Here is a 43386-nt window from a genome sequence, read left to right as displayed (position 1 = left end):
CCCCTGCAGACGCGACCACCACCTGGTGGCGAAAGGAACGCGATCCGCGTCAGGTTTTCGTGGACTACAACCAGAACGCGCGCGATCACACCATTGCCGCTGCGTACTCGGTACGCGGCGTCCCCGACCGACAGGAACGAAGTGACTCGAACACCGAACCGCCGCCCGCAAGAAGTGGTCATGGGTCGCTGGTGGTGTTGTTGCCGTGGTCGCCTTCGCGTCTGGCACGCCGCTGCCGACGAAGATTCAGTTGTGTGTTGATTCGCCGCACAAGTTCCCCCAAGTGTTGCGCGCAGGGCGGGACCCACCGCCGACGCCTTTTCGAGAAGGCGATGTCTTACTCCTGCTCGGAAACCTGTTTGCGGAGCCGGGCCACCCCGGCGATGATGCGGCCGTTATCGATCACCCGGTGGGCCGCCTCGACCTTGTACTCGGTCGTGAACCTGCGCTTGCTGGACATGAGGCCATCATGTCCAGCGGGACCAACGATCCCGCTATCTCGATGTCCACCATCTGGGGGAACCTCACTTCTTGCGGCTTTGGGTTCAAGAACACGTCGGAAGGTCAAGCGCGGCTGCCGCGACCATGCCTCGTGCCTACGGTTATTCGAGCCTGTACTGCGGGTATGATCCATCGCCGCAGGTACTCGCGGAGTTCGACACTGGTGCGTGGTGGGGTGCCCGGATCGATGAGTAGTGACTGGACTACCCGCAGCATCGTTTCGACGAGTTCGTCGAGATCATTATCGGACCAGCCGTGTGCGTCCCAATCGACGTCGAATTGTTCGACGATCACCCGTCCAAGCGAGATGGCCTGGGGGGAGGTGACTTCGGCAATGTGGCGCCCGTGTTCTGTCGGTGCGAACAGCATGCCGAATCGTCGATGCTCCCGGAGTCGTTCGTAGGTGATCGCGATTCCCTCGACGATGGCCCGCGCCGGGTCGGTCAAACCGCGAAGCGACTCGGCGACACCGTTGAGGAACTCGTCGGTGACATGTTCTGCCGCTGCCCGAACCAGCGTGTCGGCGTCAGGAAAGTACCGGTAGACCGTCTGCCGGCTGATACCCAGCTGCTGTGCGACCTGCCGGATGTTGATTTGACCGATACCGGCGTCGATGAGTTCGCCGGCGGCCACGACGATGCGTTTGACCGCCTCCTCGTCGTCGGTCGGCCTCGCACCGGCCCATCCATGGGTGCGCATGCCGCCCCACCCTTCCCAAAGCTCCTGAGTTCAATACTTTACTGGGAAACCACTCAAGACGACGAGACATAGAACACATTTCATGTACCGTCGTAAGAGGAGGAAGGACAGCCCATGCCCACCGACTCGCCTGTCTGGCAAGAAACCCGTTGCACCCCGTTCGGGAGCGAGCTCACCCGTCGAGGACTTCAACTGGCGCTGACTAACACCACCGATATGGCTCCGAGCACGCTGCGGGTGCCGTTGGACTATTACCGCGACGACAAACTCAGTGAAATCGAAGAGACCCGTCTCTTACGTGAAACGCCCCTATCCCTGTTGGCCACAGCGCAAATACCCGAGCCGAACGACTACGTGGTGCGCACCGTGCTCGGCGACTCGCTGCTATTTACCCGCGATCGGGAAGGGACCGCACACGTTTTCCTCAATTACTGCCGGCACCGCGGAGCTATGCCTGCCTGCGGTTCGGGCAATTCTCGTCGGTTCACCTGCCCGTACCACGCCTGGGTGTACGACAACACCGGACGGCTGCGCGGCATACCCGGAAAATCGGGTTTCGACGACCTCGATCGCGGCGCCTACGGGCTGGTCGAACTCCCCAGCGACGAACGGTACGGATTTATTTGGGGCACGCTGAACGCGGACGCACCCCTCGACCTGGACACCCACCTGGGCCAGTTCGGTCCCGAGCTGGCCCGCTGGAACTATCAGAACTTCCAGTACCACGACGAGCGGTTTCTGGAATCGACCGTCAGCTGGAAAGGAGCCCTGGAAGCATTCGCCGAGGGTTACCACTTTCCCTTCGTCCACGGCAACAGCGTGATCGGGCAGAACACCATCGCCAACACCCACGTATATGACGAGTACGGACCCCATCACCGGATCGGATTCCCTTTCAACTGGATCACCGACCTCGCCGATAAAGACCCGGACGCTTCCTGGGACGACCCCGGTCAGTACATGGGACTCATCTACTGGGTGTACCCCAACTTGATTCTCGCCAACAGTCCAGTCGGAGTCGAGGTCATTGACATTTTGCCCGCCGGATCGGCCACCCGATGCACGGTCAGGCACAGCTGGATGGCCCGATACCCCGCAACTACGACTGAGCAAATCGAAATGTACGACGGCATCTTCGCGCAAGTACACGCCGCGGTGCGCGACGAGGACTTCGCCATGCTGCCCCAATGCGGCCAAGGCGTTCGCCGGGGCCAGCATGAGCACATGGTCATCGGGCGCAACGAAATCGGTGTTCAACACATGATCCGAGTCATGGCGGAACGACTCGGCGTCAGCATTACATAGGTCCCACCAAATCGTCAGGTCCGCCACGTCCGAGGGCAATGGTCTCGAGTCGGCGCTTCACCGGCCTCCGGGCGGCGTCCCCCCGGGTCCTCCGGAGGGCGGCGTCCCGCCGGGTCCTCCGGAAGGCGGCATCCCGCCGTCGCCCGGACCTTCACCCATGCCGCCGCTTGCCGCCTCCTGGGTGACACTGCCGGCGTAGTCGTTGGTCGGATCGCGGTAGATGGTGTGGACGTGACCCCAGCCAGAGGTGGTCACGCCGTCGATGTCCGCACCCGCCGAGCCTTGCTGGGCCTGGAAGGCGATGTAGACGTTCGGTCCGGAGATCGAGAAGGAGATACCGTCGCCGGTGCTCATGTCATAGGTGGTCTCACCCGACCAGGCGATGACGGTGTCACCGAGGGTCGCCTCGATCTTCGTCAGCACCGCAGCGTTCGTCTCGTCGTCGGCCATCCCGGCCCAGTTGGCGATCAGGTCCAGGAGTAGCTGCTTCTGCTCGTCGGTCAGATCGGCGCCAGTCAGTCCCGAGCCGGTGGCGAAGTCGCAGGTATCGCCGGGGGAGCACATGCTGACATCCCCGGACGTGAGTGTGGCCTGCTGCTCTTCGGTGAGGCTGTCGTAGAGCGCGAACGCCGAAGTGTAGATCTCGTCGAAGGGCTGTACCTCTTCACCGTCTTCGTTCGTGTACACCGCCGGCTGCACGCCCAGGTGGGTCGGAGCGAACGTGATTGCATTCTCGGCACCGTTCAGATCGGCGTTGATGCCCAGGTGGTGGCCGCCGAACTGGACCGACCATGCTTCCGTGTCCGATGGATCGCCGAAGAAGGCGATGTAGTACTGGCCCAAGGAATCCTCGGTGCTGGTGCTGTTCTCCAGCAGGTATTTATCGCCGTTCATGATGCCCTCGACGGTCGCGTACGCATCCTCATTGAGCAGGCCCTCGAGCACCTCGAGGGCTGCGGCCTGCTGCTCCTCGGTGAGATCGACGAGGTTCAGCCCGGCGCGGTCGACGAAGGTGACGGGGAAATTCGACCATGACGTCGACTTGGTCTCGTCCTCGTAGTCATAGACCAGGGACTCGATCTGCTCGTCCGAGAGCGTGGCCATGAATGCTTCAGCGGCGTCAGTGGTGGCTGTGATTGTCTCGGCCGTCGTCGTCGCATCGGTGGCCGTCGCGGTGCTGTCGCCGCTCGAGGCATCGACGGTTGCAGTAATCGATGATTGGGTCGTCGTCTCGCTCGTGGACGTGTCGGTGGCACTTTCCGCGCAGCCGGACAGGGCAAGGCCACCCACCACCAGCAGCGCGGCGGCTCGGAGCGTGCCCTGACGCAGTAGCCGTCGGGTCGGGCCCGGGGCAATGTCGGAGATGTTCTGTTTCATGATGAACTCCCTGGAGATGGGTAATGGATGGCCGATAGGTTGAGAGACACGTTCGAATCTCAGGGATTCGGGTAACCCTCAACTACTCCTGTGCTGTGTGGCTCAAGCATCCCGTGGGAGGAAGTTCCGGCGCGTCGCCCTGACGCAGACACCGCATACCGCATTCGCAGTAGCGTGCGATACCGCGGCGGGTCGACGCGGCATAATCCCGATGATCGGCAGACTGGAGCACATGAGCGAAGCACGCACGCCTGCTAGCCCCGGAGGAGGCGCCGATCCGGAGGGACGCACGCGCTCGGCAGCATCGGGAAGCCGGTCGTGGTGGATGGGCCGACTCGGCGACGTGGTCGCCGCAGTGGTCGTCCTGCTTGGTGGTGGACTGCTGGGCGGCGCACTCTTTCCGGGGCCGGAACTCTTCGGACCAACTGCGGGGCCGCCGATGTTCGAGCCTGGACCACCCGGTACCGGTGGGCACCCCGACTCGCCGCCCGGGTGGTCCTTTGCGACGCTGGCGCTACTCATCGTGCCCGCTGCGCTCATGCTCGTTCGCCGACAGTGGCCGATACCGGTGTTCGCCGTTGGATTCGCGAGCTTCGTCCTCGCCGTGCTGTTCGGCCTTCCCTCGCTGGGCCCGGGCATCGCGACGACCATCGCCGCCTATGCGTTCGTATTCCGTGTCTGGCGCCCATTGGCGCTGACCATGATCGCCAGCGCCACGGGGCTGGTGATCGTCCTCGCCTTCACAGCAACGGGATGGGAGTCGCTGGACCCTCGGGTGTTCCAGATCGGAGCCGCCCTGGCCATCGCGGCGGCGCTTGGAGACAGCGCCCGCTCCCGACACGTATATCTTCTCCAAGCCGAGGATCGCGCCCTGCGTGCCGAACAGACCCGTGAAGCCGAGGCCCGCCGGCGCGTCTCAGAGGAGCGTCTGCGGATCGCCCGCGACCTGCACGACACGGTGGCCCATCAGATCTCCGTGATCAACCTGCACGCGGGAGCGGCATCGGGGTACCTCGCCGACCAGCCCGAACGCGCCCAGGCCGCCCTGCGTACGATTCGTGAGGCCGCCCGGGGCGCACTGAGCGAGATCGGCGATCTGCTTCGATACCTGCGAGACACTCAGAGTGCGGACGCACCGCCACCGCAGCAGGGCCTCGACGCTCTCGACGCATTGCTTGACCGCATGCGCGAGATGGGTCTGGAGATCGAGGTCGACATCCGAGGTGACCTGACGCGTGTCAACGGGATGACCGGAACGGTTGCGTACAGGGTGATCCAGGAGGGCCTGACGAACGCGCACAAACACGGCAGCGGGCGCGCGGCGCTACTTCGCACAACAGTCGGAACGAAGCAGCTACGCATCGAAATCGACAACCCGATACCAGAGAAGGCGTCATGCGCCCAGGACATGGCTGTCGGGTGGGGCACCGGTCTCGGCATCATCGGCCTTCGTGAGCGCGTGGCCGCAGCAAAGGGGACGGTCGCGACGAGTCGGCAGGATGGCCGCCACCGACTGGAAGTAGAATTGCCCATGCAAAGGGAGGGGAAACCGGCGTGATCTCTGTGCTCGTGGCCGACGACCAGACGCTCATTCGGCAAGCCGTCGTCGGCATTCTCAATTCTCACCCCGAAATCTCTGTTGCCGATGAGGCCGAGAACGGGGCCGAGGCCGTCTCGCTCACCAGAGAACTGCAACCGGACATCGTCCTCATGGACATCCGCATGCCGGGACTCGACGGAATCGAGGCCACGGCGCGAATTTGTGCCGAACCCGGCCTGACCGAAACGAAAGTACTGATCCTGACAACGTTCGAAGAAGATGAATACGTCGTGTCGGCACTCAGAGCGGGTGCGAGCGGCTTCATCGGCAAAGGATCGGAACCTGACGACATCGCCCGCGCCGTCCTATCAGTGCACGCAGGAGAAGCGCTCCTCTCTCCCGCCGCGACCCGTGGGCTCATCCGCCGCTACGTACTTCCCGAAGCCCGAACCATGAAAATAGATCCTCAGGCGGCCGGGGCACTCGAGAAACTGACCGACCGCGAAGCAGAGGTGTTGCTGCTCGTGGCACGCGGACTGTCCAACAGTGAGATCGCCGAGCAGCTATTCATCTCACCGCACACCGCGAAGACCCACGTGAATCGGATCATGACCAAGGTCGGATCCCATGATCGCGCGCAACTCGTGATCCTGGCCTACGAGAGTGGGCTGCTCGCGCCCGGAGAATAGTCCAAGGACTCGCAAGCATGTCGGTGTTGTACCGGACGGCGTCGAGGAAGTTTCCAACGTCGTGGATTTGGATCTTGATCCCAGGTAGGTCCACCACAACGCGAGTCCGCAACAACGGTCCACGTCTTGATGCCGTTTCAGTACGACCCGCTGAGTCCTCGCCACGCCCGCCGCCTGACGTTCAGTGATCCGAAGGGAGTACCAAATCAACGACCGACGCGAAGGAGGACATGCGTGTCGGCTGCGAGCAGCAAAAGTCCTGCCTAACCCAGGCGCAGTGCGTCTTTCGTGATCTCGTCGACGGCTGCCAGCCCACTGAGACCCATCGTCAGATCGAATTCGGCGATGAGGTTCGCGGTGACGTCACGAACACCGTCGCGGCCTGCGAGCGCCAGCCCGTACAGGTGTGGACGGCCGAGCGTCACCGCATCGGCTCCCAGCGCCAATGCCTTGAACACGTCTGCACCGGTTCGGATTCCGCTGTCCAGGATCAGCGGTACCGCACCGTCGACCACCGGCACGATGTCGGTGAGGGCATCGAGAGAGGCCACCGCACCATCGACCTGACGGCCACCGTGGTTGGACACCACAAGTCCGTCCACTCCGATGTCCACCGCACGCCGTGCGTCGTCGGGGTGCAGCACGCCTTTCAACAGCACGGGCAACGACGTCCGCTCGCGCACCGTCTCGAGGTCCGCCCAGCCCAATGACGGACGTGAGTAGATGTCGAGGAAGGTTTCGACTGCGGCGCGCGGCTGCGGGGAACGGATGTTGTCGAGGAACCGACCGGGAAACCTGCGGGTCATCGACAGCAGTGACCGCACCGCACCGAGAGTCACCTCGACATCCGCCTTCGGCAATGCGGAGGCGAGGCGTTCGCGAACGATCCGCATGAACACCGGGTCCGACGTGTACTGGGCGATGCCCTTCCCCTGGGCGAACGGCAGCGAGCCGAGGTTCAGATCCTCGGGACGCCACCCCAGCATCGTGGTGTCCAAAGTGACGACCACGGCGTCCGCAGCCATGTTCTCGGCGCGTTCGAGGAGGCTGTCGACCAGATCGTCCTCGGTGCTCCAGTACAGCTGAAACCAGCGCGGCGCATCGCCCATCGCGGCCGCGCTCTCCTCCATCGGCGCGCTGCCCTGATTCGAGAAGATGTACGGCACCCCCAGGTCGGCTGCGGCAGCGGCGATCGCAACGTCCGCCCCCGGGGCGGCCAACTCGGCTGCACCGACCGGGGCCAACAGGACGGGAGCAGGCAACTGCTTGCCGAACAGGTTGATCCCGATGTCGCGCTTCGACACGTCCCGCAGCACCCTCGGCACGATCTGCCATCGGTCGAAAGCGTCCCGGTTCGCCTGCGCGGTCTTGCCCAGACCCGCAGCGCCGTGGACATACGCCCACCCCTCGGCGCTCATCTTCTGCTTCGCTGCGCGCTCGAGAGTCCCGAAATCGGTGGGCACCAGCGGCCGACGCCCCAACACCCCGTCGCGATAGATCGCGCTCTGCCGCTCACGACCGATCCCGGCTGGAGACTCCTCGGCCATCACCGTTTCACCCTCCCGCACGCACTATTGCGCAGCGTCCCAAAGCTCCTGCATACCGGTCAGAATCTCCTCTGCCTTACCGAGACCACCGAGATGGCTTTCGCCGGGCATCGGGATGAATTTGGCGTCGGGAAGCAACGACACCATGTGCTCGCCGTGGTGATACGGAATGATGTGGTCGCAGTCGCCGTGCCACCAGCGGACCGGGGTTTGCACGTCGCCGACCTGGAATCCCCAGTGCTGGGCGAAGAGCACGATGTCCGCGAACGGCGCACCCATCTGCTTACGGCCGCCGTTGAGCAGGTCGTCGAGGAACATCGCCTTGAACTCGGGACGCGCCAGCAGGCGGCGATCCCCTGCAGGGGAAGCCAATCCGTACAGATCGATGATCGGCGACGCGAAGGGACGCGCCAGGCGAATCACCGCGCTGGCTGCGGCACCGATCGGCGCACCACCCGCCGCGAGCGCCGGTGCCGCCATCACACCGACATCGACGAGCCCGCCCTTGATGGCTTCCGGCCCCTGCGAGGGAGCCACACCACCGAGGACGCCCAACGCCATCACCCGGTCCGGCATGGCGGACGCGCAGGCCAGCGCGTACGGCCCACCGCCCGAGAGGCCGATGATGGCCATCTTGTCGACGCCGAGCGTGTCCGCCACCGTCTCGAGGTCCGAGGCGAAATCGCGCACCGACCCATAACGGTGCGGTGTCGACGAGCCCACACCGGGGCGATCGATGCCGATCAGTCGGATGTTCTCTCGTTCCGCGAACGCGCGGGCTTCCATCGGAATCTGACGACGCGCCCCCGGCGTGCCGTGCAGCCAGAACATTGCCCTGCCGTGCGCCGATCCGAACTCCGCGAACCCGAGACGCCGATCCTCCCCGACCGCGACTGTGCCCTCCAGCTGAGGGCGTGCGATATCAACCATGCGCACAGCATTGCACGTGAGGATCATCACCATGCCGCGAGGTTGTCCGTACGGCCACACCGACCCGAATCACAGCGCATCATGTAGGCATGTCCGCACGAGTGCAGACGCACGACATCTATTCGCAGGCGACGTTGTCGACGGTCATGCCATCCGTTCTCGCCGCGCTCGGAGTGCCGGACGAGCCGAACGTCCTCGAACTCCCGTCCGCCACACGAATCGCGATTCTCCTCGTCGATGGTCTGGGCTGGAATCTGCTCCGCGAACACGAGGCCGACGCACCGTTCCTCTCCGGGCGCACCGGCAGACCCATCCGCGCCGGATTCCCCACGACGACCGCGACGAGCATCGCGTCCCTGGCCACGGGCCTACCGTCGGGCGAGCACGGCATCACGGGCTACCAGTCGTACGTCGGCGAGGTACACGGGGTGCTGAACTGGTTGTCTTGGCATCGAGTCGGTGATCGACGCGACCAACTCGAGCGTCTCGTCCCGGAGCGGATACAACCCCGCGAGACGGTTTTCGAGCGTGCCGCGACGGCAGGGGTCACCACCACGTGCGTCGTACCTGCGAAGTTCGACGGCACAGGACTCACCCGCGCCGTCCTGCGCGGCGGGGAGTTCACCGGTGCGATCACGCACGGCGACCTCGTCGCCCACACGGCGGCCGCGGCAACGTCCGCCGATCGCACGCTCACCTATTGCTACATCAGCGAACTCGACACCATCGGGCACGTGTACGGACCGGGAACCCCGCCGTGGCGGCACCAATTGCGCCTGGTCGACCTACTGGTACGCGAACTCGCAGACGCCCTCGGCCCATCGGTGCGCCTGTACGTCACCGCCGACCACGGCATGGTCACCGTGCCGGAGGAGGACAAGGTCGACGCAGACACCGCTGCGGACCTGACTAAAGGCGTACGAGCCCTGGCCGGCGAGCCGAGGTGCCGGCACGTGCACACCCGGCCGGGCGATACCGACGCCGTCGCCGAACGATGGCGATCGGTGTTCGGCGACCAGATGTGGATCGGCACGCGGGCCGAAGCCGTCGCAGCCGGGTTGTTCGGTTCACGCATCGCACCCGAAGCCTCGGGCCGGATCGGAGACGTGGTTGCCGTCTCGTGCGGCAGCACCGCTGCGGTACGCAGAAAGGCCGAGTCACGGCTGTCTGCACTCCCCGGACACCACGGCGGCCTCACCGACGACGAACTGCACATCCCCCTGCTGCACACCTGATCAGGCGCCAGGACCGGTGAACGTGTTGTCCGATCCGGTGTTGGTCTTCGGCGCTCCGGCACCGAATCCCCAGTCGACGAAATTGTTCGAACCGGTGACGTCGAGGACGCCGATCGTCCTGCTTGCCAGATGATTGTCATTGCCGCCGAGATCCGCGGCGACAATGTCGTCGACCTCGATCTTGTTTCCGCTCCCGGACACGTTCAGACGCTCGGCCCGACTGCCCGTCATCGTCACGACGTTTCCGCGAATCTCGGCAGTTCCGACTCTTTCCAGTGCAGTGGTGTTGCTGCGCCCCGAAACCGTGAGCGCACCGGTCTCAGTGCCCGTCACGGTGATGTCCTGACCGGTGACGATGATCGCCTCCGACCGGTCCACATTCACGGTGGCGCCGTTGGCATCCACGGTCACCGTCCCGCATGGGCCACCGAGCACGACATTGGCGCCGTCCCGGTCGATCAGAACGTCGCGTCCTGCGCATTCGCCGCTCTCGTCGAGGGTGACCACTTCGCTCGACGTCTGTGCATCGGCCGCGTCGTGTGTGTCCGCTGCGGCGCACCCGGAAAGCGCTCCGGCGAGCAGCACGAACACCGCCGAAGCGGCACCAGAAAGCTGATTCACGGAGAGCAAGCTAGCAGTGACCCCGCCGTTTTCGGTGGAGGGCGCACCGAGTGAAGCAACTCGACCGTAAACCCGTAACGGTCGACGCAAATTTTGGTACGGTGCACACGTTTGGTAGGCAATTGTGATGTTCGACAACCTCGGACATCGTGAACCGCAGGTGCACCAGCAGTGGATGCGCACGGGAACTGGGCGCCCACAGCACACCAGCTACGAGGGTAGGTACTCGTGAAACGCAGCAGATCTCTCGCCGTCGCGTCTCTCGCCAGCGTGGCCGTTCTGGCCTTGGCAGCCCCCGCATCGGCCAACCCGAATGCGATCAACCCGATCCCCGGTCTCAACGGCACCACCGGCCTCCCAACGCTGACCGGCCCCACCCAGGTAGTCGCGCAGCAGACCGGAATACTCAGCCCCAACAGCACCCAGAACACCAATGTTCTGGGCACCGACCTGGGCATCATGTGGGACAACGGCAAGGGCGAGATTCTGACGGCATTCGGAGACTCCGCCGGGCTGGGCATCCCCAACCTGCTCTCGGGCAGCTTGTGGCAGTGGCGCAGCAGTGTCCTGTTCCGCAGCCATGACCGGAACCTCACCGACGGCATGACCTTCAGCAGCACACCGCGCGGCATCCTCGGCCAGTCGAAAGAATTGATCCCCAGCCCCAAGATCCCGTTCATCGAGATCAGCCGCATCCCCACCGCCGGCATCGCAGTCGGTGACACGCAGGTCATGAGCATGATGTCGGTCAAGAACTGGGGCCCTGCGGGATCCTGGGAGACCAACCACTCGAGCCTTGTCTTCTCCAACGACAACGGCGAGAACTGGCACGAAGCACCCGAGACCACGCGCCTCAACGAAGGCGGCAACCACAAGTTTCAGATGAGCGCCTTTGTGAAATCCGGCGGCTACGTCTACCAGTTCGGCACCCCTCCGGGGCGCGGAGGAGCCGCTCACCTCGCTCGGGTGCCCGAAGCCGAGATCATGGACCTCGGAGCCTACGAATACTTCGACGGCAACGGCTGGGTCAAGGGCAAGCCCGAGGCGGCGAAGCCCATCGTCCACGGCGTCGCCGAGCTTTCGGTCAAGTACAACGACTACCTGGGTCAATACATCATGCTGACCACAGACCAATTCAACTCCGTCGTGATGCGTACGGCGTCGTCACTGACAGGACCGTGGAGTCCGCCGCGGGTGCTGATCGACACCCGTCAGCTCCCGTCCGCGTACGGGGCGTACATCCATCCGTGGTCGACGGGCCGGGATCTGTACTTCCTCACCACGGTGCATTCCAACTACAACGTACTGCTCATGCGGACCACCCTCTGAGCCTGCCCGCGTTAGCCTTCCGAGCATGGACGCGGACGCTTGGGACGAACGGTATTCAGAGAACGACCTGGTATGGGGCGCGCCACCCAATGCTGTAGTAGTCGAGCAGTTGACGGCATTGCCGCACGGGCGCGCTCTCGACCTGGCATGCGGTGAGGGCCGCAACTCGCTGTGGCTGGCCACGCGTGGATGGCACGTGACCGGTGTCGACTACTCGGGCGTGGCGATCGACAAGGCGCGGGCGCTCGCGTCGTCATCCCCGCGTTCGGTTCGTGAACGGCTCGACTATCGGACAGGTGATATCACCGACGCGGAATGGGGCGAATCCTATGACCTGGCCCTCCTGATTTACGTCCATCTACCACGCTCTCAACGAAATCATGTTGTGAGGCGTGCCATAGATTCATTGAAACCCGACGGAATCCTCATGATTCTGGGGCACGATTCGAGCAACATCGAACACGGCGTCGGCGGGCCACAGGATCCCGAAATACTGTACACACCAGATGATTTGAGACACGACTTTGCCGACTGTGTCCGCGTCGACATTTCCGAACGCCGCCTTCGCGAAACAGAGGCCGGAACGGCCGTCGACGCTCTGTTCGTCGGACGCCGCCCGACTCTTGGCACCGAAGTAAATCCCGCGTAATATCGGCAATGTTACCGACGAGTAATAACTTGGGCGGTACTTTGCAGACAGACCGCACCATCTCACTGGGAGTGACAGAAGACATGGGCCATTACAAGAGCAACGTCCGAGATCTGGAGTTCAACCTCTTCGAGCTTCTCGGCATCGACAAGGTTCTCGAGACCGGCGCGTATGGCGACCTGGACGCCGACACCGTCCACGAGATGTTGAGCGAAGCGAGTCGTCTCGCCGAGGGGCCGGTGGCCGATTCGTTCGCCGACTCCGACCGGAACCCGCCGACGTTCGACCCCGAGACGCACACTGTCACGCTCCCGGAGGCCTTCAAGAAGTCCTACAAGACCCTCGAAGACGCCGGCTGGGCCAAGGTCGCCCAGCGTGAGGAACTCGGTGGCCTCGGTGTTCCCAACGCCGTCGGCTGGGCCGTCAACGAGTTCTTCCTCGGCGCCAACCCCGCCATCTCGATGTACGCCGCGTGCGCTCCGTTCAGCCAGGTTCTCTGGGAGAACGGCACGGACGAGCAGAAGAAGTGGGCCGAGACCATCTCGGAGCGCAACTGGGGCGCCACCATGGTGCTGACCGAGCCCGACGCCGGTTCCGATGTCGGCGCAGGCCGCACCAAGGCCATCAAGCAGGACGACGGCTCCTGGCACATCGAGGGCGTCAAGCGCTTCATCACCTCGGGCGACTCCGACGACCTGTTCGAGAACATCATGCACCTGGTGCTGGCTCGCCCCGAGGGCGCAGGACCGGGCACCAAGGGTCTGTCGCTGTTCTACGTGCCGAAGACCCACTTCGATTTCGAAACCAACACCCTCGGCGACCGCAACGGCGTCTTCGTCACCGGTGTCGAGCACAAGATGGGGCTGAAGGTTTCGGCCACCTGTGAGGTCACCTTCGGTGGCCACGGCGTCCCCGCCAAGGGCTGGCTCGTCGGTGAGGTGCACAACGGCATCGCGCAGATGTTCGACGTCATCGAGAACGCCCGCATGATGGTCGGTACCAAGGCCATCGCAACGCTCTCCACGGGCTACCTCAACGCGCTGGATTACGCCAAGGAGCGCGTCCAGGGTGCGGACCTCACCCAGATGACCGACAAGACCGCCCCGCGCGTCACTATCACGCACCACCCGGACGTGCGCCGCAGCCTGATGACGCAGAAGGCCTACGCAGAGGGCCTGCGCGCCGTGTACCTCTACACCGCCGCACACCAGAACGAGGACATCGCACAGCACGTCTCCGGCGCGGACAAGGACCTCGCGTTTCGCGTCAACGACCTGCTGCTCCCGATCGTCAAGGGTGTCGGCTCCGAGCGCGCCTACCAGTACCTGACCGATTCGCTGCAGACCTTCGGTGGCTCCGGATTCCTGCAGGACTACCCGATCGAGCAGTACATCCGCGACGCGAAGATCGACTCGCTGTACGAGGGCACCACCGCCATCCAGGCGCAGGACTTCTTCTTCCGCAAGATCGCCCGTGACCGCGGCGTCGCGCTGGCCCACGTGGCCGGCGAGGTCAAGAAGTTCATCGACAGCGAGGCCGGAAACGGTCGCCTCAAGGCGGAGCGTGCACTGCTCGCCACCGCCCTCGAGGACGTGCAGGCGATGGCCGCCACGCTCACCGGACACCTCATGGGTGCCCAGGAGCAGTCCACCGAGCTGTACAAGGTCGGCCTGGGTTCGGTCCGCTTCCTGATGGCCGTCGGCGACCTCGTAGTCGGCTGGATGCTGCTCCGCCAGTCCGAGATCGCCATCAAGGCACTCGACGAGGGCGCGGGCGACAAGGACAAGGCGTTCTACGAGGGCAAGGTCGCCGTCGCGTCCTTCTTCGCGAAGAACGTGCTGCCCGAGCTGACCGCCACCCGCGGCATCCTGTCGAACCTCGACAACGACATCATGGAGCTCGACGAAGCCGCATTCTGATTCGGCCTCAGCTTCGACACGGCGCTGCCTCTTCTCATTCGTGAGGAGGGGCAGCGCCGTTTTCGCACCCACCCCTTTCCGACGAATGTCACACAGGTTCAGCTCGCGCGAACCGCTGTGACATTCGTGGGGGATGACGACGGTGCGGCACACTTACCGGGTGCCCGTTGCGCTTCGATTCGCCGGCCCCGAGGACGCCATGGCTCAGGTTCTTCTCCGCCGATGATCCTGGCTATGGCTTCGTCGACGAGACCACGCCGGAAATTGCCATGGGTGTAGTGGCGGACTGGAGGGGCCAGGGGGTCGGTCAAATCCTTCTCGAAGCGCTACTTGCGGCTGCCCGCGACGCGGGATTGGCTCGAGTCAGCTTGAGCGTCGAACCGGATAATCCCGCACGACGGCTGTACGAGCGGCTCGGCTTCTCACGAGTCTGCGATGTCGACGGCTCTCTCACCATGCTCTTGCAGCTGTGAAAAGCGCCTCGACCGCGGCACTTTCACGAATCGGCCGGGGCTGTGGGGTGGCGAGCAGATTGCGCCGAATCCGTTGTCGGCTTCGCCGCCCCGGTACCTCGTCGGGTGACGAGGTACCCGAAGGTCGTGGCAAGTACGTACATCAGGATCGAATACACCGCACTGGGGATGGCCACCTCGGTACTGCCCAGCACGCTGATCGCGATGGTCAATGCCACCGTCGTGTTGTGGATTCCGACCTCCATCGAGGTGGCGATCGCCTGGGGCTGACCGAGTTCGAGCAGGCGGGCTCCGGCAAAGCCGAGCGCAAGGCTTGCCAAGCAGAACAGGCCGGTGACCAGACCGACCTGACGCGCGTATTCCGCCACGTTGTCGCGCTCCGACAACAAAGCACCCACAGCGACGAGCGCCAGCACCACAATCGAGAAGATCCGCACCGGACGGTCTGCGCGAGCCGCGAAGGTCGCGGTGTATCGGCGCACGATCATGCCGATCACCACCGGGATCAGAACGATCGCGACGACCTGCATCACTTTTCCGAACTGCAGACCGACCTCACCGTCCGCATCGAAATACGCGATGGCGAAGTTGGTGATGACCGGGATGGTGACGACAGCCAGGACGGAATTGATCGCGGTCAGCGTGATGTTGAGGGCGACATCTCCGCGGAAGAGGTGGCTGAACAGGTTGGCGGTTGTGCCACCCGGTGAGGCGGCAAGCAGCATCACTCCGACCGCCAGCAATGGGTCGAGGTCGAACACCTTCACCAGTCCGAACGCCACCGCAGGCAACACGACAACCTGCAGGATCAACGCCACCACCACAGCTTTGGGCTCTCGCGCTACGCGCCGGAAGTCACCGACGGTCAGCGTCAGACCCAATCCGAACATGATGATCGCGAGGGCGACCGGAAGCCCAATAGTGATCAGACCAGACGAATTCATTCAGTTCTCACATTCCAGAGTGGTACTTCAGCACGAGCAACTACGGAGTGACACGCAACATCATTGGCATTCGCTATGACATCGATCACGTGAGGGTACGCCACAGGCCGTCGCTGATGCAGACACGTCCGCCCCCGACCGATGTCACAGCGGTTCAGCTGAGCCGAACAGGTGCGACATTGGTTGGGGGCGGGTGAAGCGAGGTGAGGTGCGGAGGGGTTACTCGCCTTCGTCGGCTTCAGGGGCGGGAGCAGACGTCGGGGGTACGTCCTCGGGCTGAGGTGCCTCTTCCGCAGGCGCGTCCTCGTCGGCAGGCGCGGACGCCGGTTCGTCGGGCTCCACGCACTTCACGACCGGCACCGGGTCATACGTGACCGTGCGGGTGTTCCGCGAAATCTCCGCACCACTGTCGTGGTCGGTGATCACGCGAGTGTCGCTCGAGGTGAAACCAGGCCCACCGCTCGACTCGATGCAATGTGGTCCCGCGGGAAGGGTGACCGTATCGGGCTCTGTCGGGTTGGACCGGTCACCGGTGATCGATTCGACGTCGACCGTCTTGGTACCCCAGATCTGCACTGTCACACTGGAGCTGTCGCCGAACGCCTGAATCATGACGCCCGTGTCCGACGTGTTCTTGAACTTCAGGTCGATGACGCCTTCGAACACCGTGGCCTCGCGCGCTTCCGGGTAGCGGGAGATGTAGTAGCTGTGCTCCTGATGCGCCACGTCTTGCATACCAGCGAAGTACGCGGCGTTGTACAAGGTGGTCGCGAGCTGGCTGATACCGCCGCCCACTGCCTTGTCCGGTCGACCGTTCATGATGATTCCGGACGCGATGTACCCTTCGGCGGTCCCGCGAGGACCTGTGTATCCGTTGAGTGAGAACGTGTCACCGGGTTTGACGAGGGCACCGTTGACCTCACTGGCAGCGAGACGAATGTTGTGGCCGGAGTCCGCCGAGAAACCACTCGTGGTGAACTCGCCGATCACCTCGTTGATCCCCAGTGCCTGCACTTCCTCGGTGGTCAGTGCGGGCGGCACTTCCCCGTACACGGCGTTGGTGGCGTGCGTATCCACGACGAGCTTCGGGAGATCTTCGAGTGTCTTGGGCCAGTCGACGAGGTTGCCGACCACACCGGGAACCACAGAAGGTGCTCCGCCTTCGAGGGTCACCGCAGCGTCCTTCGGCTCGGTCTCCGTTCCGACCAGTTGCGGCGCGAGAATGCCGATCGCCGCTTCTTGGGCGAAGCGCGGCTCTAGGCCACCGTTCCCATCGGGCGCAAAGCTCAGCACTGAGCCGATCTGATCGCGGGGCAAGACTGCCTTGCTGTCGTCACGGCCGGTCACGACGAGGTCGGCGGACGCAGCGGGCACCGCGATCTCGGTCATTGCCCGGTCGACAGCCGCCTGGGTAACCGTCACGGGGGCTTCTTCGACGGGCAGGTCGATCGTGTGGCCGAACACCCACTCGTCGGCGATGGCGTCGGCCGCTCCCGCACCATCGAGAACCTGGCCGGGACTCGGCGAGACCGGCACCGGGTTCGCCCCCTCGAAGACGATGCTTCCCTCACGCGTCTCGCCGTCGGTCTCGGGCCGCAATCCGTCCACTGCCTGCATCAGCACCTGATCGTCGCGCGTCGATTCGACACCCACTTCTTCGGTGGTGAAGAACGACGCCAACCGCGTGAACGGGTTCAGCGGCTGTTCCTCGGCCTCGTCGAGGGTGGCATCCCAATCGATACCCAGCCCCGCCTGCGCGGGAACGATCTGCGCCGACACGTCACCGGCCTGCACGTCCACGGGCTGTTCGGCCCTGGAATCGAGCGCCGTGTGCAATGCAGCCTCTGCGTCGGCACGGGATTCGCCACCGATATCGACGCCGGCAACAGTGACGCCGCGAGCCACGCTCCCCGACGACACCGCCAGATCGGCCACGTAACCGAGGGCGAGGACGGCAAACACGCCGCCCGCGACGAGACCGACCTTCTTCCACGGCCGGGACTGGGCCGTTGTTTCGGGATCGGCGGCAGGGACGCTCGGATCGGGGGTGGCGTTCATCGCGACGGTGGCACCGTCCGGGTCGGACCCGCTGTGCCCTGGGGCAGCCGCATACGGCGCCATCGGCATTGGGCTCTGTGACACGGCCGGAAACGATGTGGTGGGTGTGTCATCTGGCAAATCGCGTGATCCGACCGGCCCGCCCTCCGGAACTGCCTCGGTGGGTGCGTCGTCGGCGCCCGGAATGCCCGAATTCGGTGGCAGCCCCTCGCTCTTCCGATCGTCGCTGTTGCCTTCGTGGTCGCTCACCGCTGGCCTCTCGCCGATTTTGTCGTCGTACTGGGCCTCCGGACCGACACCCACTCGTGCCGTCCGTCGATGTCACATCGGTGTGCGCACCCGGCCGCGTCGCGAGTCATTCTACTTACGACACAAATGCAGGAGCCCCGCGCTGCTGCCAGGTCGGGGGTCAGGCAGCAACACGGGGCTGACATGGATATCGCCAGCAAACCCTCAGCGTTACAACCGACCCGAAAGATCGTGAAAAAGTTTCGAGGATCCGGCCACCCCTCGTAGCCGGATCCTCGATCACGCGCCCTTCAGCGGCTTTCCCGGTGCGGTGGCGACCGGAAACGCCGCTGAAGTCGAATCTTTACCGCTCGATGATGGCGGTGACGCCCTGACCACCCGCTGCACAGATCGAGACCAGGCCACGGCCCGACCCCTTCTCCGCCAGCATCTTCGCAAGCGAGGCGACGATACGACCGCCGGTGGCGGCGAACGGGTGCCCGGCAGCGAGCGAGGAGCCGTTGACGTTGAGCTTGCTGCGGTCGATGGAACCGAGCGCACCGTCCAGGCCCAGACGCTCCTTGCAGTACTCGTCCGACTCGAAGGCGTCCAGCGTGGACAGCACCACGGAAGCGAACGCCTCGTGGATCTCGTAGTAGTCGAAGTCCTGCAGGGTGAGGCCGTTGCGCTTCAGCAGACGCGGGATGGCGTAGGTGGGGGCCATGAGCAGGCCGTCCTTGCCGTGCACGTAGTCGACGGCCGCGGTCTCGGAGTCGACGAAGTGGGCGAGAACCGGAAGGTTGCGCTCTGCGGCCCACTCATCGCTGGCCAGGAGCACTGCGGAAGCACCATCGGTGAGCGGCGTGGAGTTTCCTGCCGTCATGGTGGCGTCGCCGAGCTTGGTGCCGAACACGGGCTTGAGAGTCGACAGCTTCTCGACCGTGGAGCCCGGGCGCAGGTTGTCGTCGCGGGTCAGACCCAGGAACGGCGTGATCAGGTCGTCGAAGAAGCCACGGTCGTATGCCGCCGCCATGTTCTTGTGGCTCGCCACAGCCAGTTCGTCCTGCCGCTCGCGGGCGATGCCGAACTCCTTCGCGGTGATCGCCGCGTGGTCACCCATCGACTTGCCGGTGCGCGGCTCGCCGTTACGCGGAATCTCGATGCCGAGCATGGAAGCGCGCACGTTGCCGAGCAGCTTGATGCGGTCGCCCGTGGTCTTGGCACGGTTCAGGGAGAGCAGGAACTCACGAAGCTCGTCGTTCACACCGATCGGGGCGTCGGACGTGGTGTCCACGCCACCACCGACACCGGATTCGATACGACCTGCGGCGATGGCGTCGGAGACTGCGGTGATCGCCTGAAGACCGGTGCCACACGCCTGCTGAATGTCGAACGCGGGGGTGTAGGGGCTCAGCGCGCTACCGAGAACCGTCTCGCGAACGAGGTTGAAGTCGCGACTGTGCTTGAGCACGGCGCCGGCGGCAACCATGCCGAGCTGCTCGCCCTGCAGACCGAAACGGCTGACCAGGCCGTCGAGCGTGGCGGTCAACATGTCCTGGTTGGACGCCTGTGCGTACGCCTTGTCCGAGCGTGCGAACGGGATTCGGTTTCCGCCGACGATGGCGACGGGGCGCTGCTGCCTGCCGCCGGTCTTCGGCGCCGAAGCAGACTTCGAGGTGGTACGAGCTTTGCTGGTCACTGACGTCTCCAAGGTCTGGTGCGATTACCTGTTGGCTACTATTCTTACTCAGGAGTAAGTTACTTGTCGACACCGCAGTCGAATCAGCGCTCGGTGACCGACCATCACAACGACGACAGAAGGTAGGACCGTGGCAGCCAGCAAGGGAGCTCCCGACCTCTATTCCCAGTTCCTCTCATCCGGTCCCGGCGCGTTCATCGCCGAGAAGGCCGGCCTTCCGCAGCCGGAAAAACTGCGCCGCTACAAGGCAGGTGAACCCGCTCTCGCCGGTCCCGTCCTGATCGGCGGCGAAGGCCGTCTCGTCGAGCCCCTGCGCGCGATGCTCTCCGATTACCCGGCAGCCCAGGCGCACGACGCAAAGTTCGGCGGCCTCGTCTTCGATGCGACCGGAATCACAGAGGTTTCCCAGCTCGACCAGCTGTACAAGTTCTTCCAGCCGGTCATGCGCAAGTTCGCCCCGAGCGCCCGCGTCGTGGTCATCGGCACCACTCCGGACGAAACCTCCAGCGTCGACGAGCACATCGCTCAGCGCGCCCTCGAAGGCTTCACCCGCAGCGTCGGCAAGGAGGTCAAACGCGGCGCAACGGCTCAGCTGGTGTACGTCTCGCCGAAGGCCTCCGCCGGTGCATCCGGACTCGAATCCACCATGCGCTTCCTGCTGTCGGCGAAGTCCGCATTCGTCAGCGGTCAGGTCATCTCCGTCGGCGCCGACGACTCGGTCGCCCCCGCCAACTGGGACAAGCCGCTCGACGGCAAGGTCGCCATCGTCACGGGTGCCGCACGCGGCATCGGCGCCACCATCGCCGAGGTTCTCTCGCGCGACGGCGCCCACGTGATCTGTGCCGACATCCCGCAGGCCGGTGAGGCACTTTCCGAGACCGCCAACAAGGTCGGCGGCACGTCGCTCGCACTCGACGTCACCGCCCCCGACGCCGCCGAGGTGCTGTCCGCGCACGTCCTCGAGCGTCACGGCGGCGCGGACATCGTCGTCCACAACGCCGGCATCACACGTGACAAGCTGCTCGCCAACATGGACGAGTCGCGTTGGGACATGGTCATCGGCGTGAACCTGCTCGCACCGCAGAAGATCACCGAGCACCTCGTCGCGACTGGCGCCCTCAAGGAAGGTGGCCGCGTCGTCGACGTGTCCTCCATCGCCGGCATCGCAGGTAACCGCGGTCAGACCAACTACGGCACCTCCAAGGCCGGCGTCATCGGTGTCGTGCACGCCGAAGCCCCCGTCCTGGCGAAGAAGAACATCACCATCAACGCGGTCGCTCCTGGCTTCATCGAGACGGCCATGACCGCCGCGATACCGTTCGCCACCCGGGAGGCAGGACGCCGCATGAGCTCGCTGCTGCAGGGCGGCGAGACGGTGGACGTCGCCGAAACCGTCGCGTACTTCGCGAGCCCGGCCTCGAACGCCGTCACCGGCCAGATCGTCCGCGTGTGCGGCCAGAGCCTGCTGGGTGCCTGATGGCGAGAAAAGTCGTCGCCCTCACCGAGATGCCGAGCATCGCCGACGTGTACGCGGGAGCCGTGCGTAGCGCACTACCCGTGGTCGGCACGAGCGGTGGGCGCACTCTGCCCACCGAAACGCTCACCCTCGACGGCGTGCGGGTCGATACCGACAACCTGGCCGCGTACGCCCGCGCGACCGGCTTGCGGTTCGGTGACACCCTCCCGCTCACGTATCCGTTCACGTTGGTGTTCCCGATCGTGATGAAACTGATGGTGTCGAAGGATTTCCCCTTCGCCGCAATGGGTTCCGTCCACGCCGAAAACGTCATCGAGCAGTTCCGTCCGATCTCGGTCAGCGAACCGCTGGACATCGCCGTGCATGCGGCGAACCTGCGCGAGCACCGCAAGGGACTGCTCGTCGATCTGATCAGTGAGGTTCGAGTCGGCCGGGAACTGGTGTGGCGTCAGACGTCCACCTTCTTGAACCAGCAGAAGACGTCGCTGTCGGGTGAGCCTCGCCCGGTATCCAAGCCGGACGAGGTTCCGCCGCCGCCGCTGCGTGCCCAGAAGGTCGACCAGTCGATCATCAGCAAGTACGCAGGAGTTTCCGGTGACCGCAACCCCATTCACGTGTCGTCTTTGGGCGCAAAGGCCTTCGGGTTCCCGCGCACCATCGCCCACGGCATGTGGAGTGCGGCCACCGTTCTCGGCGCCGTCGAAGGACGCATCCCGGATGCTGTCACCTACAGCGTGAAGTTCGGCAAGCCGATCCTGCTGCCCGCAACCTTGAACGTCTACGCCGACACGGCGGACGGCGGCTGGGACCTGTCGATCAAGCATCCGAAGAAGGGGTACCCACACCTCACCGCGTCACTGCGGTAAAGCCGGAAAACACGAGAGGGCCTGTTCTTCGACATCGAAGAACAGGCCCTCTTTTCGTATAGGCCGGTTCAGGCGGTGCAGAATCGGCCTGCCAAGTCAGGCGGTGCAGAATCGGCCTGCCAAGTCAGGTGTTGTCGGCCTTCTTCTTTCCCGACAGACCACGCCACGCCAGAGATTCGAGTAGATCTACGGCGGTGTCCACCTCCACCTCACCGCCGGCCACCCGGTCTGCGACGGCCTCGCCCGCACCGACGAGGGCGGTTGCCATCAGCCCGAAGTCCTGTGGCTCCCCGGGAGTCTTCGTGCTCGAGGAAAGCAGTTGGGCGGTCAGGTCCACGAGGCGGTCGCGACTGGACTGCACCTGTCCCAGAAAGGCCTGCTGGCCGATCGCCTGGCGGTACAACACCATCCACGACTTGCGGTTGGCCCCGACGAATCCCAGAAAGCCGCTCAATGCCAGACGTAGTTGCTCGCGGGGGGACAGATTGGGGTCACCTGCCGGTTCGAGCGCTTCCACGAACCGTAAGGCTTCACGCGCAATGCAGGCGCCGAACAGTTCGTCCTTCGACCCGTAGTACAGATACAGCATGGGCTTCGAAATCTCGGCCTTGGCTGCGATCGCGTCCATCGACGTTTCGTGAAAGCCTCTGTCGGAGAACACGTCGACGGCAGCGTCGAGCATTTGCTGCTCACGCACCGCACGAGGCAGTCTCTTGGTGCCGCCTGCCATGTGTCCTCCAACCCTGATCGAACCCCCTATCTTACTCTAAGGTAAGAACTGGTCGACGGAGACCTGCCCGACAGGCGACCCGCGGCAACACACCCCATATAGCCAGGTAACACCACCAACCCGGTAACACTGCGGGTTCGATCGAGATATTCCAAGCGGCGACGAAAGCAACCGACACCGCTTCCCGGATCGACATCGACAGATCCGGGTTCGGCCGAAAGTGGGGTTCACATGAGGTCACGACGTCTGATGTTCGTTTTTCTCGGATCGGTACTGATTGCCCTTGTGGGCTCGACCAGTGTCGCCGGAGCGGCACCCGTGCAGGTCGATCCGGTCGAGCAGTTGGTCGACGCCGGCGTCCCCGCTGAGGTAGCGCAACAGGCGTCCGTCGCCGACTCGGCGGCAGCGGGTGACGTGGTGACCATTTCACACCCCGGCTACCGATACTCCTTCCCGGGAACCCAGGTCGACGCCGTACTCGATCACGAACACGGCACGGTGCGCGTGATTCAGCGTTGGCTGGGCAACGGAATCGAGTCAAGACTGTCGGTGGGCTGGGTGAACTTGGCCAACGGTCGCTCAGGTATCAGCGGATTACCCGAGTCGACTCCGATCGACAACCCGATGTTTGGAAACTACTCGGACCGGGCGACCACCCTGAACACCGGCACCGGGCCGGTCGCAATCGTGGTGTGGGGTCGCATCCCGGGATGGACCGGCCTGCTTCCGCTGGCGCCCGAGTACTTCGGAATCCTCACGCCGGCAGGATCGCTTCTGCGCGTGTAGTGCGACCGCACCAAACCCCCGCCGAAACCCTCGGCCGGCACAACTCACCAAGGCCCGAGACTCAGCAGGCGAGCTCGAGACCTAGCAGGTGAGAATGCCCTTCGAACGCGCGACCGTCACCACAGCCTCGTCGACGCGTTGTTGCGGCAGGTCCCCGGATGCGACGGCATCCTCGAGGTGGTCGAGAACCTGCGGCACCTCGTCTGTCGTCAACCACAACGCCCGGTCGACACCAGCAGCGAGCGCCGCCTCGACGGCTTCGGAAATGGTGTAGCGGTCCGTGATTGCCTTCATGCCACTGAGGTCGTCCGTGAAGATCGGACCGTCGAACGGAACGCCCCCGTACCCCACACCACCGCGCAGCAAGGCCACCGCCTCCGGGCTGATACTCGCCGGCACACCCGGCTGCGTCAGGCCGGGTACGTCCAGGTGCCCCAGCATCACGCCACCGCCGGCCTGGAGCACAGTGCGGTAGGGAACGAGGTCCTTCTCCTTCAACTGCTCGAGCGGCGGTGTGGTCACGGCGCCGGTGTGCGAATCGCCGGACGCAGAACCGTGACCCGGGAAATGTTTGAAGACCGGCAAGATGCCGGCGTCACGCATACCGCGCGCGTAGGCGTCGGCGTACTGTGCGACCACGGTGGGATCGTTCGAGTACGAGCGGTCACCGATCACCGAGTTGTCGGGCTGGCTGCTCACGTCGACGTCCGGCGCATAGTTGACGGTGATCCCCAGGTCCGCGAGCCCGCGCCCGCGTTCGAGTGCCATCTGGTAGGTCTGTTCCACCGTCATGGTCTGCGCCGTCTCGCGTGCGGACGGGTCCGCACCGAGAAGGTCGGCGACCCGCGACACACGACCACCTTCCTCGTCGATGGAGACGGTGAGCGGCAGGTCGGATTCGGCGGCAACCTGCGGTACCTCACGATTCGCCAGCATGCTGTCGTCGGTCCAGCTACCGATGAAGATGCCGCCGACCTGCTCGTTGCGCACCACTTGCACAGCGTCGGCGGTGCCGCGCACCCCGACGACGAGAAGCTGCGCGAGCTTGTCCCGCTGGGACAGAGAGTCGAGCAACTCCTGACCACACACCGATGCCGCAGCCTCGGTCGCCGTCGGGGTTCCGGGCGCAGAGGAAGGCGTCGACTGCGCCTCGGACGACGTCGGCGGTGGGGGGTCACCCAGCTCTGCCGTCTCCGAGGAACAACCGACGACCAGACCGGCACAGGCGGCCAGCGCCAACGCAAGCTTCAATCGCATGATCATGACGGTAACCCACTACCGAGACGGGAACCCACCGACGATCGAGGCCCGGATCGGTTCGAAATCGCGATGCACTTGGTAATCTGTGGGTAAACCGAAGCCCCTGATCGAGGAGGTAGTGGTGCCGGGCGGTCTCATGCTCATCGCGTACGACGGTTCCGACAATTCCAAACGCGCGATCGAGTACGCAGGTCGTTTCCTGGCGTCGAATCGGGCCGTCGTGGTGACCGCATGGGAGCCGATGGTTCGGCAAGCGGCACGCATGTCGGGTCTGTCTGGGGTGATGCAACCCGAATGGGTGCCCGAAGACGACGGCGAGGATGTTGCATTCACCGATGCCAAGGTCACCAACAGTGAAGGTCTCGAACTTGCCCTGGCGGCCGGAATCGACGCGGAAGGGCGATGCGCCGAGTGCACCACGACCATCTGGACCGCCCTCGTCGAAACCGCGGACGAGTTGGACGTGGATGTCATCGTCACCGGCACCCGGGGCACCACCGGACTGCGCTCACTGCTGCAGAGCAGCGTCGCCGACCATGTTCTCCGGCACAGCCACCGACCGGTCCTGATCGTTCCGCCCGGGAAGTGAACTGCCCCACAGACCGGTCCTGAAGTCCGCCACCGCACCGCAGGTGATACCTTGACCGGAGTAATTCGACTTCGAGGACCGTGCGTGGACACCGCGCACGGCCACGGCATGACGGTGGGAGATCAAAGATGGCGAAGTTCCTTGTCCCCGGTGCAGCGAGCGCCGCAATCGGTGCCGTTGTCGGCGTTGTCGCCGTCCTGGGCGTCACCTTCGCCGCATCGGAGAACTCTCGCCCCGAGATCGACCGCAGCGGAAACGCGGATTCATCGATCTTGAACCAGGTTGAATACGGCACCCGCTGAGGACGCCGGCTCCCCGAGTTCCCGTTCGCTGTCACGGCGGTGGCTGTTCGGCGCCTCCGTCGTTGCGATACTTCTAGCCTTTTTTCAGTCTCCCGGCCGCATCGCCGCGGATACCAAGTACGACCTCACCGAGAACCCTCTCGGCTTCCTGGAACGTGCATCGCACCAATGGAGTTCCATCGCCCCCATGGGGCAGGTGCAGAACCAGGCCTACGGCTACTTCTTCCCCCACGGACCCTTCTTCGCGCTCGGTGACCTCCTCGGTCTCCCCGCCTGGATCACCCAGCGGTTCTGGTGGGCGCTGCTCCTGGTGGCCGGGTTCTGGGGTGTCGTGCGCCTTGCCGAGGCGCTGGGCGTCGGGAGCCGCAGTTCTCGGATCATCGCGGCGACCGCATTCGCGTTGTCGCCGCGAGTACTGACGACACTCGGTTCGATCTCGTCGGAAACCCTTCCGATGATGCTGGCGCCATGGGTGCTACTTCCCGTCGTCGTCGCTCTCGATCACGCACATCCGAAATCGCTGCGGCGACTGGCGGCACAATCCGCTGTGGCGGTTGCACTGATGGGGGCCGTGAATGCGGTCGCCACCGCCGCCGCCTGCCTGGTCGCCGGGCTATGGTGGCTCGCCCACCGACCCAACCGCCGGTGGATTGCTTTCAGCGTGTGGTGGTTTCCGTTCATCGGTCTCGCCACACTGTGGTGGCTGATCCCGTTGCTGTTGCTGGGCCGCGTCAGCCCACCTTTCCTCGACTACATCGAATCCTCCGGTGTCACCACCCAGTGGACGTCGCTGGCCGAGATTCTGCGCGGCACCGACAGCTGGACACCGTTCGTCTCCCCCGAACGCATCGCGGGAGCGGTGCTCGTCACGCAGCCGGCGGCGGTCGTCGCTACCGGCGTGATCGCGGCGGCGGGACTCGCCGGTCTGTGCATGCGCGCGATGCCGGCACGTGGACGTCTGGTGTTGATCCTGCTGGTCGGGATCGTCGGCCTGTCCGCCGGCTACGTGGGAGAACTCTCCTCCCCCTTCGCCGAGCAGGTGCGGCTGTTTCTCGATTCGGGCGGAGCACCTCTACGGAACGTGCACAAACTCGAACCGCTCGTCCGCATCCCCCTCGTCCTCGGGCTCGCGCATCTCCTCGCGAAAGTGCCCCTGCCGGGTTCGGTGCCGTTCCCCCGGTGGCGCGGTGCGCTCGCGCACCCCGAACGCGAACCGATGGTGGCGGTGACCAGCCTGCTGATGGTGGCACTGACCCTGGCCACCTCGCTGGCCTGGACCGGCAAGCTCGCACCTCGCGGGACGTACGAGCAGGTACCCGACTACTGGCATCAGGCGGCGCAATGGTTGGACGAGAACGCCCAGGGCGACAGCCCCGACGGGTCGGAAATGCAGCGCGCCCTCGTCATCCCCGGTGCCCCGTTCGGCAGCCAGGTCTGGGGCCTCACCCGCGACCAGCCGCTCCAGGCCCTCGCCACCACGCCGTGGGCTGTTCGCGATGCCGTGCCGTTGACCCCACCGGGCGCCATCCGGGCGATGGATTCCGTCCAACGACTGATCGCGCACGGACGACCATCCGACGGTCTAGCGGAAACGCTACTGGGCCAGGGCATTCAGTACTTGGTGATGCGGAACGATCTCGATCCGGAAACCTCCCGCTCCGCCCGCCCGATTCTCGTGCATCAAGCGATCGAGGGGTCGCCGGGAATCGAGCAGGTGGCCGAGTTCGGCGAGGAGATCGGACCGCGCACGGTGGAGGGCATCGTCACCGACAGTGATCTGCGGCCCCGTTACCCGGCGATCCAGATCTTCCGGGTTTCGATGCCGGACGGATCGCAGGCACCCAGCGGCCCATACCTGGTCAATCTGGCGGATACCCCACGGATTCAGGGGGGGCCGGAAGCGGTGCAACGCCTGAACGAACGTGACTCGCTTCCCGGCGCGGGCCCCGTCCTCCTTGCTTCCGACGCACAACGGGCCGGACTACCCGTCGACGCGGTGCGGGTCACCGACACCCCCCGCAACCGCGAAACGGACTTCGGTCAGGTGGACGATCACAGTTCCGCCCTCCGGACCCCGGATCAAGCACGCAGCACCCACAACCTGGTGCCGGATTACCCCGTCGACGGGGCACCGCTCGTGCAGGGCGAGTGGGAGGGCGCCGAGGTCACGGTCTCGAGTTCGGCGTCCGACGCCACCCAACTCGGCGGCACCTCGCCCGCGAGCCGACCGGCCGCCGCCGTCGACGGCGACCCCGCCACCGGCTGGTTCAGCAACGGCATCGAACATGCGCTGGGCCAGTGGATGCAGATCGACCTCGACGAGCCGATCACCAGCGGCTTGCTGCACATCACCACGAGCCCCGCAGCCATCGGCGCACCCGTCCGCTGGCTCGAGGTCAGCACCCCCAACGGCAGTGCGGCCGTGAAGGTGGACGAGGCCGGGGAACCCACCCTGGTCTCGATTCCCCCCGGTGAAACGCCGTGGGTACGGGTCACCGCGCTGAGCACCGAAGACGGCTCCGCGGGAGCACAGTTCGGCATCAGCGAAATCGCCGTCGAGGACTTCTCGGACCGAGACGATCCGCACATGGTGCCCATCCGGTTCCGCACCGTTCTCCCCGAAACCCCTGCCGGAGCGACCGTCACGGGCTGGGATCTTGCCCAGGAATTGCCCGGTCGCCGCGCCTGCGTCGATTCCCCGAATCGGGTGCGTTGCTCCAACGCGATCAGACTCGCACCGGAGGAATCCGGGTTGTTCGATCGGACGCTGTCCGTACCCGAACCCACGACGGTCACACCGCAATTGTGGGTACGCGGTCGCCACGGTGACGCACTCGCCGAGATTCTCACCGCCGACGATCACCCCACCGCACACGGACGAAGTGACGTCGGCAATCTGCGCGGGTCCGCCTTCGCTGCCACGGACGGCAACCCACGAACCACGTGGACGGCCCCACAATCCACGACGAGGGGCGCCGGAGCGAATCCGACACTGACCATCGAACTGCCGGAACCGACTCTGGTGACCGGGCTCGACCTGACTCTCGGACGTGGTCAGCTTCCTGCCCCGCCGACCGGTGTCGCCGTCGACCTCGGCAACGGCCCGCAGGTCCGCGCGGTCGACGCGAGCGGACCCATCGATCTGGAACCGACCGTCACGGACCGCATCCTCCTCAGCGTGACGTCGTCGGACGACCGGATCAACTACACCGCATTCGGGTTCCCGCAGCCGCAACCCACCGGTCTCGCAGAGGTGGGGGTGATCGGCGAGCACGGCGTTCTTCTGCCCGGGTCCGGTGTATTGCCCGAAGCCGCATCGACTGGACGCACCGTCACGGTTCCCTGCACCGACGGACCCGTCATCTCGATGTCCGGGCAACAGATCCGGACGAGCATCACCGCCACGGTCGGCGAACTCCTCTCGGACGAGCCGGTCCGGGCCACCCCATGCGATCTCGGCGGGCCGGTCGAGCTCGCCGAGGGCCGTCAGGACGTGGTGGTATCGCCGACGTCCGCGTTCTTCGTCGACCACCTGCGACTGAACACACCCGCGGCACAGCTCGAGCCGGGCGGCGGACACACGACCGACGTCGACACCACGGCGTGGACGGAGAACCATCGCGAGACGACAGTCGAAGCCGGCGACGAAGCACAGATCCTGGTGGTTCCCGAAAGCACCAATATCGGTTGGGTGGCGACCGGCCCGAACGGCGACGAGCTGAAATCGGTTGTCGTGAACGGCTGGCAGCAGGGCTGGGTGATTCCCGCCGGCATGGGGGGCACCGTGTCGCTCGACTACCCGACGGACCGCTGGTACCGACTCGGCATCTTCGGCGGCCTATTGCTACTCGTCCCACTACTGTTCGGTGCGCTGGCACCCATCAGACGCCCCCGCGATCACGGCGGGCCCACGCGCACCTGGGCCTCCGCCACCGTCGCCTGGCTCGGCGTGTTCGCAGCCGGGGTCGTCATGGCAGGCGCAGTCGGCGGCGGCGTCACCGCGGCACTGTCGGGATTGTGGCTGGCGCTCGCCCGCTGGAAGGGAACAGCGTTCACGGCACGCACGTTCGTCGTCCTTGCGGGGGTAGGCGCAATGACCGGTATCGCGATGCTCTCGACCGGACCGTGGCGGTCGCCGGACGGCTACGTCGGCCACTCGTTCCTGGTTCAGCTTCCGATGGCGGTGGCCTTGGTGGCGACCGGGCTGGCCGTGATCCCACTGTCACGTTCGAGCGCGGTACGTCGGGCCTGCCGGCGCTTCACCGCACGTCGGGAAGGCTCTTCCACAAGGGCGTAGCTCGCCGAGGCAACAGCGATGCTGAGAACGACGGTCAACAGCAGCACGTAGCGGAAGTTGCCGGCGAAAGGCACGAGCCCGAACACGGGGAAGATGATCGTCAGGATCGGCAGGTGCCAGATGAAGATCCCGTACGACCACCGCCCGATGGCCAATGCGGGAGGACTGGCCAAAAGGCGGTGGCCGGCAGCCGTCCCGGCGTCGGCAAGCACGAGTGGGGCCATCAGCAGGAAGCTCATGACGGCTCCGAGCGCAATCTTGACGGCGTACTGCCACGGCTCCGGCCGGACGAGCCCTTCGGGGCCTGCCAGGTCGGTGGCCGTCAGCGCGAACGCCACCATCGCGCCGAGGAGCATCCACCAACGATGACGGGCCATCTTGTGAACGAAAGTCGGCGGGGCCACGGCGAGTTCTGCCAGCAACATCCCAGCGGCGAACCACGGCAGGTAACCCGGTAGCCAATTGTCGTGGTGAGTTCCGCCCAGTGCCGGAACAGGCAGGAACGCCCAGAAAAGACAGACCACCGCAGAGACGGTGATCACCGGAATCCGCCACCGCGCACGGTCGCCACGCAGCCCGACCAATACCAACGCCAGCAGCGGAAGCAGCAGATAGAAGGCAACTTCGACGGACAGGCTCCACATCTGCGTCAGGCCACCGGTGAGCGTGTACGGGACGAACACCTGAACCAGCGCCAGGTTCGCCCACCACGTCGTGAAGCTCGAGTCGGCCTCCGGCAGGAAAGCCAGAACCAGGACCACTGCCACCCAGTAGGCGGGCAGGATGCGGGTCGCCCGGGAAATCCAGTACCGAACCATGGGCTGAGGCCGAGCCAGCCCCCGTGCGGCCGCCGCGTGTGACCGCCACAACAAGAAGCCCGAGAGAGCGAAGAACAACGCCACCGCCAGATCGAAGCGCCCGAGCGCACGCCCGAGGATCGTGATGTTGACGGCGCCTGTCTGAAAGGCGACGTGGGTGACCAATACGCCCAGCGCTGCCAACCCGCGTAGACCCTCGAGTGCGGGGATGAATCCCCGCACGCCTGTCGCCGGGTCGGCCGTTCGCGGCGCCGTAATGCTCATTCCAGATAGTGTGCCCTGCGTCGCTATCTCGTGGAAAGCGACGGGGGATGGGGGAAATGTCAGCCGCGGACTGTTAGTGTTCTGCCTCACGTGGTGTCGATGTGGGCTCCATGCGATCCGCGCAGCCCTGCTGCCGTGGGGGAAACTCACTATCGACGAACTGAGTTAGGAGAGACAGCATGGCGGAGCGCTCAGGGCCGAGCCGGATTCTTGCTTGCATTCTGGTAGGCCTCGGTGCCTTCCTCTTGGCCATCGCCATCCTCGTCCCCACCTTCACGGTGGGGCAGTTGAAGAAGACGCCGTTGGACCTCGAGGTCACCACGATCGCCGAAGGAACCGGCAGCGTGCTCGACTCCAAGGCACTTCTCGCCGGCAACGTCAAGATCGACGAGAACGTGCCGATCGTTGCACAGCGGTATGTGACCGTTCAGGAACCGTCGAACGCGGACGACATCACGGTCCAGGCGGGTCTGACGGTTCGACGCACCGACAAGCAGGGCGATACCGGTCTGCTGTCGGCATCGGTCGACACGGTCACCATCGACCGCAAGACGTCCATGCCCACCAACGACCCCGTCGGAACGATCCAGACCGAGCCGAACCAGCCGGCCGTGGAGGTACCCCGCGACGGCCTGCAGTACAAGTTCCCGTTCGACGTGGAGAAGAAGGCCTACCCGTACTTCGACCGGATCGCCGAGGTCACCAAGCCGATCGAATTCGTCGAAGAGACCGAGATCAACGGCCTGACCGTCTACCACTTCAAGCAGAAGATCGGGCCGGCGGACCTGTCCGAGGTCACCGATTCCCCGTCCAACAAACTGAAGCTTCCCGCGAAGGTCTGGGGCGTTCCGGGCGGCGACCTGCCGGTCACGATGACGCGCTACTACACCAACGTGCGCGACGTGTGGGTCGAGCCGCAGACCGGTGTCGTCGTCAAGGGCCAGGAACAGCTTCACCAGTACTACGCCCGCAACGCCAACAAGCCTGAGGTGAACGTCCTCGAGGTCACGCTCCCGTTCACCGAAGAGACCGTCGAATTCCAGACTGAGCAGGCCCGTGACGGCATGGACCAGCTGGCACTGTTCGGCCGCACCCTGCCGATCGTCGCCGGAGTGCTCGGTGTCATCTCCCTGATCGCCGGCATCGTCCTCGGTGTGCGCGGCGGCAAGGGCAAGGACCCGGTCCGTGGGGACGACACCAACGGTCCCGACGATTCGGGCGCCGCACACGCAGCAGCTCCGGCTGCCTCGGATCGTGACTGGACGACGGACCAGACCGAAGAGATTCGGGATTGGACCAACGACCGGACCGAAGAGTTCCCCCCGGTTCAGGATCCGCGTCACAACCAGTAAGTCACGGCAACACAGCCAGAGCACACCGAAAAGGCCCCCGGATTTCGATCCAGGGGCCTTTTCGTGCGTTTCCCGCGATTTGCCTACCGTGGAACGCTCACACTCGCGACACGGGAGTCCGCGGACTCCGTGATGAGCAACGTCGGCCAGTCGTCGACGTCGCGGAGGAGTTGCCGATCGTGCGTGGAAAGAACTACCGCTGCCTGGGTCCCTCCCAGAGCATCCGTGAGTTCGTCGACAAGTGTGATCGAGAGGTGGTTCGTGGGCTCGTCGAGCAGCAGTACGTGCGGTTTGGTCGCGAGCACCAGGGCCAGATCGAGGCGGCGCTGCTGACCCATCGACAGTTCACCGACCCGCTTACTCGACTCGCGGGCCCGCAGGAGGCCGAGCTGCGACAGTCCCACAGCCTCCGATGCTTCCAACGTTCCCGCCGAGAGAAGGGCGCCGACGTGGTCGGCGTAGACGTCGCTCGCCCGCTGCTGCAGGGGTAACACGGTCTCCTGGCGCAGGAAGCCGAGGCGGGCTCCCTGTGGCATCCAGACGGAGCCCGAGTCCGGTTTCAGATGGTCGGCGATCACTCCCAACAGTGTCGACTTGCCGGCCCCGTTCGGGCCGGTCACGACCAGACGGTCACGATGCGAAAGCGAAAGCGAAACCGGGCCGGACACGCGCGCCGCAACACTGATGCGATGAACGTTCAGCAATACCGCACCGGTTCTCGTGGACAGTTCCGGGAATCGGAACTGCTGCGGTGGCTCCGGCACCGTCACTGCGTGGGCCTCGAGCTGTTCTTGTCTACGATGCACCCTCTGCACCAGCCCGCCCGCACGAGTCGCGCGTCCGTGCTTGTTCGAACCCTTCTCCGGGCGCCACCCGGACACGAGGCGGTTCTGCGCCGTGCTGAGGCTCTCCTGTAATCGAGCGTGCTCGACTCGTTGGCGCTCGTACTCCTGCTCCCACCGTGCACGCTCGGCCCCTCTACCCTCGCGATAGCCGGCATAACCGGTGCCGTATATGCGCACCCGATCATCTGGTGTCGGATCGAGGTCGACTACGGTTTCCGCGACCTCCGACAACAACGCGCGATCGTGAGTGACAACGACGACACCGCCGTTACGCGCTCGAAGTCGCGCGCTCAGAAACTCGAGTCCACTGCGGTCGAGGTGGTTGGTGGGCTCGTCGAGCAGCAGAAAATCGGCATCGGCACCCAGGAGGCATGCCAGACGCACTCGATACCGCTGCCCCACGGAGAGGTCACCGAGCAGACGAGTCAGGTCGGTTTCTGCGTCGAGTGCCTCGAGAGCGACCTTCACTCGCCGCTCGGCATCCCAGGCATCGAGCAGTTCGGCATACTCCAGCGCGACCGCGTATCGCTCGTCGGCACCGGGAGCACCGGCCGAGAGTGCGAGGGTCGCCGTGCCGAGCGACTCCAGCGCTGCGAGCGGTTCGGCTATCGCCTCCGCCACGGCGCCACCCACGGTTCGATCGTCGCCGGCCGGCATTTCCTGTTCCGCGACACCCAGTGTGCCGATGCGGTGAACCGTGCCGCGGTCCGGCGTGAGGGTGCCGTCGAGCACGTGGAGCAGGGTCGACTTTCCGCGACCGTTCTCACCCACGATCGCGATGCGCGACGTCGGCGTGACGGTGAGGTCGACATGGTTCAGGACAGTCCTCGCCCCGCGGATCACGGTGACGTCCGAGGCGATGAGTTGCGCGTTCTGACGCGCCGGTCGAGGGTTGGTCGGGGTAAGCATTCGTATCCTTCGAGAGGACGCACCCAATAGCCCAGGGACTCATGGACTCAGGGACTGAGAGTGCGCAGGTGACGGCGACCAAGAGAGGTCGAGAGCGAACGGCCGCCGCAAGCTCGGATGACTCGACGAGCGCGGTGGGCCTTGATTCAGCCGTCACAGGAAGTACAAATGCATGTCTCCTTGGTACCGGACACCGCACGGGTCCGCAAACGAATTCACCGAGAGGTCGATACCGTCGAACTCAGTCGTGCTGCGGCACGCGGGCAGCGCGCACGGACAGGACGCTGACGGTCAATGCGGTGACCGACGCCACCGACACCGCGATCGTGATCATCTGCCCCACAGTGGAAGCGGTGGTCACCATCACGGCCATTTCCACGAGGAGACCCACCCAGGCAACAGCAGCGAGGTGCGTCCGTTCTCCGGCGATGGCCGACAGCAAAGCGCCCTGAAGCACTGCCAGGCAGGCACCGTGCAACGCAAACGCCCACAGCAAGGACTGCACGGGCGCGTAATCGGAGCCCACGAGCATCGGCACGATCGGGGAGGCCACCGCCACACCGAGGACGAGGACACTGCCGAGTCCGACCAGTACGGCGAGCGCGGATCGGACAGCACCTGCCGAATGGACGGGATTGGCCATCCGGGGGTACAGCACCACACCCACCGCCTGCGGCAACCAGAAGGCGACCTTGGTGGCGACCGCGCCGAGCGCGTACAAGCCGGCGTCCTCGTTGGTGAGGACCATCCGTGCGATAACCAGGTCCATGGACGACAGGGCGATGAGGGCTAGTTGCACCTGTGAGGCCGCCAGAACAGCGCCTACTTCGATTCGGCTCGGAGCTGCACTGTCGGGCTCGGCGGCGCGCTCTCCGGCCCCGGCGAACTCTGCGCCGGCGAGCGCACGGGCGGTCAGCGCGACCACAGCGGTGCCGACCGCACTGGCCACGAGAGCGAACCCCGCATCGCCCCCGAGTGCCAGGACGACGACGGCCGGGAGCACCTTGCCGATTCCGGCGCCGGCAAGAACGACGCTCAGTTCCCCGAAACGGCCACCGCCCTGCAGAATTCCCTGCTCAGTGGCCAACAATACGAGCATGGGCGCGGTGACGAGTGCAGCGAACGTGGCCCACAATCCGGTGTCCAACGCCCAGGAGACGACGGGCACGAGCGCAATCGCCACGACGACGACGATGGCGGTGCAACGGCCGCCGAGTGCCCGTACCGCATGAACGCTCCGGCCGTGCACCACTTCTCGTGCGGCCACCGTCTGTAGGGCGAGCGCCGGCACCGCCAACACCAACTGAGCCGCGAGCAGACTCGCGAACTCGCCGTAGCCGACCGGGCCGAGCCACCGACTCGCCGGAAGATGCAGCAGGTAGGAGGCGATATTGGCGATCATCGACCCCGCCGTCACCATCGTCACTCCAGCGACGGCAGAGTTGGTGGACGGTCGCTGCGGCATGTGGCCAATGATGCACCACGTATCGTGCCGCACATGACGTCGCGCCGCCTCGCACCCGCTCGAGCGGCGTCTCGAAGAAGCGCCGTGGCCGTCTCCGCGTACAGCCTCGGGTTGTCGCTTCTGATTCTCGGCCCGCTTCTCGGTCCGGGGTATCTGCTGTTGCGCGATGCGGTGAGTACGCCTCGCTCCTACCTGTCCGATGCCGCGCTCGGCCTCTCTGACGCCGCGGCTCGGGCGGTGCCGCAGGATTGGCTGCTCGCAACCCTGAGCACGGTCGTCGACGGCGGGCTTACGGTGAAGGCGATCCTGCTGGCCTGTCTGTGGCTCGCCGGTACCGGTGCTGCCCGGATGGTGCGGACCCTGCTGCCGACCGCCACAGTGGGACCACAACTCGTCGCGGCGACCGTCGTTCTGTGGAATCCGTACATTGCCGAACGGCTTCTACAGGGGCATTGGAGCCTCCTCGCCGGGTACGCGGCCCTGCCGTGGACGGTATGCGCCGCCGTGGCGATTCGTCGAGGTGCACGTTCTGGTTGGTTCGTCCTGGCGGCATGTGCGGCCGGTGCCGGACTCACCCCGACCGGCGCGCTGTTGGCTGCGGCTACCGCCGTGGCGGTGCTGTCGGCCCCAGGTGGGCACTCTCGGCGTTCTGTGCGGCTCCTGGGCACCCTTGCGCTCTTCGTGGCAGCAGGGTCACCGTGGCTGATCGCCACAGCCGTGTCGGAGGGAGCCGCGGAGGGCTCCGATCCGGCCGGGGTGGCAGCCTTCGCCGCCCGCGCGGAACCGGGGCTCGCCACCGTCGGCAGCCTCCTCGGGTTGGGCGGAATCTGGAACTCGACCGCGGTACCCGACAGCCGCACCACGGTGTTCGCCGTCGTGGGGACGGCCGTGTTGCTCGCTGTCGTGATCGCCGGAGCACCCGCGCTGTGGCGGCGGCGCCGGAACCCGGTGATCGGTGCGCTCGCCGCACTTGCCGCCGTGGCCGTTCTGGGCCCGACGCTCGGCGCCACCGCCTGGGGTTTGGCCGTCGGCGAGTGGGCGGTGCAGGCGATACCGGGTGCCGGGCTGGCGCGGGACGCACAGAAGTGGGTCGCGCTTGCCGCGCCCCTGTACGCGCTGGCGGCGGCTGCCGCGGTGATGCGTAAACAGTTTACGCCCGCGTGGTCTGCGGCGGCGATGCTGGCCGTGATCATCGCGCTGCCGGACCTGGTGTGGGGCGTCGGCGGTGCGCTGACGCCGGTGCGCTACCCGGATTCGTGGAATCGGGTGGCGACGATCCTCGAGCAGGACACGAGTCCCGGAGACGTGGCGATTCTCCCGGCCGGCATGTTCCGCAAATTCGACTACACCGGGCGTGCTCCGGTACTGGACCCGGCGCCGCGCATGCTTCCCGACGATGTGCTTCGAACAGGCGCGCTCCCTGTCGCAGGCGGCACGGTCGCCGGGGAGGGCGCGCGAGCCGAGGACGTCGAACACGTCCTGCTCTCCGGTGGGTCCGAAAGCGCCCTCGCCGACCTGGGCGTGCGGTGGGTGCTCGTCGAGCGCCGCACTATCGGGGAACTCGGAGACTCAGCCAGAACCCTCGAGCAGCTCGACAGCACGTACGAGGATACGAACCTGGCGCTCTACCGAGTCAGCGGCGACGTGAGCGTCGAATCAATTTCCGCTACCAGCCGCGTCGCAGTGCTGACGGCGCACGCGCTGTGGGCGGCGCTGTTCGTCGGCGGTCTAATCGGTGCGGGCGTACTCACCCTCGCCGACAGGCGGCAACGGAAGAACCGGTGCGACGAGCCCTGACGTGTGCCTCCCGGCGGTGGTCTGCACCAACACGTCGTGAACGCCCTTGCCGGTGTGCTTCCACGAGAACTCGCCGGCCCGCACCCGCGCTTTCTCCCCCAGCAGGGTGCGCGCCTCCGCGTCGAGCAACAGGGTGCTGATCGCTTCGGTGAGAGCGGCGACGTCGGTGGATGAGACTTCGGTGCCACCCACCAGAATCCCCGTCACACCGTCGACGATCGAATCGGTGAGCCCCTTCGAACTGCGGTAGCCGACCGTGGGTACCGCGTGCTGCGCAGCCTCGATGACCGCCAGTCCCCAGCCTTCCTTCCTCGACGGCATCACGTGAACCCATGCCCGCCCGAGCAACTCGTGCTTGCGCGCCTCGTCGACGTGCCCGTGGAACGTGACCGCATCGCCGATTCCGAGTTCGTGCGCCCGCTCGCGAAGGTTCTGCTCCCACCAGCCACCGCCCACCACGTCGAGATGCAGACCGGGCACGGTCGGCCGCAGCGTCGCAACCGATTCGAGTGCGTCTTCGATCTGCTTGTGCGGCACCAAGCGCGACAACACGCACACGCTGGGATGGTCGGTTCGGCTGTGATCGCCGCCGGCGTCGACACCGAAAGGAAGATCGTCTGCCCCGTTTCGGACCACGGCGATTCGGTCACGATCGATACCGAGATCGACCAACTCGTCAGCAGAAGGCAAGGACACCGTCAGATACTGATTGTTCTTGTGAGCGCGCGGCGACAACCACGACTCGACCCACCACCCGATCTTGCCGACCAGCTTGCCGGCGACCGGCCACTGTTCACGGTGGCAGTGGTGCACGAGCAAAGTCACCGGAGCACCGGACACGGTGCGGGAGAAGAACGGGATTCCGTTCTGGGTGTCGATCACCGCGTCGGGCCGAATGCCCGCAAGCGGACCGAAACCGAGACGCCCCGCCGCAATCGCCGCAAGCGCACGTGGGTAGACGCTGTACCGGCCGCCGGCCCGGCTGATCTCGATACCGTCGATCGTTTCATTGCGCGCCGCCCCGCCGTAGCGCGCCGTCCGCAAAGTCACCTTGATACCGCGAGCGGCGAGTTGTGCGCCGACCTGCTCCAGGTACCGCTCACTGCCGCCACCCTGGGGGTGTCCGGTGTCGCGCCAGCACAGCAGCAATACCTCTCGCACTGTCGTGAACTCCTGTAGTCGCCGATCGAACCTGCCGGGCACAACCTGTACCAGGCGGTAGTCCCCCGCACACCCTAACCGTTCGGCACGGCCCGGAAAGGGTCGCGGAGACTGCAACAGTAAGGTTCACTTCCGTGAGATCGCGCGCCGTGACACGTCGATTCGGTCGACGAGCAACCCTGAAACGCTCGTTCGGCCTGCTCAGCGACTTTCGGCACGAGCAGACGGCCCCCGAACTCTTCTACGGTGCGCTCGCCCGCGACTCCCTCGAGTTGATTTCGGACCTCTACTTCGGGCTGACCGAATCCGACCTGACCGGGGCGACCGTCCTCGACGTGGGCGGCGGTCCGGGATACTTCGCGGAAGCATTCACCGAGGCGGGGGCGCGGTACGTTCCCGTCGAACCCGATCCGTCCGAGATGCATGCCGCCGGTCTTGCCGTCGGAGGTGCCGTACGCGGCTCCGGGCTCGCCCTGCCGTTCCGCGACTCGTCGGTCGACGTCTGTTTCTCGTCGAACGTCGCCGAACACGTGCCGCAGCCGTGGGTGATGGCGGACGAGATGCTGCGTGTGGTCAAGCCGGGCGGTCTGATGGTGCTGTCGTACACGTTGTGGTGGGGCCCGTTCGGTGGTCACGAGACGGGCCCCTGGCACGCTTTCGGTGGTGAGTACGCCGCCCGCCGCTACCTGCGCACAACCGGCAACGAACCGAAGAACCGTTACGGAACCTCGCTGTTCAAGGTCGGCGCCGCCGACGGACTGCGGTGGGCCCGCAGCGTAGAGAGCGCCGAGATGCTCGCCGCTTTCCCCCGCTACCACCCGCGGTGGGCGTGGTGGATGGTGCACGTACCCGGGGTCCGGGAATTCCTGGTGAGCAACCTCGTGCTCGTCATGCGGAAGAAGTAGGGGACCGCGGTGCGCCTCGCGCTCGACGTCGGCGGGACCAAGTTTGCCGCCTGCCGCGTCACCGACGACGAGGTCACCGCGACGGGAGTCCAGCACAATGCCGTCACCGCCCCGACACCCCGATCCGATGTGTGGGGCGCCTGCTCCCGTCTGTTGCACACTGTCGCCGGCGGCCATGAGGTCACCGCCGTGGGCATCGCGAGTGCGGGGCCGGTCGATGTCGAGCGAGGAATCGTCTCACCCCTCAACATCGCCGAGTGGGTGCGCGGTTTTGCGCTGGTGGACGCGATACGCGGGCTGTTTCCACGAGCCGAGATCCAGCTTGCTCTGGACGGCACCGCGGTAGCCCTCGCGGAGCATCGTCTCGGCGCCGGACGCGGTTGTGCCGACTTGCTGAGCGTCGTGGTGTCCACCGGCGTCGGCGGCGGACTGATTCTGGGCGGAAAGCCCGTGGCGGGTCGAACCGGAAACGCAGGGCACGTCGGGCACGTGGTGGTCTCGGTCGGCGAAGACCGGTGCGCCTGCGGCGGTGTCGGCTGCCTCGAATCGGTGGCGAGCGGTCCTTCAGCTGTCAGGTGGGCGCAGGCGCACGGCTGGCACGGCTCAGACGGTCGCGATCTGGCCCGAACTGCATCCGACGGTGATCCCGTGGCGATTGCGGCCCTCGACCGCGTCGGGTCCGCGTTGGGTGAAGCCTTTTCCTCCGTTGCGGCGCTCGTGGACCTGAATCTCGTGGTGGTCGGCGGCGGATTCGCCCAGGCCGGGCCGGCGATGTGGGACCCGCTCCACGCGGCTGTGGCTCATCATGCCGGTTTGTCGTTCACGCGGGATTTACGGGTTGTGCCCGCCGCACTCGGTCCCACCGGCACGCTCGCCGGGGCCGCGATCATCACTGCGGAACTCTGAGGACGGTCCGACTGTTCCCTTTCCCTGTAACGTGTTCTAGTGTCCAGGGTCACACCATTTCGTCCGACTCTCCGCCGCGGCCACGACCAGGAGGAACGAAAACATGCCCGATTACGACCAGCTTTACATCGGCGGCCAGTGGGTACCGCCGCACACCGACGAGGTTCTCGAGATCTTCTCCCCCGCCACCGAAGAACGTGTCGGCGTCGTACCCGTCGCGTCTCCCGCCGACATCGACAACGCGGTAGCCGTCGCCCGCCGCGCCTTCGACGACGGCCCGTGGCCGCACACCACGCCGTCCGAACGCGGCGAGATCCTGGCCAAAGCAGCCAAGCTGATCGAGGAGCGCAGCGCCGAACTCACGTCTGTCCTGTCGTCCGAGATGGGCCAGCCGCCCGCCACGGTGGGCATGATGCAGCAGACCCCAGCGCTCGCCACCCTGAACTTCTACGCCGGTCTCGCGAACGACTTCGAGTGGGACCAGACCCGCACCGGAATCTTCGGTCAGGCCCGCGTGCTGCGCGAGCCGGTCGGCGTCGTCGCCGCCGTGCTGGCCTGGAACGTGCCGCTGTTCCTCGCCGTCAACAAGCTCGCACCGGCACTGCTCGCGGGCTGCACGATCCTCCTCAAACCGGCACCGGAGTCGCCCCTCGCCACCAACATGATCGCCGAGATCCTCACCGAGGCAGGCGTTCCCGAGGGCGTCATCTCCGTACTGCCCGGCGGCGCCGAGACCGGCGAATACCTGGTGTCGCACGCCGACATCGACAAGATCACCTTCACCGGCTCGAGCCCCGTCGGCCGCAAGATCGGTGCCATCGCCGCCCAGAACCTGAAGCGTTGCTCGCTCGAGCTCGGCGGCAAGTCCGCCGCGATCATCCTCGAAGACGCCGACCTCACAGCCACCATGCCGATGCTGGTGATGTCCGGCCTGATGAACACCGGCCAGGCCTGCGTCGCGCAAACACGCATCCTCGCACCGCGCTCGCGCTACGACGAAGTGATCGAAGGCCTCGTTGCCGGCTCCGCCATGATGACCGTCGGCGACCCCAGCGATGCCGCAGCTCAGCTCGGGCCGCTGATCTCAGAGAGACAGCGCGAACGCGTCGAGGGCTACATCGCGAAGGGCAAGGAGGAAGGCGCCCGCGTCGTCCTCGGCGGCGGACGCCCGGCCGGATTCGACAAGGGGTGGTACGTCGAACCCACGATCTTCGCGGACGTCGACAACTCGATGACCATTGCCCGCGAGGAGATTTTCGGCCCCGTCCTCTCTGTGATCCCCTACGACTCTGAGGACGAGGCCATCAAGATCGCCAACGACTCCGACTACGGTCTGGCCGGTTCGGTGTACACCACTGACGCCGAGCACGGCCTCGCTGTAGCCAAGAAGATTCGCACCGGCACCTACGCGATCAACTGGTACGCCTTCGACCCCGGATCACCGTTCGGGGGCTACAAGAACTCCGGCATCGGACGCGAGAACGGCCCCGAAGGACTCGAAGCCTTCTGCGAAACCAAGTCTGTACTCATGCCGCCCGGCTATTCCGGGTAACCCGCACCCCTTTCCGACGAATGTCACACACGTTCAGCTCACGCGAACGTGTGTGACATTCGTGGGCGTCGGGTCGGGTGGTTTCGGTCAGCCGACGCTGCCGGTCCCGATTCCGTCCAGCGGGCCACCGACGAAGATGATCTGCGGGAAGCTCGTTGCCGGATTCGTCAGATCGAGCACGCTCGCGCATTCACCGATCACGGCATACACCCCGTCCACCAGTTCGGACGTTACGTAATCTCTCGCGGCGGTTCCGTCGAGGTTGGCGCCGACCCGGTCGAGCGGATTGATCGTTCCCCAGGCAGCGAATCCCGGTTCGAGGATCTCCAACGGATTCTGCAGTACGGCCGGAATCTTCATGGCGTCGATGACATAGGCGCCGCAGGAGGGGTTGAGAATTCCTTCGTTCGGGTTGGTCACGGTCAGGTTCAGGACGTTGTCGTCTGCCGCGACGCTCACGCCGGGAGCCAGAACCCCTTCGGCCGCCGAGGCGGTTGCCGGTGCTGCCAGGGCGATGCCCGCTGTGGCAGCGGCAGTAACCGCCGCACCGGCGACGACTCGCTTCATACCGCCACGTGTCGATGTCCGCATATGTAGTGCCTTTCGAAGAACCCCGACGACAATTGGTGCGGCTCGAACACTATGTGACGCAAGTTACCCATGTGACAGTTCGGGATGGACGGTCATCGAATAGTCACCGAACGGTGACCTGCCACCCACCCCTTCGTCGACGAATGTCACACTCGTTCAGCTCACGCGAACCGCTGTGACATTCGTCGACGACGCGAGGCACGCGGCAGATACAGTGAGCTCCGACGACAGTCCTCTTCTTCAGCCCCGGAAGGTGTCACCGTGAACCGTTTCCAACAGGGTGCAGCCGCCTTCAACAAGGTGATGCGACGACTCATCGAGGCACCGCTCGTCGGCCGATACCTCTCGCGTTCGATGACGGAGGTCTCCTACGTCGGACGCAAATCCGGTCGCCGATTCTCCTTGATCGTGGCGTACAAACGACGCGGAGACGAACTCACCATCGGAGTCGCGATGCCCCAGAAGAAGGGATGGTGGCGGAACTTCCATCCGAACGGCGGACCGATTCTCGTGCAGCTCGACGGGATCGAACGCACCGGTACAGCCGTCGCGCATCGAGACGGAGACGACGTCCACGTGAAAGTGGCACTCGACTGAACCGGCGCATCCCTGAACGACCGATGTCACACTCGTTCAACTCGCGCGAACGTGTGATGCTCCTATGTTTCGTCAAGGGGTGTTTTGGGGGTTGGGGTGGGTCAGGAGTTGGTAGATCTCGCGGGCGACGGCGCGTTTGAGGCAGCGGATGATCTCGCGTTTGGTTTTGCGTTG

The 43386-nt window shown here is 65.3% G+C and carries 35 protein-coding genes and 2 pseudogenes; 21 read left to right on the top strand and 16 right to left on the bottom strand.

Annotated elements, in window-relative coordinates; translation table 11 throughout:
- Positions 1 to 128: pseudogene (ligD, locus tag ACZI8Q_RS19990) on the top strand (non-homologous end-joining DNA ligase LigD); the annotation flags it as partial.
- Positions 129 to 337: 209 nt separating this feature from the next.
- On the opposite strand, the gene ACZI8Q_RS19985 reads toward ligD, so the two are convergent.
- A complete protein-coding gene (locus ACZI8Q_RS19985; RefSeq protein ID WP_463375323.1) occupies positions 338 to 460 on the bottom strand; it encodes a hypothetical protein in 123 nt (40 codons plus the stop codon).
- Positions 461 to 564: 104 nt separating this feature from the next.
- Positions 565 to 1200, bottom strand: a complete 636-nt coding sequence (locus tag ACZI8Q_RS19980; protein WP_463375319.1) for a TetR/AcrR family transcriptional regulator — start codon at positions 1198 to 1200, stop codon at positions 565 to 567.
- Between the two features lie 114 nt (positions 1201 to 1314).
- Between ACZI8Q_RS19980 and ACZI8Q_RS19975 the strand changes: the two genes are divergently transcribed.
- Positions 1315 to 2505, top strand: a complete 1191-nt coding sequence (locus tag ACZI8Q_RS19975; RefSeq protein ID WP_463375318.1) for an aromatic ring-hydroxylating oxygenase subunit alpha — start codon at positions 1315 to 1317, stop codon at positions 2503 to 2505.
- 57 nt (positions 2506 to 2562) lie between these two features.
- On the opposite strand, the gene ACZI8Q_RS19970 is transcribed toward ACZI8Q_RS19975, so the two are convergent.
- Positions 2563 to 3882: a DUF3500 domain-containing protein gene (locus ACZI8Q_RS19970; RefSeq protein WP_463375317.1), complete on the bottom strand. Its 1320-nt coding sequence runs from the start codon at positions 3880 to 3882 to the stop codon at positions 2563 to 2565.
- 232 nt (positions 3883 to 4114) lie between these two features.
- On the opposite strand from ACZI8Q_RS19970, the gene ACZI8Q_RS19965 reads away from it, so the two are divergent.
- Together ACZI8Q_RS19965 and ACZI8Q_RS19960 are read left to right on the top strand one after the other, a co-directional pair.
- Positions 4115 to 5440 (top strand): sensor histidine kinase, encoded by a 1326-nt coding sequence (locus ACZI8Q_RS19965; protein ID WP_463375316.1) that lies wholly within the window; start codon positions 4115 to 4117, stop codon positions 5438 to 5440.
- Positions 5437 to 6111, top strand: a complete 675-nt coding sequence (locus ACZI8Q_RS19960; protein WP_463375315.1) for a response regulator — start codon at positions 5437 to 5439, stop codon at positions 6109 to 6111. The genes ACZI8Q_RS19965 and ACZI8Q_RS19960 overlap by 4 nt, the downstream gene beginning before the upstream one ends.
- 263 nt (positions 6112 to 6374) lie before the next feature.
- Here the strand turns inward: ACZI8Q_RS19960 and ACZI8Q_RS19955 are convergent, their stop codons facing one another.
- Both ACZI8Q_RS19955 and ACZI8Q_RS19950 read right to left on the bottom strand, forming a co-directional pair.
- Complete coding sequence (locus ACZI8Q_RS19955; protein WP_463375314.1) at positions 6375 to 7658, bottom strand: alpha-hydroxy-acid oxidizing protein; 1284 nt, start codon at positions 7656 to 7658, stop codon at positions 6375 to 6377.
- Between the two features lie 24 nt (positions 7659 to 7682).
- A complete protein-coding gene (locus tag ACZI8Q_RS19950) occupies positions 7683 to 8588 on the bottom strand; it encodes an alpha/beta fold hydrolase (RefSeq protein ID WP_463375313.1) in 906 nt (301 codons plus the stop codon).
- 89 nt (positions 8589 to 8677) lie between these two features.
- Here ACZI8Q_RS19950 and ACZI8Q_RS19945 point away from each other — a divergent pair, with 89 nt between their 5' ends.
- Positions 8678 to 9823 carry an alkaline phosphatase family protein gene (locus ACZI8Q_RS19945; RefSeq protein ID WP_463375312.1) on the top strand — a complete coding sequence of 382 codons (1146 nt, stop codon included), beginning with the start codon at positions 8678 to 8680 and terminating at the stop codon, positions 9821 to 9823.
- Here the strand turns inward: ACZI8Q_RS19945 and ACZI8Q_RS19940 are convergent, their stop codons facing one another.
- Complete coding sequence (locus tag ACZI8Q_RS19940) at positions 9824 to 10444, bottom strand: DUF3060 domain-containing protein (protein ID WP_463375311.1); 621 nt, start codon at positions 10442 to 10444, stop codon at positions 9824 to 9826.
- 228 nt (positions 10445 to 10672) lie between these two features.
- Here ACZI8Q_RS19940 and ACZI8Q_RS19935 point away from each other — a divergent pair, with 228 nt between their 5' ends.
- The 4 genes from ACZI8Q_RS19935 (at position 10673) to ACZI8Q_RS19920 (ending at position 14814) form a co-directional block, all read left to right on the top strand.
- On the top strand, positions 10673 to 11773 hold the full coding sequence (locus ACZI8Q_RS19935; RefSeq protein ID WP_463375310.1) for a DUF4185 domain-containing protein: 1101 nt from the start codon (positions 10673 to 10675) through the stop codon (positions 11771 to 11773).
- A 25-nt stretch (positions 11774 to 11798) separates the two neighbouring features.
- On the top strand, positions 11799 to 12422 hold the full coding sequence (locus tag ACZI8Q_RS19930; RefSeq protein WP_463375309.1) for a class I SAM-dependent methyltransferase: 624 nt from the start codon (positions 11799 to 11801) through the stop codon (positions 12420 to 12422).
- A gap of 83 nt (positions 12423 to 12505) precedes the next feature.
- Positions 12506 to 14341, top strand: coding sequence for an acyl-CoA dehydrogenase (locus tag ACZI8Q_RS19925; RefSeq protein WP_463375322.1), 1836 nt, complete (start codon positions 12506 to 12508; stop codon positions 14339 to 14341).
- Positions 14342 to 14508: 167 nt separating this feature from the next.
- Positions 14509 to 14814: a GNAT family N-acetyltransferase gene (locus ACZI8Q_RS19920; protein ID WP_463375308.1), complete on the top strand. Its 306-nt coding sequence runs from the start codon at positions 14509 to 14511 to the stop codon at positions 14812 to 14814.
- Positions 14815 to 14837: 23 nt separating this feature from the next.
- Here the strand turns inward: ACZI8Q_RS19920 and ACZI8Q_RS19915 are convergent, their stop codons facing one another.
- The 3 genes from ACZI8Q_RS19915 to ACZI8Q_RS19905 all read right to left on the bottom strand — a co-directional run bounded on the left by ACZI8Q_RS19915 (position 14838) and on the right by ACZI8Q_RS19905 (position 19743).
- On the bottom strand, positions 14838 to 15758 hold the full coding sequence (locus tag ACZI8Q_RS19915; RefSeq protein WP_463375307.1) for a bile acid:sodium symporter family protein: 921 nt from the start codon (positions 15756 to 15758) through the stop codon (positions 14838 to 14840).
- Positions 15759 to 15977: 219 nt separating this feature from the next.
- The gene (locus tag ACZI8Q_RS19910) at positions 15978 to 17879 is read right to left on the bottom strand and encodes a VanW family protein (RefSeq protein WP_463375321.1); all 1902 of its coding nucleotides are present in this window, start codon (positions 17877 to 17879) and stop codon (positions 15978 to 15980) included.
- 529 nt (positions 17880 to 18408) lie between these two features.
- Positions 18409 to 19743 (bottom strand): acetyl-CoA C-acetyltransferase, encoded by a 1335-nt coding sequence (locus ACZI8Q_RS19905; protein WP_463375306.1) that lies wholly within the window; start codon positions 19741 to 19743, stop codon positions 18409 to 18411.
- 130 nt (positions 19744 to 19873) lie between these two features.
- Here ACZI8Q_RS19905 and ACZI8Q_RS19900 point away from each other — a divergent pair, with 130 nt between their 5' ends.
- Entirely contained in the window at positions 19874 to 21220 is a 1347-nt protein-coding gene (locus ACZI8Q_RS19900) for a 3-oxoacyl-ACP reductase (RefSeq protein ID WP_463375305.1), read from the top strand.
- Positions 21220 to 22086, top strand: a complete 867-nt coding sequence (locus ACZI8Q_RS19895; RefSeq protein WP_463375304.1) for a MaoC family dehydratase — start codon at positions 21220 to 21222, stop codon at positions 22084 to 22086. Before ACZI8Q_RS19900 ends, ACZI8Q_RS19895 begins: the two co-directional genes overlap by 1 nt.
- Before the next feature lie 124 nt (positions 22087 to 22210).
- Here ACZI8Q_RS19895 and ACZI8Q_RS19890 read toward each other — a convergent pair whose 3' ends face one another.
- Positions 22211 to 22816: a TetR/AcrR family transcriptional regulator gene (locus ACZI8Q_RS19890; RefSeq protein WP_463375303.1), complete on the bottom strand. Its 606-nt coding sequence runs from the start codon at positions 22814 to 22816 to the stop codon at positions 22211 to 22213.
- A gap of 231 nt (positions 22817 to 23047) precedes the next feature.
- Between ACZI8Q_RS19890 and ACZI8Q_RS19885 the strand changes: the two genes are divergently transcribed.
- Entirely contained in the window at positions 23048 to 23602 is a 555-nt protein-coding gene (locus ACZI8Q_RS19885; RefSeq protein WP_463375302.1) for a hypothetical protein, read from the top strand.
- A gap of 81 nt (positions 23603 to 23683) precedes the next feature.
- Here ACZI8Q_RS19885 and ACZI8Q_RS19880 read toward each other — a convergent pair whose 3' ends face one another.
- Positions 23684 to 24859 (bottom strand): glycoside hydrolase family 3 N-terminal domain-containing protein, encoded by a 1176-nt coding sequence (locus tag ACZI8Q_RS19880; protein WP_463375301.1) that lies wholly within the window; start codon positions 24857 to 24859, stop codon positions 23684 to 23686.
- Between the two features lie 124 nt (positions 24860 to 24983).
- On the opposite strand from ACZI8Q_RS19880, the gene ACZI8Q_RS19875 reads away from it, so the two are divergent.
- The 3 genes from ACZI8Q_RS19875 (at position 24984) to ACZI8Q_RS19865 (ending at position 30050) form a co-directional block, all read left to right on the top strand.
- Positions 24984 to 25451, top strand: coding sequence for a universal stress protein (locus ACZI8Q_RS19875; RefSeq protein WP_463375300.1), 468 nt, complete (start codon positions 24984 to 24986; stop codon positions 25449 to 25451).
- A 128-nt stretch (positions 25452 to 25579) separates the two neighbouring features.
- Positions 25580 to 25753, top strand: a complete 174-nt coding sequence (locus tag ACZI8Q_RS19870; protein ID WP_463375299.1) for a DUF2613 domain-containing protein — start codon at positions 25580 to 25582, stop codon at positions 25751 to 25753.
- Positions 25734 to 30050, top strand: a complete 4317-nt coding sequence (locus ACZI8Q_RS19865) for an alpha-(1->3)-arabinofuranosyltransferase (RefSeq protein WP_463375298.1) — start codon at positions 25734 to 25736, stop codon at positions 30048 to 30050. Before ACZI8Q_RS19870 ends, ACZI8Q_RS19865 begins: the two co-directional genes overlap by 20 nt.
- Before the next feature lie 20 nt (positions 30051 to 30070).
- Here ACZI8Q_RS19865 and ACZI8Q_RS19860 read toward each other — a convergent pair.
- Positions 30071 to 31132 (bottom strand): annotated as a pseudogene (locus tag ACZI8Q_RS19860) (acyltransferase family protein); the annotation flags it as partial.
- A 179-nt stretch (positions 31133 to 31311) separates the two neighbouring features.
- Between ACZI8Q_RS19860 and ACZI8Q_RS19855 the strand changes: the two are divergent.
- A complete protein-coding gene (locus tag ACZI8Q_RS19855) occupies positions 31312 to 32484 on the top strand; it encodes a PorA family protein (protein WP_463375297.1) in 1173 nt (390 codons plus the stop codon).
- Positions 32485 to 32567: 83 nt separating this feature from the next.
- Here ACZI8Q_RS19855 and ACZI8Q_RS19850 read toward each other — a convergent pair whose 3' ends face one another.
- A complete protein-coding gene (locus ACZI8Q_RS19850; RefSeq protein ID WP_463375296.1) occupies positions 32568 to 34238 on the bottom strand; it encodes an ABC-F family ATP-binding cassette domain-containing protein in 1671 nt (556 codons plus the stop codon).
- Positions 34239 to 34479: 241 nt separating this feature from the next.
- Positions 34480 to 35703, bottom strand: coding sequence for an MATE family efflux transporter (locus ACZI8Q_RS19845; protein ID WP_463375295.1), 1224 nt, complete (start codon positions 35701 to 35703; stop codon positions 34480 to 34482).
- Between the two features lie 33 nt (positions 35704 to 35736).
- Here ACZI8Q_RS19845 and ACZI8Q_RS19840 point away from each other — a divergent pair, with 33 nt between their 5' ends.
- The gene (locus ACZI8Q_RS19840; protein WP_463375294.1) at positions 35737 to 37500 is read left to right on the top strand and encodes a hypothetical protein; all 1764 of its coding nucleotides are present in this window, start codon (positions 35737 to 35739) and stop codon (positions 37498 to 37500) included.
- Here the strand turns inward: ACZI8Q_RS19840 and ACZI8Q_RS19835 are convergent.
- Positions 37432 to 38661 (bottom strand): glycosyltransferase family 4 protein, encoded by a 1230-nt coding sequence (locus ACZI8Q_RS19835; protein ID WP_463375293.1) that lies wholly within the window; start codon positions 38659 to 38661, stop codon positions 37432 to 37434. The two genes, ACZI8Q_RS19840 and ACZI8Q_RS19835, sit on opposite strands and share 69 nt — an antisense overlap.
- A 149-nt stretch (positions 38662 to 38810) precedes the next feature.
- Between ACZI8Q_RS19835 and ACZI8Q_RS19830 the strand changes: the two genes are divergently transcribed.
- The 3 genes from ACZI8Q_RS19830 to ACZI8Q_RS19820 all read left to right on the top strand — a co-directional run bounded on the left by ACZI8Q_RS19830 (position 38811) and on the right by ACZI8Q_RS19820 (position 42024).
- Positions 38811 to 39566 (top strand): class I SAM-dependent methyltransferase, encoded by a 756-nt coding sequence (locus ACZI8Q_RS19830; protein ID WP_463375320.1) that lies wholly within the window; start codon positions 38811 to 38813, stop codon positions 39564 to 39566.
- Positions 39567 to 39575: 9 nt separating this feature from the next.
- Entirely contained in the window at positions 39576 to 40472 is an 897-nt protein-coding gene (locus ACZI8Q_RS19825) for an ROK family protein (protein ID WP_463375292.1), read from the top strand.
- A gap of 103 nt (positions 40473 to 40575) precedes the next feature.
- Positions 40576 to 42024, top strand: a complete 1449-nt coding sequence (locus tag ACZI8Q_RS19820) for an aldehyde dehydrogenase (RefSeq protein ID WP_463375291.1) — start codon at positions 40576 to 40578, stop codon at positions 42022 to 42024.
- 87 nt (positions 42025 to 42111) lie between these two features.
- Here ACZI8Q_RS19820 and ACZI8Q_RS19815 read toward each other — a convergent pair whose 3' ends face one another.
- A complete protein-coding gene (locus ACZI8Q_RS19815) occupies positions 42112 to 42591 on the bottom strand; it encodes a hypothetical protein (RefSeq protein ID WP_463375290.1) in 480 nt (159 codons plus the stop codon).
- Between the two features lie 285 nt (positions 42592 to 42876).
- On the opposite strand from ACZI8Q_RS19815, the gene ACZI8Q_RS19810 reads away from it, so the two are divergent.
- Complete coding sequence (locus tag ACZI8Q_RS19810; protein ID WP_463375289.1) at positions 42877 to 43212, top strand: hypothetical protein; 336 nt, start codon at positions 42877 to 42879, stop codon at positions 43210 to 43212.
- Positions 43213 to 43386 lie beyond the last annotated feature (174 nt).

This window comes from Rhodococcus quanlei (genome assembly GCF_055231015.1).
This window is presented reverse-complemented; position numbering and strand designations above follow the sequence as displayed.

What these genes read in the sequence shown, in the direction of transcription:
- ACZI8Q_RS19985 (WP_463375323.1), bottom strand. Translation starts at nt 460, where the DNA reads ATGTCCAGCAAGCGCAGGTTCACGACCGAGTACAAGGTCGAGGCGGCC.
- ACZI8Q_RS19980 (WP_463375319.1), bottom strand. Translation starts at nt 1,200, where the DNA reads ATGCGCACCCATGGATGGGCCGGTGCGAGGCCGACCGACGACGAGGAG.
- ACZI8Q_RS19975 (WP_463375318.1), top strand. Translation starts at nt 1,315, where the DNA reads ATGCCCACCGACTCGCCTGTCTGGCAAGAAACCCGTTGCACCCCGTTC.
- ACZI8Q_RS19970 (WP_463375317.1), bottom strand. Translation starts at nt 3,882, where the DNA reads ATGAAACAGAACATCTCCGACATTGCCCCGGGCCCGACCCGACGGCTA.
- ACZI8Q_RS19965 (WP_463375316.1), top strand. Translation starts at nt 4,115, where the DNA reads ATGAGCGAAGCACGCACGCCTGCTAGCCCCGGAGGAGGCGCCGATCCG.
- ACZI8Q_RS19955 (WP_463375314.1), bottom strand. Translation starts at nt 7,658, where the DNA reads ATGGCCGAGGAGTCTCCAGCCGGGATCGGTCGTGAGCGGCAGAGCGCG.
- ACZI8Q_RS19950 (WP_463375313.1), bottom strand. Translation starts at nt 8,588, where the DNA reads ATGGTTGATATCGCACGCCCTCAGCTGGAGGGCACAGTCGCGGTCGGG.
- ACZI8Q_RS19945 (WP_463375312.1), top strand. Translation starts at nt 8,678, where the DNA reads ATGTCCGCACGAGTGCAGACGCACGACATCTATTCGCAGGCGACGTTG.
- ACZI8Q_RS19930 (WP_463375309.1), top strand. Translation starts at nt 11,799, where the DNA reads ATGGACGCGGACGCTTGGGACGAACGGTATTCAGAGAACGACCTGGTA.
- ACZI8Q_RS19925 (WP_463375322.1), top strand. Translation starts at nt 12,506, where the DNA reads ATGGGCCATTACAAGAGCAACGTCCGAGATCTGGAGTTCAACCTCTTC.
- ACZI8Q_RS19915 (WP_463375307.1), bottom strand. Translation starts at nt 15,758, where the DNA reads ATGAATTCGTCTGGTCTGATCACTATTGGGCTTCCGGTCGCCCTCGCG.
- ACZI8Q_RS19910 (WP_463375321.1), bottom strand. Translation starts at nt 17,879, where the DNA reads ATGGCGCCGTATGCGGCTGCCCCAGGGCACAGCGGGTCCGACCCGGAC.
- ACZI8Q_RS19895 (WP_463375304.1), top strand. Translation starts at nt 21,220, where the DNA reads ATGGCGAGAAAAGTCGTCGCCCTCACCGAGATGCCGAGCATCGCCGAC.
- ACZI8Q_RS19890 (WP_463375303.1), bottom strand. Translation starts at nt 22,816, where the DNA reads ATGGCAGGCGGCACCAAGAGACTGCCTCGTGCGGTGCGTGAGCAGCAA.
- ACZI8Q_RS19885 (WP_463375302.1), top strand. Translation starts at nt 23,048, where the DNA reads ATGAGGTCACGACGTCTGATGTTCGTTTTTCTCGGATCGGTACTGATT.
- ACZI8Q_RS19880 (WP_463375301.1), bottom strand. Translation starts at nt 24,859, where the DNA reads ATGCGATTGAAGCTTGCGTTGGCGCTGGCCGCCTGTGCCGGTCTGGTC.
- ACZI8Q_RS19870 (WP_463375299.1), top strand. Translation starts at nt 25,580, where the DNA reads ATGGCGAAGTTCCTTGTCCCCGGTGCAGCGAGCGCCGCAATCGGTGCC.
- ACZI8Q_RS19855 (WP_463375297.1), top strand. Translation starts at nt 31,312, where the DNA reads ATGGCGGAGCGCTCAGGGCCGAGCCGGATTCTTGCTTGCATTCTGGTA.
- ACZI8Q_RS19850 (WP_463375296.1), bottom strand. Translation starts at nt 34,238, where the DNA reads ATGCTTACCCCGACCAACCCTCGACCGGCGCGTCAGAACGCGCAACTC.
- ACZI8Q_RS19845 (WP_463375295.1), bottom strand. Translation starts at nt 35,703, where the DNA reads ATGCCGCAGCGACCGTCCACCAACTCTGCCGTCGCTGGAGTGACGATG.
- ACZI8Q_RS19840 (WP_463375294.1), top strand. Translation starts at nt 35,737, where the DNA reads ATGACGTCGCGCCGCCTCGCACCCGCTCGAGCGGCGTCTCGAAGAAGC.
- ACZI8Q_RS19820 (WP_463375291.1), top strand. Translation starts at nt 40,576, where the DNA reads ATGCCCGATTACGACCAGCTTTACATCGGCGGCCAGTGGGTACCGCCG.
- ACZI8Q_RS19815 (WP_463375290.1), bottom strand. Translation starts at nt 42,591, where the DNA reads ATGAAGCGAGTCGTCGCCGGTGCGGCGGTTACTGCCGCTGCCACAGCG.